This is a genomic window from Pyxidicoccus trucidator, assembly GCF_010894435.1.
GTDB lineage: Bacteria > Myxococcota > Myxococcia > Myxococcales > Myxococcaceae > Myxococcus > Myxococcus trucidator.
In genome coordinates, this window is sequence record NZ_JAAIXZ010000012.1 from 286,707 (window position 1) to 342,528 (window position 55,822).

50 protein-coding genes (2 of these 50 only partly in view) are annotated in these 55,822 nt (G+C 70.9%); 20 read left to right on the plus strand and 30 right to left on the minus strand.

All coding sequences use genetic code 11. From position 1 onward, the window contains the following. On the minus strand, positions 1-428 hold the 5' portion of the coding sequence (gene hflK, locus G4D85_RS30865; RefSeq protein ID WP_164017620.1) for an FtsH protease activity modulator HflK. 646 nt of this gene lie to the left of the window's left edge; only the first 428 of its 1,074 coding nucleotides appear in the window; the start codon lies at positions 426-428; the stop codon falls past the left edge of the window. Positions 429-578: 150 nt separating this feature from the next. On the opposite strand from hflK, the gene G4D85_RS30870 reads away from it, so the two are divergent. Genes G4D85_RS30870 through sitI6 (G4D85_RS30880) form a run of 3 tightly spaced genes read left to right on the plus strand, consistent with a single transcriptional unit; the run spans position 579 to position 2,789 of the window. Further along, the gene (locus tag G4D85_RS30870; protein ID WP_164017621.1) at positions 579-1,298 is read left to right on the plus strand and encodes a glycosyltransferase family 2 protein; all 720 of its coding nucleotides are present in this window, start codon (positions 579-581) and stop codon (positions 1,296-1,298) included. 46 nt (positions 1,299-1,344) lie between these two features. Beyond that, a complete protein-coding gene (sitA6, locus tag G4D85_RS30875) occupies positions 1,345-2,040 on the plus strand; it encodes a SitA6 family polymorphic toxin lipoprotein (RefSeq protein WP_240359599.1) in 696 nt (231 codons plus the stop codon). A gap of 23 nt (positions 2,041-2,063) precedes the next feature. After that, positions 2,064-2,789 (plus strand): SitI6 family double-CXXCG motif immunity protein, encoded by a 726-nt coding sequence (sitI6, locus tag G4D85_RS30880; RefSeq protein WP_164017623.1) that lies wholly within the window; start codon positions 2,064-2,066, stop codon positions 2,787-2,789. Positions 2,790-2,798: 9 nt separating this feature from the next. Here sitI6 (G4D85_RS30880) and G4D85_RS30885 read toward each other — a convergent pair whose 3' ends face one another. After that, positions 2,799-4,898, minus strand: coding sequence for a monovalent cation:proton antiporter family protein (locus G4D85_RS30885; RefSeq protein ID WP_164017624.1), 2,100 nt, complete (start codon positions 4,896-4,898; stop codon positions 2,799-2,801). A 160-nt stretch (positions 4,899-5,058) separates the two neighbouring features. After that, positions 5,059-5,580, minus strand: coding sequence for a hypothetical protein (locus G4D85_RS30890; RefSeq protein ID WP_164017625.1), 522 nt, complete (start codon positions 5,578-5,580; stop codon positions 5,059-5,061). Positions 5,581-5,806: 226 nt separating this feature from the next. Between G4D85_RS30890 and G4D85_RS30895 the strand changes: the two genes are divergently transcribed. From G4D85_RS30895 to G4D85_RS30905, 3 genes are all read left to right on the plus strand, one after another. After that, on the plus strand, positions 5,807-6,355 hold the full coding sequence (locus G4D85_RS30895) for a putative ABC transporter permease (RefSeq protein ID WP_164017626.1): 549 nt from the start codon (positions 5,807-5,809) through the stop codon (positions 6,353-6,355). Positions 6,356-6,520: 165 nt separating this feature from the next. Next, positions 6,521-7,555 carry a rod shape-determining protein gene (locus G4D85_RS30900; protein ID WP_011556714.1) on the plus strand — a complete coding sequence of 345 codons (1,035 nt, stop codon included), beginning with the start codon at positions 6,521-6,523 and terminating at the stop codon, positions 7,553-7,555. Between the two features lie 134 nt (positions 7,556-7,689). Further along, positions 7,690-8,427: a hypothetical protein gene (locus tag G4D85_RS30905; protein WP_164017627.1), complete on the plus strand. Its 738-nt coding sequence runs from the start codon at positions 7,690-7,692 to the stop codon at positions 8,425-8,427. 115 nt (positions 8,428-8,542) lie between these two features. Here G4D85_RS30905 and G4D85_RS30910 read toward each other — a convergent pair whose 3' ends face one another. The 4 genes from G4D85_RS30910 to G4D85_RS30925 all read right to left on the minus strand — a co-directional run bounded on the left by G4D85_RS30910 (position 8,543) and on the right by G4D85_RS30925 (position 15,125). Next, positions 8,543-9,277 (minus strand): glutathione S-transferase family protein, encoded by a 735-nt coding sequence (locus G4D85_RS30910; RefSeq protein WP_164017628.1) that lies wholly within the window; start codon positions 9,275-9,277, stop codon positions 8,543-8,545. A gap of 69 nt (positions 9,278-9,346) precedes the next feature. Beyond that, positions 9,347-10,300 carry a hypothetical protein gene (locus G4D85_RS30915; RefSeq protein WP_164017629.1) on the minus strand — a complete coding sequence of 318 codons (954 nt, stop codon included), beginning with the start codon at positions 10,298-10,300 and terminating at the stop codon, positions 9,347-9,349. A 295-nt stretch (positions 10,301-10,595) separates the two neighbouring features. Further along, positions 10,596-12,848, minus strand: a complete 2,253-nt coding sequence (locus G4D85_RS30920) for a zinc-dependent metalloprotease (protein WP_164017630.1) — start codon at positions 12,846-12,848, stop codon at positions 10,596-10,598. A 198-nt stretch (positions 12,849-13,046) separates the two neighbouring features. Further along, the gene (locus G4D85_RS30925; RefSeq protein WP_164017631.1) at positions 13,047-15,125 is read right to left on the minus strand and encodes a prolyl oligopeptidase family serine peptidase; all 2,079 of its coding nucleotides are present in this window, start codon (positions 15,123-15,125) and stop codon (positions 13,047-13,049) included. 146 nt (positions 15,126-15,271) lie between these two features. Between G4D85_RS30925 and G4D85_RS30930 the strand changes: the two genes are divergently transcribed. After that, positions 15,272-16,015 (plus strand): 2OG-Fe dioxygenase family protein, encoded by a 744-nt coding sequence (locus tag G4D85_RS30930; protein ID WP_164017632.1) that lies wholly within the window; start codon positions 15,272-15,274, stop codon positions 16,013-16,015. On the opposite strand, the gene G4D85_RS30935 is transcribed toward G4D85_RS30930, so the two are convergent. After that, positions 15,999-16,451, minus strand: a complete 453-nt coding sequence (locus tag G4D85_RS30935; protein WP_164017633.1) for a DUF6174 domain-containing protein — start codon at positions 16,449-16,451, stop codon at positions 15,999-16,001. The genes G4D85_RS30930 and G4D85_RS30935 overlap by 17 nt on opposite strands. A gap of 281 nt (positions 16,452-16,732) precedes the next feature. Here G4D85_RS30935 and G4D85_RS30940 point away from each other — a divergent pair, with 281 nt between their 5' ends. Together G4D85_RS30940 and G4D85_RS30945 are read left to right on the plus strand one after the other, a co-directional pair. Next, positions 16,733-17,743 carry an acyltransferase family protein gene (locus tag G4D85_RS30940; RefSeq protein WP_164017704.1) on the plus strand — a complete coding sequence of 337 codons (1,011 nt, stop codon included), beginning with the start codon at positions 16,733-16,735 and terminating at the stop codon, positions 17,741-17,743. Between the two features lie 101 nt (positions 17,744-17,844). Further along, a complete protein-coding gene (locus G4D85_RS30945; RefSeq protein WP_164017634.1) occupies positions 17,845-19,245 on the plus strand; it encodes an NAD(P)/FAD-dependent oxidoreductase in 1,401 nt (466 codons plus the stop codon). A gap of 23 nt (positions 19,246-19,268) precedes the next feature. On the opposite strand, the gene G4D85_RS30950 is transcribed toward G4D85_RS30945, so the two are convergent. The 11 genes from G4D85_RS30950 to G4D85_RS31000 all read right to left on the minus strand — a co-directional run bounded on the left by G4D85_RS30950 (position 19,269) and on the right by G4D85_RS31000 (position 31,349). Further along, the gene (locus G4D85_RS30950) at positions 19,269-20,426 is read right to left on the minus strand and encodes an ABC transporter permease (RefSeq protein WP_164017635.1); all 1,158 of its coding nucleotides are present in this window, start codon (positions 20,424-20,426) and stop codon (positions 19,269-19,271) included. 3 nt (positions 20,427-20,429) lie between these two features. Next, a complete protein-coding gene (locus G4D85_RS30955; RefSeq protein WP_164017636.1) occupies positions 20,430-21,596 on the minus strand; it encodes an ABC transporter permease in 1,167 nt (388 codons plus the stop codon). Next, positions 21,593-22,288, minus strand: coding sequence for an ABC transporter ATP-binding protein (locus G4D85_RS30960; protein ID WP_164017637.1), 696 nt, complete (start codon positions 22,286-22,288; stop codon positions 21,593-21,595). The genes G4D85_RS30955 and G4D85_RS30960 overlap by 4 nt, the downstream gene beginning before the upstream one ends. Then, the gene (locus tag G4D85_RS30965) at positions 22,285-23,523 is read right to left on the minus strand and encodes an efflux RND transporter periplasmic adaptor subunit (protein ID WP_164017638.1); all 1,239 of its coding nucleotides are present in this window, start codon (positions 23,521-23,523) and stop codon (positions 22,285-22,287) included. Before G4D85_RS30965 ends, G4D85_RS30960 begins: the two co-directional genes overlap by 4 nt. Positions 23,524-23,668: 145 nt before the next feature. Next, positions 23,669-24,061, minus strand: coding sequence for a SitI6 family double-CXXCG motif immunity protein (sitI6, locus tag G4D85_RS30970; protein ID WP_164017705.1), 393 nt, complete (start codon positions 24,059-24,061; stop codon positions 23,669-23,671). 62 nt (positions 24,062-24,123) lie between these two features. Then, entirely contained in the window at positions 24,124-24,954 is an 831-nt protein-coding gene (locus G4D85_RS49790) for a c-type cytochrome (RefSeq protein ID WP_240359588.1), read from the minus strand. Positions 24,955-24,969: 15 nt separating this feature from the next. Next, entirely contained in the window at positions 24,970-26,088 is a 1,119-nt protein-coding gene (locus G4D85_RS30980; RefSeq protein WP_164017639.1) for a metallophosphoesterase family protein, read from the minus strand. 14 nt (positions 26,089-26,102) lie between these two features. Next, on the minus strand, positions 26,103-27,416 hold the full coding sequence (locus G4D85_RS30985) for a cytochrome-c peroxidase (protein ID WP_164017640.1): 1,314 nt from the start codon (positions 27,414-27,416) through the stop codon (positions 26,103-26,105). A 120-nt stretch (positions 27,417-27,536) separates the two neighbouring features. Then, positions 27,537-28,940: a DUF2156 domain-containing protein gene (locus G4D85_RS30990; RefSeq protein WP_164017641.1), complete on the minus strand. Its 1,404-nt coding sequence runs from the start codon at positions 28,938-28,940 to the stop codon at positions 27,537-27,539. After that, a complete protein-coding gene (locus G4D85_RS30995; RefSeq protein WP_164017642.1) occupies positions 28,937-30,823 on the minus strand; it encodes a chloride channel protein in 1,887 nt (628 codons plus the stop codon). Before G4D85_RS30995 ends, G4D85_RS30990 begins: the two co-directional genes overlap by 4 nt. Next, positions 30,810-31,349: a MarR family winged helix-turn-helix transcriptional regulator gene (locus G4D85_RS31000; protein ID WP_240359589.1), complete on the minus strand. Its 540-nt coding sequence runs from the start codon at positions 31,347-31,349 to the stop codon at positions 30,810-30,812. The genes G4D85_RS30995 and G4D85_RS31000 overlap by 14 nt, the downstream gene beginning before the upstream one ends. A gap of 287 nt (positions 31,350-31,636) precedes the next feature. On the opposite strand from G4D85_RS31000, the gene G4D85_RS31005 reads away from it, so the two are divergent. Together G4D85_RS31005 and G4D85_RS31010 are read left to right on the plus strand one after the other, a co-directional pair. After that, on the plus strand, positions 31,637-32,362 hold the full coding sequence (locus G4D85_RS31005) for a hypothetical protein (protein ID WP_240359590.1): 726 nt from the start codon (positions 31,637-31,639) through the stop codon (positions 32,360-32,362). Continuing rightward, positions 32,359-32,946, plus strand: a complete 588-nt coding sequence (locus tag G4D85_RS31010) for a PLP-dependent aminotransferase family protein (protein ID WP_240359591.1) — start codon at positions 32,359-32,361, stop codon at positions 32,944-32,946. The genes G4D85_RS31005 and G4D85_RS31010 overlap by 4 nt, the downstream gene beginning before the upstream one ends. 4 nt (positions 32,947-32,950) lie before the next feature. Here G4D85_RS31010 and G4D85_RS31015 read toward each other — a convergent pair whose 3' ends face one another. Beyond that, entirely contained in the window at positions 32,951-33,634 is a 684-nt protein-coding gene (locus G4D85_RS31015) for an archaemetzincin (RefSeq protein WP_164017643.1), read from the minus strand. Between the two features lie 121 nt (positions 33,635-33,755). Here G4D85_RS31015 and G4D85_RS31020 point away from each other — a divergent pair, with 121 nt between their 5' ends. After that, on the plus strand, positions 33,756-35,060 hold the full coding sequence (locus G4D85_RS31020; RefSeq protein WP_164017644.1) for an APC family permease: 1,305 nt from the start codon (positions 33,756-33,758) through the stop codon (positions 35,058-35,060). Positions 35,061-35,135: 75 nt separating this feature from the next. Here the strand turns inward: G4D85_RS31020 and mtgA are convergent, their stop codons facing one another. From mtgA to G4D85_RS31035, 3 genes are all read right to left on the minus strand, one after another. Further along, on the minus strand, positions 35,136-35,999 hold the full coding sequence (gene mtgA, locus G4D85_RS31025) for a monofunctional biosynthetic peptidoglycan transglycosylase (RefSeq protein WP_164017645.1): 864 nt from the start codon (positions 35,997-35,999) through the stop codon (positions 35,136-35,138). Between the two features lie 221 nt (positions 36,000-36,220). Further along, positions 36,221-36,886, minus strand: coding sequence for a CHAP domain-containing protein (locus tag G4D85_RS31030; RefSeq protein ID WP_164017646.1), 666 nt, complete (start codon positions 36,884-36,886; stop codon positions 36,221-36,223). Between the two features lie 197 nt (positions 36,887-37,083). Next, on the minus strand, positions 37,084-39,105 hold the full coding sequence (locus G4D85_RS31035) for a sensor histidine kinase (RefSeq protein WP_164017647.1): 2,022 nt from the start codon (positions 39,103-39,105) through the stop codon (positions 37,084-37,086). Between the two features lie 423 nt (positions 39,106-39,528). Between G4D85_RS31035 and G4D85_RS31045 the strand changes: the two genes are divergently transcribed. Both G4D85_RS31045 and G4D85_RS31050 read left to right on the plus strand, forming a co-directional pair. Continuing rightward, positions 39,529-42,081 (plus strand): M1 family metallopeptidase, encoded by a 2,553-nt coding sequence (locus G4D85_RS31045; RefSeq protein ID WP_164017648.1) that lies wholly within the window; start codon positions 39,529-39,531, stop codon positions 42,079-42,081. Then, positions 42,078-43,442, plus strand: coding sequence for a DUF6986 family protein (locus tag G4D85_RS31050; protein ID WP_205525788.1), 1,365 nt, complete (start codon positions 42,078-42,080; stop codon positions 43,440-43,442). The genes G4D85_RS31045 and G4D85_RS31050 overlap by 4 nt, the downstream gene beginning before the upstream one ends. Before the next feature lie 87 nt (positions 43,443-43,529). On the opposite strand, the gene G4D85_RS31055 is transcribed toward G4D85_RS31050, so the two are convergent. Further along, the gene (locus tag G4D85_RS31055; protein ID WP_205525789.1) at positions 43,530-44,639 is read right to left on the minus strand and encodes a zinc ribbon domain-containing protein; all 1,110 of its coding nucleotides are present in this window, start codon (positions 44,637-44,639) and stop codon (positions 43,530-43,532) included. A gap of 483 nt (positions 44,640-45,122) precedes the next feature. Between G4D85_RS31055 and G4D85_RS31060 the strand changes: the two genes are divergently transcribed. Beyond that, on the plus strand, positions 45,123-46,439 hold the full coding sequence (locus G4D85_RS31060) for a hypothetical protein (RefSeq protein ID WP_164017650.1): 1,317 nt from the start codon (positions 45,123-45,125) through the stop codon (positions 46,437-46,439). A gap of 59 nt (positions 46,440-46,498) precedes the next feature. Here the strand turns inward: G4D85_RS31060 and G4D85_RS31065 are convergent, their stop codons facing one another. From G4D85_RS31065 to G4D85_RS31085, 5 genes are all read right to left on the minus strand, one after another. Beyond that, on the minus strand, positions 46,499-47,566 hold the full coding sequence (locus G4D85_RS31065) for a DUF2804 domain-containing protein (protein WP_164017651.1): 1,068 nt from the start codon (positions 47,564-47,566) through the stop codon (positions 46,499-46,501). An 86-nt stretch (positions 47,567-47,652) separates the two neighbouring features. Further along, positions 47,653-48,171, minus strand: coding sequence for a DUF2378 family protein (locus G4D85_RS31070; protein ID WP_164017652.1), 519 nt, complete (start codon positions 48,169-48,171; stop codon positions 47,653-47,655). Between the two features lie 103 nt (positions 48,172-48,274). Beyond that, complete coding sequence (locus G4D85_RS31075) at positions 48,275-49,447, minus strand: ABC transporter permease (RefSeq protein ID WP_164017653.1); 1,173 nt, start codon at positions 49,445-49,447, stop codon at positions 48,275-48,277. Beyond that, positions 49,444-50,178, minus strand: coding sequence for an ABC transporter ATP-binding protein (locus G4D85_RS31080; RefSeq protein WP_164017654.1), 735 nt, complete (start codon positions 50,176-50,178; stop codon positions 49,444-49,446). The genes G4D85_RS31075 and G4D85_RS31080 overlap by 4 nt, the downstream gene beginning before the upstream one ends. A gap of 1 nt (position 50,179) precedes the next feature. Continuing rightward, the gene (locus G4D85_RS31085; protein ID WP_164017709.1) at positions 50,180-51,697 is read right to left on the minus strand and encodes an alpha/beta hydrolase; all 1,518 of its coding nucleotides are present in this window, start codon (positions 51,695-51,697) and stop codon (positions 50,180-50,182) included. 117 nt (positions 51,698-51,814) lie between these two features. Between G4D85_RS31085 and G4D85_RS31090 the strand changes: the two genes are divergently transcribed. The 4 genes from G4D85_RS31090 to G4D85_RS31105 all read left to right on the plus strand — a co-directional run bounded on the left by G4D85_RS31090 (position 51,815) and on the right by G4D85_RS31105 (position 54,338). Further along, a complete protein-coding gene (locus tag G4D85_RS31090) occupies positions 51,815-52,657 on the plus strand; it encodes an LEA/WHy family protein (RefSeq protein WP_164017655.1) in 843 nt (280 codons plus the stop codon). Between the two features lie 102 nt (positions 52,658-52,759). Beyond that, the gene (panD, locus tag G4D85_RS31095) at positions 52,760-53,152 is read left to right on the plus strand and encodes an aspartate 1-decarboxylase (protein ID WP_164017656.1); all 393 of its coding nucleotides are present in this window, start codon (positions 52,760-52,762) and stop codon (positions 53,150-53,152) included. Between the two features lie 87 nt (positions 53,153-53,239). After that, positions 53,240-53,680, plus strand: a complete 441-nt coding sequence (locus tag G4D85_RS31100; protein WP_164017657.1) for a hypothetical protein — start codon at positions 53,240-53,242, stop codon at positions 53,678-53,680. Positions 53,681-53,708: 28 nt separating this feature from the next. Then, positions 53,709-54,338, plus strand: a complete 630-nt coding sequence (locus tag G4D85_RS31105) for an EcsC family protein (protein ID WP_164017658.1) — start codon at positions 53,709-53,711, stop codon at positions 54,336-54,338. A 45-nt stretch (positions 54,339-54,383) separates the two neighbouring features. Here G4D85_RS31105 and G4D85_RS31110 read toward each other — a convergent pair whose 3' ends face one another. Next, entirely contained in the window at positions 54,384-55,139 is a 756-nt protein-coding gene (locus tag G4D85_RS31110; protein WP_164017659.1) for a peptidoglycan-binding protein, read from the minus strand. Between the two features lie 304 nt (positions 55,140-55,443). Between G4D85_RS31110 and G4D85_RS31115 the strand changes: the two genes are divergently transcribed. Further along, positions 55,444-55,822: the 5' portion of a MarR family winged helix-turn-helix transcriptional regulator gene (locus G4D85_RS31115; RefSeq protein WP_164017660.1), read on the plus strand. It continues 221 nt past the right edge of the window; only the first 379 of its 600 coding nucleotides appear in the window; the start codon lies at positions 55,444-55,446; its stop codon lies off the right edge, out of view.

Below are 55,822 nucleotides of genomic sequence, written 5' to 3' on the forward strand. Positions count from 1 at the left end.
CACTCCACCACCGCGACGTTGAGGTCGCCGGTGAGCATCAGCGACTCGCGCTGCAGGTCAGGGGAGCTCGCCGCATAGGAGGAAGAGGCGCTCCGCGCGCTGGATGCCTCCGTGCGGAAGCCGAACTCCGCCTTGAGCTGCCGCTGCACGGGCACCTTGACCATGCGGTCGACCCAGAACGGCAGCCGGAAGTGGGGGCCCGGCTCCACGGTGCCGACGAAGCGGCCGAGCCGGAGGATGACGCCGACCTCATCGGGCTCCACCTGCGCATAGCTGGTCAATACGCCTGTCAGCCCCACCAGGCCGAGCAGGACGAAGAGGAGCTGGCGCCCGACAAGGGGCCCCAGCTGTCGTCGAAGCTCACGAAAGATGTCCGACGGTTCCCGCCCTCCGGGGGCGGGGCTGACGATGCGCGGGGGCCATGACATGCATCAGTCTTTGGCCGTCAAAGCACTTTCATGCAAGGGGAACAGCGCGAATCCAGCCAATGACCTGGCGCTCCCTGCCTCCCTCGCTGCCTCCCGGGGTTCCTTCTGGGTCGCCCCGGGCGGCGAAATGGGGTAGAGGCGCGAGCCGCCATGCTCGTGTCGCTCATCATCCCCGTCTACAACGAGATTCCCACCCTCGCGGAGCTGCTGCGCCGCTGCATCGCCGTCGACTTCCCCAAGGAGCTCGTCCTGATTGACGACTGCTCCCGGGACGGCAGCCGGGAGTTGCTGCGCCAGCTCCAGGAGCAGGGAGTGGAGGTGCTGGGGGGCACGCCGCGCAACCGCAACGAGGTGCGGGTGCTGTTCCAGGAGCAGAACCAGGGCAAGGGCTCGGCGCTGCGCCGGGGCTTCGCCGAGGCCACCGGGGACATCATCATCGTCCAGGACGCGGACCTGGAGTACGACCCGCGCGACATCCCCAAGGTCATCCAGCCCATCCTCGACGGGGACGCGGACGTCGTCTTCGGCAGCCGCTTCACGGGGACGCCGCGCCGGGTGCTGTACTTCTGGCACACGGTGATGAACAAGACGCTCACCACGCTCTCCAACATGACGAGCGGGCTGAACCTCACGGACATGGAGACCTGCTACAAGGCCTTCCGCACCGAGGTGCTCCGCTCCGTGGACGTGGAGGAGGAGCGGTTCGGCTTCGAGCCGGAAATCACCGCGAAGGTGGCCCGCGGCAACTGGCGCGTGTTCGAGGTGCCCATCAGCTACCATGGGCGCACGTACGAAGAGGGCAAGAAGATTGGCTGGAAGGACGGCGTGCGCGCCCTCTACGTCATCTTCAAGTATGCGGTGAAGCGGTAGCCGGGGCGCTCGGGGCCGGCGCCCACCTGGAGTAGACAGCGCCATGATGACTCGCGCTCCGCGCTGGCCCCTGCTGCTCTCCGTCCTGGTGCTCACCGCATGCGGCACCGCTTCACCCGCGGTTCGCGCCTGGAATGCGGCCGAGCATTTGGGGGCATGCGGGGCGCGAGGCGCTGACAGGTGCGTGATTTTCGCCTGTGCCGGAGACACCGCCGAGTGCGGTTTCTATGGCTGCGAGGACATGCTCCCCGACGAAGCAGTGGTGGGGACGGAGGAGCTTTCGGAGCAGCCAGGCCCGCTGCTGGCGTCACGTGGTGGGGTATTCGTCAGAGCACCCTTCCTGCCAAGGCACCTGCGCAACCGTCGCATGGGGCTTCGAGGTGATGCCGAGCCCATCCTGGTCTTCGCCATGTACCGGACGCCGGAGGTGGTCCGCCCACTTCCCCTGCCGGCCGGACGGTTCGTCAAACACCACATCTTCCCCCAGGCCGCCGAGTTCCGGCCGTTCTTCACCGCAGCGGGCATCAACATCCACGACTTCACGATGCCCATCCCTCAGCACATCCACTTCCGCATCCATGGTGGAGGCCCCAGTGGCGGCCAGTGGAATCAGGCGTGGAGGAGCTTCGTGCAGGGGAGATTGGGCAGGCGGACCCCTGCGGAGGAAATCTACAAACATGCCGGGGTGCTGATTCACCGCTTCGACTTGATGGGCCGTATCGAGCCCTACTACAGCCGCTGAGGGGCGAACCACCCGAGGAAAGAATGAAGTTCTTCGAGGTCGAGCAGGACACTTCCCGGCGCTACACGGGCAACCTGGGCAATGCCGCTCACAGATGGGGGCTGCCCGGAGTCCAGCCCTGCGCTCACTGTGGTGCCGGAGGGGGCGTCATGGGGCTCCAGTATCCGTGCGTGGACGTGTCGCGGCTCCCGGAAGAGGAGCAGCGGAGGTTGTCCGAGGCATGGCCCGTCCCCTTCTCGGAGTTCAGCAGGCTGCGTGAGCAGGTGAGGCCCCTGGCCCCCCCTGGAGCAAGACTGGAACCTGGGACACGGCTCGGCCCGCTCACGGGCACAGGCTCGGGCACCTTTGGCGCACTGTTCCTGCAGAACCCGTGGTCACTCTTCCTCCGGCGCGAGGCGCTGGAGTCCCTTCGCGCCGAGGGTGTACGTGGGCTCGTCGCCTGTCCCGTGGAGGTGCGCTTCCGCGTAAAGCCCACACCCGAGCTGCTGGAGCCTGAACTCGAGCTTCACGGCCGATTCCATCCCGACTGCCTGCCGCCGGACATGGGTACGCCCTGCCCCGTGTGCGGCGACGAGAAGCTGACCCGCCCGGACTCCATTCTCATTGAGAGGCAAACGCTGCCCGGGCACGTGGACCTGTTCCGGCTGGCCCAGGGCTGGACGCTCATCGTCGTCAGCGAGCGGCTGGTGGACGCGGCGCGGCGCCTGGGACTGGACGGAGTGGGCTTCCGCGAGCTCCAGGTGCGCTGACCGCGCAGCTCACGCGTGCGTGGTAGCCGGCTCCACGGGCCCCTGGGCTGGAGGCGCGGGCGACAGCAGGCCCTTCGCCGCCTCCACCGCGTCGTGCGTGCCCGTGAGCGCGAGCACGTCCCCGGAGCGCAGCACCTCCTGCGCCGTGGGCACGGACACGCTCTCCTCGCCACGCTGAATCGCCAGCACCGTCGCCCCCGTCAGCCCGCGCAGGTTGAGCTGCGCCAGCGTCCGTCCCACCGCGGGGCTCGTCTCCTCCAGCCGGACGGGCACCGGCTCACCCAGGCCGGGCAGCAGCTTCGGCACGTCGTCCAGCGCGTGCTCCTCCGCCCCCGGCTCCTTCGAGTGGGACTGCGCGGCCAGCGCCGCCACGATGACCTGCGCGCCCGCGCGCACGTGCCCGTGCAGGTTCGTCGCGCTCCGCCAGAAGGCGACGCCCAGCGTCAGCAGCAGCGCCAGGATGATGAGCAACCCCGTGGCGCCCCGGAGGAACGGCTGGGTAATCGCGACGACCGGCACCCCGATGATGATGACGGTGACCACCTGGAGCGTGACGACCAGGAGCCGGCGGGGCGCCGCCGCCAGGTCCACCTTCCCATCCGTCCGCCGGGGCAGCGCCACCTCCGCCAGCATCGTCCCGAGTCGGCGCGCCAGGCTGACGACGCCCACCAGGAACGGCACGGAGAGCAACACCGCGGCGATGATGATGAGGTTCTTCGACAGCTCCTGCCCCAGGCCGGTGCGCGCCTCGATGAGCACGGCCACCCTCCCCGCCGCCAGGGACGTCCCAATCACCAGCGCGACGAGCAGCGCCGCGTCCAGCACCAGCAGCCGGATGAGCCGCCGGACTCCCGCGCCAAGCGTCTCGCGCCGGGGCGCTTCCCGCAGCCGCTCCACCCAGGTGCCGTACAGCGTGGCGAACGTCTGCAGCGGCTTGGGCAGCTTCCGGTCCACCCACGTCGCGGTGGGCCCGGACAGCTTGATGAGCAGCGGCGTGGTGAGCGTCGTAATCGCCGAGACGGACACCGCCACCGGGTAGATGAACTCGCGCGTCGCCTTCAGCGACAGCCCCAGGGCCGCGATGATGAAGGAGAACTCGCCAATCTGCGCCAGGCTCATGCCCGACTGCACGGACGTGCGCGTGCCGTTGCCCGTGAGGAACGCGCCCAGCGACACGCTGAGAATCTTCCCGGTGATGACCACCAGCGTGAGCACCAGGATGGCCGCCCAGTACTTCACCACCAGCGCCGGGTCGATGAGCATGCCCACGGACACGAAGAAGATGGCGGCGAAGATGTCCTTCACCGGCTGGACGAGGTGCTCCACCACCTTCTCCTCGCCGGACTCCGCCACCAGCGAGCCCCCCAGGAACGCCCCGAGCGCCACCGAGTAGCCGAACGCCTGCGCCAGCAGCGCCACCGCGAAGCAGATGCCGACGCTCGCCACCAGCGTCGTCTCCGGGCGGTTCAGCCGCACCACGTAGCGCACGGCCCGGGGGATGATGAAGAGCCCTACGGCAACGAGCCCCACCAGGAAGGCGATGAGCCGCCCGGTGGTGAGCGACAGCTCGCCCAGCGACAGGCCCGTGCCGGTGGAGATGGCCGTCAGCGTCGCCATCAGCAGCACGGCGATGAGGTCCTCGACGATGAGCACGCCCACCACCAATTCACGCAGCCGCCCCCGGATGCCCTGCTCGTCGAAGGCCTTGGCGATGATGGTGGTGCTGGAGATGGCGATGATGGCCCCGGTGAAGATGCTCTCCAGGGACGTCCACCCGAAGGCGCGCCCCACCACGAAGCCGAGCCACACCATGATGGTGCACTGGATGACCGCGGTGAGTCCGGCCGTGAAGCCCACCGCGAACAGCTTGCGCAGGCTGAACTCCAGCCCCAGCGAGAACATCAGCAGGATGACGCCCAGCTCCGAGAGCGTCGTCACCACCTCCGGGTTGGCCACCAGGGGGATGGGCACGTAGGGGCCCACGACCAGGCCGGCCAGGATGTACCCCAGCACCACCGGCTGCCGGAGCTTCTGGAAGAGAACGGTCGTCACCGCCGCCACGCACAGGACGATGGCGATGGCCTGGAGGACCTCGTGGGCTCCGTGCATCAAGTCACCTCCGCGCCCCGGAGGGCGCGCACTACCGAAGAATGGAAGAAAGGCCTGGGCCCGCGGGCACGGCCGCCGGAAGGACGACCCGCCCGGCCCGCGCTATCCGGACGACGGGCCGGCAAGGGCCTGCAGGAAGCGGGGCCCTCGCAGGACCGCGTCACCTGGAGGCAGGAGGTCCGCGCAGGGGGCAGGTGACGATGGAGGGCTGGTCCGCGAGGCCGCTCCGCGTGGACCCGGACACCACCGGGTAGCGCACCCGACGGGCGATGGCCGTGTCCGCGATGGCCTGCCGCGCCCGGCCCCAGCGCTGCACCGTGAAGGAGTCCACCGGGAAGCGCCCGCGCGCCGCGCACCAGCGCGCGTGCGCGGGGAAGAGGGACGGCGCGCCCCCAAAGGCAGCCCAGGTGTCGAAGCCCGTGCCCTGGAACCGCACACACGGCTGCTGCGTGGGGCCCCGGGTGAGGAGCCGGTGCCCGGCCTCGCCTTCGACCCCGATGCCCTGGAGGGAACGGGCCGCCGAGAACGGGCTCCTCCGCTCCGGGACGGACTCGGGCAGGCCCGCGCTCCCATGGGCCAGCCCGAGCAGCAGGACCGCGCCCACCAGGACGAGGGGCCACGGCCCGCACGCTCCACTCCCGGCACCGGGCATCCGCGAGTTCTGGCCGGGGGAACGAGTCACTCCATCCTGTTACGACGCGCCCTCCGGGTAAGTAAAGCACGCACGTCACGGGCGGCTCCAGACGGCTTGCCCCGCTGTAGGCCCATGTCCTCCCCGCCCCTGAGGACAGGCGCCCTGTCCTCGGGTGTACAGAGTCAGACGTCGGGCGGGGGCAGGCATCCGGAAGCCCCGGCCCGTGTCGGTCCAGGCACTGCCCCCTCCTGCCGAGGGTTCCTAGGTTCCGGATGTGCTTTCACGATTCTTGCTCTACGGGTGCACGGGGTGGGTGTTGGAGGTCTTGTTCACGGGCGCGGGCGCGGCCCTGAAGCGAGACAGGAGCGCGACCGCGCGCACCTATTTGTGGATGCACCCCATCTACGGAGGCACGGCGCTGGCGCTGGAGGAGGTCTCCGCCCGGCTCAAGCCCCTGCCCCGGCCGCTGCGGGCGCTGGCCTACACCGCCCTCATCTTCGCCGCCGAGTACGGCACGGGCTGGGCCCTGAAGCGCCTGCTCGGCCGCTGTCCGTGGGACTACTCACCCCACCGCTGGAGCGTGCACGGCCTCATCCGGCTGGACTACGCGCCTGCCTGGTACCTTACCGCGCTGCTGTTCGAGCCCGTGCGTGACTCGCTGCTCCACGTCACCAGCGAGGCCCTGCGCCACACGCCCGAGTACCGGCACGCCGAGGAGGCCGGGACGCTGCCGGAGGGGGCGCTCCCAGAGGGGATTCCCGAAGAGGCCGGCGTGGTGGCCAGCCGCTTCGAGCAGGCGCAGGCCGAGGCTGCTTCCCTGTAGTGAGAGCCAGGGCCGTGCGCGTCCGCTGGCCGACTGCTATCCAACCTGAAGTGGAAGCAGCTTCCGGCTTTTCTTCCTCCGTGCTGCGGCGCGTAGTACCTTCCGCGCGTCTCCCCCACGCTCTGGGGGAAATTCCGCCGCCTCCCTGAAAGTTCCCGCCCCCGTATGTTTGACTGGCTTCACACCCTCTTTTCGCGTGACCTCGCCATCGACCTGGGCACGGCGAATACCCTCATCTACATCCGCGGCCAGGGCATCGTTTCCAACGAGCCTTCCGTCGTGGCCGTGCAGCAGGACGCGCGCGGGGGCAAGAAGGTCCTCGCGGTGGGCAAGGAGGCCAAGGAGATGCTCGGGCGGACCCCGGGCAACATCGTGGCCATCCGTCCGATGAAGGACGGCGTCATCGCGGACTTCGAAATCACCGCGGCGATGCTGCGCTACTTCATCCAGAGCGCCCACAACCGCAAGACGCTCGTCAACCCGCGCATCATCATCGGCATCCCCTCGGGCATCACCGAGGTGGAGCGCCGCGCGGTGCGCGAGGCGGCGGCCAACGCGGGCGCCCGCGAGGTCTACCTCATCGAGCAGCCGATGGCCGCGGCGATTGGCGCGGGCCTGCCGGTGACGGAGCCCAGCGGCAACATGATTGTCGACATCGGCGGCGGTACGTCCGACGTCGCGGTCATCAGCCTCGCCGGCATCGTCTTCGCGAAGAGCGTCCGCATCGGCGGCGACAAGCTGGACGAAGCCATCATCCAGTACGTCAAGCGCAAGTACAACCTGCTCATCGGCGAGCGCACGGCCGAGCTCATCAAGATGGGCATCGGCACCGCGTACCCGACGGACGAGGTCATGACCATGGAGATCAAGGGTCGCGACCTGGTGGCCGGCGTGCCGCGCACGCTCACCGTGTCCAGCGACGAGGTCCGCGACGCGCTCGCCGAGCCCGTCAACGGCATCGTCGAGGCCGTGAAGCTGACGCTGGAGCGCACCCCGCCCGAGCTCGCCGGTGACATCGCCGACCGCGGCATCGTCCTCGCCGGTGGCGGCGCGCTGCTGAAGAACCTGGACACGCTGCTGCGCGAGGAGACGGGCCTGCCCGTGTTCCTCGCCGAGGACCCGCTGTCCGCCGTCGTGATTGGCGCGGGCAAGGCGCTGGAGTCGCTCGACATCCTCCGCCAGGTCTGCCAGCCGGGCTGAGTCCCAGCACGGTGCTTCACGGCCACGGCGCCGCGCTCCCGCGACTCTTCGCGAGGGCCGGCGCCGTTCGCTTTTCCAGCCGTTGGCGCCGGGCGTGTTTGACAGGCGTGCGGGCGCTGGACTGTGGTGGCGGCATGCGCCCTTCTTCCCTTCGTCGCAGGCTGTCAGGACTCGCCGCCGCCGCGCTGCTGGTGGCCACCCCCGCCCTCGCCGACTGGTCGGCGGAGGCCACCACGAAGGTGGTGCCCCAGCCCGGACAGAAGCCGCCCCCGGCCACCCAGGGGAAGGTGTACGGGCGCAAGTTGATGCTGCGCATGGACACGCAGCTGCCCGGCCAGCCCGCCAACGCGCCGGGCATGTCCATCCTGTTCGACTTCGAGAAGCGCACGGGCACCACGCTGATGCATGCGCAGAAGATTGCGTCCCAGCGGAGCCTGGATGAGCTGCCCATGAAGCTGCCCATGTCCTGCACGGGGGAGGGGCAGGACTACGACGCCTGCTTCCTGGCGCAGGGCTTCAAGAAGACCGGCACCGAGAAGGTGAACGGCCACCCGAGCACGGTGTACGAGGGCACGGTGCCGGGCATGGACGGAAAGCCGATGCGTCAGAAGATGTGGCGGCCCACGGGCCTGCCCGAGGTGCCCTACGTGCGCGCGCAGACCTTCGGCGCCGATGGGAATGTGATGGAAATCAACCTCACCAACATCCAGCAGGGTGCGCAGCCCGACTCGCTCTTCGCCGTCCCGCCGGACTACCAGAAGATGGACGCGTCCCCATTCGAGGGCAAGACGCCCGCGCAGATTCAGGAGCTGATTCGCCAGCGCATGAGCCAGGGCGCGCCGCCGCCGCAGGGGGGCGGAAAGAAGCCCTGAGCCTCGCGCCCGCCGCTCACGGACGGTGGCTCACGGGCGACGGCGGAGACAGCGCTTTCCTGGGGCTCCGGCACGGCCCCGGCATGAGTGCACGCAACCCACGACAGGCACAGGCTCAGGGCTTGCGGTGCTTCGCGTAGAGCCCGTCCCGCCACTCGAGCAGGTCCGGGAAGCGGTCCGCGAGGGGCGCGTTCGTCCACACCTCGCGTGTCCCGGCCCCCAGCGGCATGTAGCGGTCCTCCGCCGGGCGCAGCATCTGGAGCATGGCCGCGGCGTTGATGTCCGCGTAGGTGAAGCCGCCCTTCAGGTAGGGACGGCCGCCAAGCTCGGCGCGGAGCTGTTCGAGGGCGGGGACGACAGTCTGTTGGATGGCGCCCTCCACGTCGAAGGCCGCCTTGTGCTTCCGGGCGATGAAGTTCGCGCCCATCCGTACGGACGGAGCCATGACGCCCCCAAGCCACCCGGGCACGAAGGAGGGCAGGCTTTCCTTCTGGGCCCGCGGGTTGCGGAGCAGTCCGGTGATGAACTGTGCCCGAGCCACGCCGAGCACGCGGTCACTCGTCTCCTCCCAGCGGGAGATGAGCTCCAGCGCGTCCTGGGGGAAGAGCGGCGCGCCCTGCCCCACCTCCTCCGCCCGCTTCGCGATGTTGAACGAGCCGGTGATGACGCCGCCCTCGTCGGCGAGCTGCGGGACAGAGGGGCGCACGCCGCGCGGCGTGCGCCAGCGCAGCCCCAGCTCGCCGGTGAGTGGGACGTGCTCGCGGTACCGGAAGGCGACGCGATGGTGGTCCAACGCCCAGCGGGCCTTCTCCGTCCAACCCGAGTAGCCGATTCCGTGGAGTGTGCGCATGCAACCCGGGACAGTACGCCGCGCGGAGGCGGCGCCCTAGCCACAAGCGAGTCTCCACCCGCCGGAGCCTCAGCGGTCTCTGCCCAGGCAGAGGCCACAGTCGAGCAGGCAGTCCCGGTATCCAACTCCCAGGCCACAGGACTCGGTGTACTGGCAGACGCCGTCCCCGCAGCGGAAGACATCCCTGGAGCGCAGCCGGGTGGTGATGGGCCGGTAGTGGACGCCGTTGCGGGTGCAGCGCGTGTGGAAGGGCGAAAGGAGGCCCGCGGTGCAGTACGCGTCGCAGCTCCCGAGCGGGATGATGGGCGGGCAGTTGTCCTCCACTCGCTGCAGCGGGCCCGGAGACAGCGCACACCCACGTGGGGAGCTCTGGCTCCCGCGCAGGAGCCCCTGGTCACTGGCCACGAACAGCCCCTCGCCAGTGAAGAGGTTGCCGAAGAAGCAGGCCTCCTCCTCGGAGTACGTCGAGAGCTCCCAGGAGCCGTAGGGGATGGCCTGCCCCCTGCCATTCACCCCCAGCACGGAGATGGCCATCTGGACACCGGTGTTGGTGGTGTGCGCGGCCAGACAGGCCGACACCACCTGCTGCTCGGCCGTGGTGGGCAGCTGCCCCTGGGCCCAGTCCGGCGCGAGTCCGAGCAGCCCCGCCCACAAGTACGAGACGCCCGTGCGCGGGTTGGTGTAGCCGCGGACCTGCCCCGCTGGCACCGCGCAGCGGACCAGGTACCGCATCACCATGTCCGCCAGCGCCGGGTTCGACTGGAACCAGGAGGCGAAGGGGGCCGAGGACAAACCACTCGCGGACAGGCCATTGAATGACAGCCCATTGAAGGACAGGCCATTCGCGGACAGGCCGTTGAATGACAACCCATTGAAGGACAAACCATTCTGCGAGCCCAGCTCCTGCTCCGCGGTGGCCGCCTCGCCGGGGGGCTCCTCGAGGGGCTCCTCCACCGGGCCGCAGCCCGCGAAGACAGCCACCATGGACACCACGAGCACGCTCTCAATATGTCTGGACCGCATGCGCTCCCCCCAATCGTGAGTCATTGACGTCACTGACCGAGACCTCTTTCGAGGCCGCTGGGGACATCCGGGTCGCGCTGTGGAGTCGAGGGTGACGTCCCCTTGAGAGGATTTTCGCGGTGCCACTCCGCCGGGTTGCGGAGGCCACGTCCACTCAAGAAGGAGCGTCGGCAGCGGGACAGCGGCGGCGTGGAGTAGCGGACGCTTACAGGTGAGGCATTGAGCGCCTCCGCCGCGCGCCGAGGGAAGCCTCCGCGCCGGTGGCGGTGCGAGCCACCGGCGCGGGAGCCCCGCCTCAGCGGTAGTAGGGCGAGACGGCCTCGGAGATGCGGGCCACCAGGTCCTCGGCCTCCAGCCGCGCATCTCCGCTCAGCGCCGGGAGCTGCGCGGTGAGTGTCTCCTGCGCGTTCCGCAGGGCGGAATAGGACGCCAGCGTCTGCTGGGTCTTCAGGATGTCCACCATGACGCGACGCGAGCCGTAGGTGCGCACACCGTCCGCGTTGAGCAGGATGGCCTTCACGTCGGCAATCACCAGCGGCAGCAGCGCCGACGTGGCGGGCGGGTTGGCGGAGAAGAAGCCGCGGTCCGCCACCGGGTCCAGGTACAGGCGCGAGAGCAGTCGCCGCGCCAGCTCATCCGCTCGGGCGGCGTACTGCGGGGGCGCGTCGGCGGGCACGTGCAGCGGAGGCCGCACCTGGGCCAGGGCCCCCTGGTAGGCGGTGACCTGGGCCTGCGCGTTGCCCGCGCGCACGAACTTCAGGACGTCGTTGACGTAGAGGCCGAAGAGCCCCTTCTGCCGGTCCAGGTTCACCGAGTTGCGCAGCAGCGGCGCGAGGTACGCGTGGAGCTGCGGAACGAACCACTTCGTGAGCGGCTCATCGAAGCGGTCATTCGGGCTGCAGTACGGGTCGAGGCGTCTGTCCGGGTCCGTGCAGAACGCCTGGGTGGGAAGCTGCTCGGACAGTCCGTAGAGGTAGCGCACGGCCTGCACGTCGTACGGCCCGGGCTGGGTCCCGTGGATGGCGTCGTCGAACTCGGGGTAGTCCATCACCGTGCTGGAGCGGAGGACCGAGTCGCCGCCGTCGTACACCCTCGTGCCCGAGAAGTTGTGGCGCAGGCCCAGCGTGTGGCCAATCTCGTGCAGCACCAGGTTGGTGAGCGCGTTCTCCGCCTTCTGCTTGGGGGTGAGCGAGTCATCCGCCGAGACGTGCACCGGGGCCCCCTCGCCCTCGAGAACCCGGGCCAGCGACAAGTCACACAGCGTGTCGTCCCGCATGCCGGACCAGGACATGCGCAGGGCCTGGAGCGGATCGGCCGCGAGGGTGGGCGCGGCCCCTTCGCCGCCGGCCTCATAGATGGCGTTCGCCATCCACGCCGCGGGGGCGTAGATGCTGGCGCCGCGAATCTCGCCCGTGTTGGGGTTGGTGCGCAGGCTGGCGAAAGCGAGGGGCATGGCCAGGTCCGTGTCGAAGATGAGGACGTTCTTGTCGTCATCCGCGAAGTTCAGCGAGCTGTCGGCCACGACGGCCTCCAGCACCTTGAAGCCGAACGCCGCGTTCCAGCCCTCGATGCCGCGCTTCACCGCGCCCACCACGTCGTACTCGCTGAAGAACGGGTCGTCCTGCACGGTGAGGATGCTGTCGGTGATGTGCCAGCGAATGGGCTTCATCCCCGGGTGGATGTTCCACTTCGCGACCGCCAGCTCGGTCCACCCGCCGCTGTTGGGGATGAGGCGCTCCGCGCCCTGGATGTAGAAGTCCTTCGGTGGCGGCGGCGTGGGCGTGTAGCCCGCGCTCTCCGAGTACTTGCGCAGGGTGAGCCCCAGGGTGCCGGAGCGGCGGTAGGGATTGGCCTCCAGGAAGCCGTGGGAGAGGTCGTCCGGCACGTCCATGTAGCCGGTGAAGACCTGCTCGAAGGCCACGCCGTCCGCCATGCGGCGGAAGCGCTGCGCGAAGCTCAGCTCCACCTGGAACCGGATGTTCTGGCGTCCGTGCAGGTCCCCCAGCACCCCGAAGCGGTTGAGACCCGCCGTCGGGTCGATGAGCACGTACTGGTCCGAGCCGCGCGCGCGGTTGAAGGGCCCGTGGTCGGTGACGACGGGGTACGCCTCCACCAGCACCTCCGGGTCGAACACGTCGCTGAGCACCTTGGTGTCGTCCACGTCCAGGACGAAGAGCTTGCCGTTCTGCTCCTTGAAGCTCACCACCCGCGTGCCCAGCGTGCTGGCGGCGTAGTAGAGGATGCCGCCCGGGTGGTGCTGCTTGAGGAACGCGGACATGAACCACTTCTGCCCCAGCTCGCTGCGCCGGATGGCCAGGTAGAAGCTGGTGCCGGAGTCGTCCACCGCGCCCTGGAGCTTCTGCTCCACCTGCTGCTTGCGCGCAGCGCCCACCTCCTTCGGCACGGCCACGAAGGTCTCATCCAGGGTGACGGGTAGCACCTCGGCGGGAGCCTCCGGGACTTCCGACGCGGGGGAGCTGGTGGGACTGCCGCAGCCGGTGCTCAGCGCGACGGCCAGGGACGCGGCGCCCAGCAACGAGCGACGCATTGGGAATCGACTTCTCCGCATGAGGGACTCCAAGGAGCGGGCCGCGCACGATGCGCGACCCGTGTTGGAGAAACGAAATTCCGCGAGGAGGTTCCCGTCGTATTCCTCGCGCCCCCGGATGCCCCGCGCCGGGCAACGACTTCGGCCTCCGCCGATATGACGTCCGCGCAATCCCGTTGCAGCTTGAGTCCTGTTGCGTCAGTCCATCAACTGCTGCGCCAGGTACACATGGTGCAGCGCCCAGCGGCGCGCATTCAGCAGCGGGTCCGCGTCGTTGGAGTGCCCGCCGTCGGTGTTCTCGTAATAGAGGTACGGCAGCCCCATGGCCTCCAGCCTGGCCGCGAACTTGCGCGCGTGGCCGGGGTGGACGCGGTCGTCCTTGGTGTTGGTGGTGATGTACGGCTTGGGGTAGCGCACGCCCGCCTTGAGGTTCTGGTAGGCGGAGTACTTCGCGATGAACGTGGCGTCCCCGGGCACCTCCGGGTTGCCGTACTCGCCCACCCACGACGCGCCGGCCGGCAGCTTGTGGTAGCGCAGCATGTCGATGAGCGGGCTCTCGATGACGGCCGCGTTGAAGAGGTCCGGGTGCTGCGTCATCGCCACGCTGGTGAGGACGCCACCGTTGGAGCGCCCGTAGATGCCCATGCGGCGCGGGGAGCTGACCTTCCTGCGCACCAGGTCCTCCAGCACCGCGGCGAAGTCGTCGAAGGCGCGCTGCCGGTGCTCGCGCAGCGCGGACTGGTGCCAGCGGGGACCGAACTCGCCGCCGCCCCGGATGTTGGCGACCACGAAGGCGCCGCCGCGCTCCAGCCACAGCTTGCCGACCTCCGGCAGGTATACGGGCGTCTTGGAGACCTGGAAGCCGCCGTAGGCATGCACCAGCGTGGGCGCGGCCCCGTCCAGCTTGCGCGTCCGGGAGCGCACCACGAAGTAGGGCACCCGCGTGCCGTCCTTCGACGCCACCCAGAACTGGTCCACCCGGTGGCTGGACGCGTCGAAGCGCGCCGGCAGGGACTTCACCTGCTTCGCCGTCCCCGTCCCGGCGTCTCCCAGCCATAGCGCCGTCGGCTCCAGGAAGCCCTGCGACTTCACGAAGAGCCGGTCATGCGCCGAGGAGGTGGCGGTGATGCCCACCGACGCGTTCTTCGGCAGGGCCAGCCGCTTGCGAGTCCAGCGGCCCTTCACCGGCGTGTAGACGTCCAGCGCGCCCTTCACGTCCTCGTACACGTTGACCAGCAGCCTGCCGCGCGTCGCGGACACCGAGTCGATGGCCTGGCGCGGCCCGGGCTGGAGCACCAGCGTCGGGCGGGCCTTCGCGGCGTCCGCCTTCAGCGCGGCAAGGGAGTACGCGAGCAAGGCGCCCTGCTTGAAGCGGCCCCAGTCCTCCTCAATCGAGAAGACGACCTGGCCCTCCACGAAGGCCTGGAAGGACGCCTTCCGGGGAAGGGGCACGCGCGCCGGGGCCGCGTCACCGAGCAACCAGAACTCGGACTCGAAGAAGGTCACCGCGCGGTTGGCCAGCACGGCCTGGAGCCGCCCCTCCGCATCCCTGAGCAGGGTGGGCGAGACGTGCACGTCCGTGCGCTGGCCCCGGAACGCCTCCTGGGCCTCCGCCAGCGGCGTCCCGCGCTTCCAGCGCTTGAGCACGAAGGCGTAGCCGGACTCGGTGAGGGTGTCGCCGCCCCAATCCCGGCCCACCAGCAGCGTGTCCGCGTCCAGCCACTCCGAGGACTGCTTGCCCTCCGGGAGCCGGAAGCCGCCCTCGATGAAGGCACCGGCGGCGGCGTCGAACTCGCGCACCGTCACCGCGTCCTTGCCACCATCGGAGAGCTTCACGAGGCACCGCTGGTCCGCGGGCGGCAGGCAGTCGCTGCCCTTCCATATCCAGTTGGTGCCCTCGGCCTTCGACAGCGCGTCCAGGTCCAGCACCGTCTTCCACTGGGGGGCCAGGCTGGCGTAGCTGTCGAGCGAGGTGTGCCTCCACACCCCGTGTGGGTTGGCGGCGTCCTGCCAGAAGTTGTCCACGCCGCCCGCCCGGAAGTCGGGGGTGGGGATGCGGTCGGTGGCGGTGAGGAACCCGAGCGCCTCGGTGTGGAAGGTCTCGAAGCGCGGGTCCTTCTCCAGCGTCGCCAGCGTCTTCTCGTTCTGGGCGCGGACCCACTCCAGCGCCCGGGGGCCCTGGACCTCCTCCAGCCACAGGAAGGGGTCCTCCTCGGCACCGGCCCCGGAGGCGGTCAACAACCCGGTCAGCATCGACGCGACGAACACCCTGCCCATGTCCTCATCTCCCATTGCCGAAGGCGGGCCCCCAACACCTCGCGGTGCCTGGCATTCCCACGGCGGCCACACACGCTTGCAACCCGCGCGGGCTGCCGTCATGGTCCGTCGCCAGCGCCGCTGCCACCGCGTGCGCCCTGTCGCCCATGAGCTTCTCGCCGCCCGTCACACCTCCCTCGGATGTCCTCGCTGTCCTCCGCGCGCGCGGCTACGCCGTCCTCAGCCGCACGGGCCTGTGCGAGCTGGTGGGCACGCCCGCTCCCGCGCTCGACCCGCTGCTGCCGACCTGGAACGACCTGCCGCTCGACGGGTACTTGAGAGACGGCGGGCGCTATCGCTCGCGCCGGCACTCGTGCTTCGTCATCGACGGCGACGCCGTTACCCAGGTGCCGCACCGCGCGCACTGGCAGCCCGTCGAGTACAACGCGCTGCACGGCGGGCTGGAGCGCTGGTTCGAGCCGATTACCCCGGCCGTCGTCTCACAGTCCGTGTGGCCCCAATTGCTGCGCGGGCTCGCGGCGTGCTGCTCCGCGCTGAAGGGGACGCAGCCCTGGTACGTCGAGGCGCACCAGTTCCGCATCGACACGACGGATGGCATCGGCCGGCCGACGCCCGAGGGCGCGCACCGCGACGGCGTGGACTTCGTCGCCGTGGTGCTCACCGGACGTGAAGGCATCAAGGGCGGCGAGACGCGCGTGTTCGAGGCAGCGGGGCCGAGCGGCATCCGCTTCACGCTCACCGAGCCCTGGTCCGCGCTGCTGCTCGATGACGAGCGCGTGATTCACGAGAGCACGCCCATCCAGCCGCTGGGTGGGAAGGGGCACCGCGACACGCTGGTGCTGACCTTCCGCGCGAAGGGCTTCCAGGGTCCGGTCAGTCCACTGGAGTGAACTCGGCGGTCGTGAAGCCGTCGCCCTCTTCCCCTGCGTCGAAGTACGCCTCGACGGGATGGTGCCATTGAGGGTCATAGCGCACCGTCGCCTGGACGGAGGACTCGTCGAAGGCCCGCGCCACATGCTCGAAGAGCGCCTCGACGGTCGGTGCGGTCGCCTCGGTGAGCCCTGGCGTGGGCGTTGCCCCCACGCCGACCCAGGTCAGCGATACGACCTGCTGCTCGTTCACCTCGATGCGCCAGGGGCCCCTGCCGGGCGCCGCGCCCGTCACGGTGTAGTCGAATCGGTAGCGGCTCGGACGCACCGCCTCCCACGACTTGCGCTCGGAGTCCAACTCCTCCCGCTGACCGTCCCCGCATCCCACCGACCCGAAGATGAGGGCCCCGGTGAGCGCCTGCATGACGGCCCTTCTGCTCCAGCCAGACCGCGACATGATGCCTTCCTCGCAACGCATCCCTGGCGGCCGGCCCCGCACACCACACACAGCGGTGTGCCAGAGGGAATAGGCCGCAGTCAAATCGCACGTGCTCGTTGCGCGACGTCGACGCCGTGTACCTCGTGGCCCCCATGCTGGCCGGAGACCCGTCCCAGGTCATGGTGTGTTGCGAATCACCGGCCGGCCACCGCGCGCGTTGCGCGAGGTCGCCACCCGGCTCGCGAAGGCGGGAGGTCTTCTTCCTGTGCGCGACGGCCATCCCCCGGTATGACGCGGGTGTGACGACCGCTGGACGAGTGCCCCTGTTCGAGAACGTGCGCGGCGCGCTCGTCGTGCTCGTGGTGATGGGGCACTCGCTGGAGCCGCTCCTCGCCCGCGAGCCGCTGGCGAGGGCGCTCTACACGGCCCTCTACCTGTTCCACATTCCCGCGTTCGCGTTCCTCTCCGGGCACCTGTCGCGCGCGGAGCTGAACAGGAAGGCCCTGGCCGGCATCGCGTGGTCGCTGCTCGCGCCGCTCGTCATCTTCCAGGCGCTGTATGCGGCGTTCGACGCGTGGGTGCTGGGACGAGGGTGGAACTGGCAGTGGCTGGTGATGCCGTACTGGCTGCTCTGGTTCCTGCTGAGCCTCGCGTGCTGGCGGCTCATGCTGCCGCTGCTTCGCCGTCTGCCCATGCCCCTGGGGGTGTCCCTCGCCCTCGCGCTCGGAGCGGGCCTGCTGCCGTGGGTGGGCTATCTCTTCGGCCTCTCGCGCACGCTCGTGTTCCTCCCCTGCTTCGTCGCGGGATACCTGGCCCGCAGGGAGTGGCTGCTGGGCGACACGGGACGGAGCGGCCCGCGCCGACACGCGCTCGCCGGGGCCCTGTTCCTGGCACTGGCGGGCTTCGTCTGGGCCATGGCCACCGGGAGCGTCTCCGCGCCGAGCCCACAGTGGTTGTACGGCAGCACCAGCTACGTGGCGCTCGGCGCGGATCCACTTACCGGAATGGCGACGCGACTCGCGCTCTTCTGCTGTGCGCTCGCGCTCACCTGGGGCGTCTTCGTGTTGTGTCCACGAAATGACGGAGCCCTCACACGTCTGGGAGGGCGCAGCCTTGCGCCCTTCCTGCTACATGGGTTCGCGGTGCGTGGCATCGAGAAGGTTGGCGGCTTCTCCCTGATTCACGGAGCCACGGGCGTGCTGCTCGTGCTGCTCGGTGGTGCAATTCTCGCGGTGCTGCTCGGACAGCCGCTCATCGTGCGCATCACTCGCCCACTGTGGGAGCCGCGACGACTCTTCCAGCGAGGCTGAGGACAGGGCGGTACGCAAGGACCCGCCCCCTTGGCGTCTATTGAGAAGAACGGGCCCAGCCTGTCCGGCCCGCGCCTCACTCCCCAGTGAGAGGTGCCCTCATGCGCTCTTTGCCCCCCTCGGATGTGTCCCCCCGCCACGCAGTGGTTTGCGGGAGCAGCCTGGCCGGCCTCCTCACCGCGGGGCTGCTCGCACGCCACTTCGAGCGAGTCACCCTGGTGGAGCGGGATGCGCTGCTGGACTCGAGCCACGTGCGCAAGGGCGTGCCGCAGGGAACGCAGACCCACGTGTTGCTCAAGCGCGGGCTGGACATCGCGGCGGCCATCTTCCCCGGACTCCTGGATGATTTGCAGGCCGCCGGCACCCAGGTGACGGACATGTCCGCCGACTGCGCGTGGCACGTGGCCGGCGTCTGGCGCAAGCGCATCCACAGCGGTGTTTCCCTGTACTCGCAGACGCGGCCCCTCTTCGAGTGGCGCGTCCGCTCCATGCTGGCGGCGCTCCCCAACGTGCGCATCCTCGACAGGCACGAGGTGACGGGCTTCCTCTACGACGTGGCGGGTACGCGCGTCACCGGGCTGAGGGTCCGCGTGCCCGGGTGCCTCGAAGAGACACGGCTGGAGGCAGAGCTGGTGGTGGACGCTGGCGGCCGGGGAAGCCGGACGCCCCAGTGGCTGGAGGAGGCGGGCTTCCCCCGCGTGGAGGAGACGCGCTTCCAGATTGATGTGGGCTACGCCACGCGCCTCTACCGCAAGCCCGCGGGCTTCGACGCGGGGTGGAAGTCGATGATCATCTCGGCCGAGCTGCCGCGCCTCCGTCGCTTCGGGTGTCTCTTTCCCGTCGAGGGAGACCGGTGGGCGGTAACCCTGAGCGGCTGGCTCAAGGACTACCCTCCCTCGGACGAGGACGGCTTCCTCGCCTACGCGCGCTCCCTGGCCCAGCCACACCTGTACGAGGCGATGAAGAACGCCGAGCCGCTCGGGCCCATCCCCACCTACCGCTTCTCCCACAGCCAGTGGCGCCACTATGAGCGGCTGCCTCGCGTCCCCGAGGGACTGGTGGTGGTGGGTGATGCGTTCTGCTCGTTCAATCCCGTCTACGGGCAGGGCATCACCACCAGCGCGCTGCTGGTGGAGCAATTGGGCGAGAGTCTGCGCAGCGGCCTCGGTGGACTGTCGCGCCGCTACTTCGAGCAGGCCGGCCGACTGCTGAAGAGTCCCTGGGCCATGTCCACCACCGAGGACCTCCGGCTGCCCGAGCTGGACGAGACGCGCCCGCTGGGGAGCAGCTTCCTCTACTGGTACGGAGAGCGGTTCCAGCGGCTGACCGCGACGGACGACGAGGCCGTGCGGACCTTCATGGAGGTGATGCACATGCTCAAGCCGCCGGAGGCCATCTTCTCGCCCCGGCTGTTCTGGAAGACCCTGGCCGGACAGCCCACGCCCTCGAAGCTGCCCCGAGGTCCGGAGCCGCTGTCGGCGCGCCTCCCCAGGGCGGCCTGAAGCGCGGGCGCGAGCGGCGGCGCTCAGGTTCGCAGCGCGTCGAGGATGGACAGGCGCGCGGCGCGCACCGCGGGCAGCAGCCCGCCGAGGAGCCCCATCAGCGTGCCGAACAGGAGCGCGCCCACGACGATGCCGGGCGTGGGCGTGAAGCCGAAGCTCACCTCGGCGAACGTCTGGAAGTTCAGCGTGCGGATGTGAATCCACCGCGTGGCCAGCGCTCCCAGCGCGCCCAGCACGCCCCCCGCCGCACCCAGCATGGTGGACTCCACCACCACGCTGGCCAGCACGCTGCGCCTCCGGAAGCCCACCGCGCGCAGCATGCCCAGCTCGGCGATGCGCGTCGCCACCTGCGCGTACATCGTAATCATCGCCCCCAGAACCGCGCCCACGCTGAAGACGAAGGACACGAACAGCCCCAGCACGCGGATGAAGGTGGCGAGCCCGCTGGCCTGGTCCGCCCAGTACGTGGGCTCCGGCTTCGCCTCCAGCGTGAAGCGCGGGTCCGCGCCCACGCGCTGCACGAAGGCGTCCATGTCCCCGGCCGAGCGCAGCCGCACCAGCACCGAGCTGTACCCCGGCCGCCCGAAGGCCGCGCCCAGCCGCGTGGCGTCTCCCCACAGCTCCGACTCGAAGGCCCCCGCCCCGGCCTCGAGGACGCCCACCACCGGCCAGCGCTGCTGGGCGAAGCGCAGCTCTCCACCCAGGGTGGCGTCCGGCGAGGTGCCGACCAGCGCCTTGCCCAGCGCGACTTCGTTGGTGCCCGGCCGGGGCCTGCGCCCGGAGACGAGCCGCACCTCGGGCCGCGCCGTGAAGCTCTCCGGCTCCACGCCCCGCGCGGTGGTGTTCATCGCCTGCCCACCGTCGCGAGGCAGCGCCACCAGCACCACCAGCTCACCGGCCACCAGCGGCGCCCCATCGGGCCCGGACGCCACCGCCGGGTCCGTGGCCAGCACGCGCACCGCGTCCCGCTCCACTCCGCTGACCAGCTCGCCCGTGGCGCCCTTGCGGAGGATGACGGCATTGGCCACGTCTCCACCCGACGCGAGCGCGGACTCGATGCCATTGGCCAGCATCAGCACCGCGGAGAACACGAACACCACCAGCCCCAGGCCCAGCACCGTCAGGCCCGTGGACAGCCGCCGGGCCCAGAGGCTGCGCGCGTTGTAGAAGAACGGCACCATGGCTCAGGCCACCTTCCTCAGGCCCTCCGCCACCGGCAGGCGAACCGCGCGCAGGGCGGGCACGGCCCCGGCCAGCAGCGACACCGCCAGCGCCGCCACCACGGACAGCACCAGCGTGCGCGGCTGCATCACGTTGTCCGGGAGCTGGCCGAACTGCGAGGCGATGAGCCGCGCGAAGCCATTCACCAGCGAGGGTGCCGCCAGCACGCCCAGCGCCGCCGCCAGCAGGCCGATGACGGCGGACTCGGCCATGACGAGGAGCACTACCTTTGCAGGCCGGAATCCCATGGCACGCAGCGTGGCCAGGTCTCTCGTGCGCTCGCGAACGCCCATGGCCAGCGTGTTGCCGATGACCAGCAGGATGATGAGTAGAACGACGGTAGACACCACCTTCACCGCGGTGATGATGGCGGAGGACATGGCCACGAAGCCGAGCTGGAAGGAGCGCTCGCTCTCCGTCTTCGTGGGGAACGGGCTGTTGGCGAACATCCCGTCGATGGTGGCCGCCACCGCGCCCGAGCGTGCCGGGTCGTCCACCCGCACCGCGTAGATGCCCGCCTGGTCCTTCGCCTCCTTCGGGAGCTGCTCGCTCTCGTTGAGACACGCATAGCCGAACACCAGCGCGGTGGTGTCCACCCCGGGGCGCGTGCCGGTGTAGATGCCGCGCACGTTGAAGGTCCAATCGCCGGGATAGATTTGCCCCTTGAGCGTCACCCGGTCTCCCGCCTTCCAGCCGAAGCGTCGCGCCAGCTTCTCGCCCACCAGCGCACCGCACGGGTCGCTCCGGAAGGCGGCGAGCTGCGCGGGCGGGGCGGTGAACTCGGGGAAGACGTCGAGGAAGGTGCTCGGGTCCACGGCGAAGTTGGCGAAGAAGTCCTTCTGCGTGTCGCCCAGGGTGCCGCCGAACCACTCCTGGTGGGTGACGGCGGTGACGCCGGGCAGCGCGGCGATGCGCGCGTAGTAGGACAGCGGCAGCGGCTGGATGATGGACACCTTGTTGCGGACGATGAGCCGGTCCACCTGCGCCGCCTGCGCCCCGAAGTAGAAGAGGTCGATGACGGTGCGCAGGAAGATGAAGGCCGTCACGCCCACCGCGCCCGCGAGGATGGTGAGCCCCAGGCGCAGCGGGTTGCGCAGCAAGTCACGCCACACGAGCCGGCCGAACGTCACTGGAGCACCCCCTTCTCCAGGTGGTGCACGCGCTCGGCGCGCTCGGCGGCGTGGGGGTCGTGCGTCACCATGACCAGCGTCTTGCGCAGCTCACGGTGGAGCACGCCGAAGAGGTCCAACACCGACTCCGCGGCCTTGCGGTCCAGGTCGCCGGTGGGCTCGTCGGCGATGACGAGGTCCGGGTCGGTGACGATGGCACGGGCGATGGCCACGCGCTGCTGCTCTCCGCCGGAGAGCTGCGGGGGACGGTGACTCACCCGGTGGGACAGGCCCACCACGTCCAGCGCGGCGGCCACGTGCCGGCGCCGCTCGCCCCGGGACAGCGGGGAGAGCAGCAGCGGCAGCTCCACGTTCTCCGCCGCGGTGAGCACGGGGATGAGGTTGTAGAGCTGGAAGACGAAGCCCACGTGGGCGGCACGCCAGTCGCTCAGCTCCCGGTCGTCCAGCTCCGCCAGGTTGCGTCCCGCCACGAACACCACGCCCGTGGTGGGCTGGTCCAGCCCGGAGATGAGGTTGAGCAGCGTGGACTTGCCGGAGCCGGACGGGCCCATGAAGGCCACGAAGGCGCCGGTGTCGATGGTGAGGTCCACCGCTTCCAGCACGGGCACCTCCACCGTGCCGCGACGGTACGTCTTGGAGACGCCCACCAGGCGGACCATGGGGGGCGCGGCTGGCACGGCCTCCAGGCTCATCCGCTCCCCGCCTCCACCTTCACGCGCCGCCCCGGGCGCAGCCTCCGTGCGTCCGGTGCCACCACCACCTGCGTCCCCGCGGGAGGGCCCTGCTCCAGCGAGACTTCCTCGCCCACGCGCTGCCCCACGCGCACCGGCTGCAGCTCCAGGCGGTTGTCCTTCACCACCCACACGGAAGTCCCGCCCTTGCCCTCCACCACCGCGTTGGCGGGTACGCGGGGCGGGCGCGACTTCGGGTCGAGGGCGTCGGGTGGCAGGGGCTCGCGGAGGAAGGACACCTTGGCGCCCATGTCCGGCAGCGCGCCCTCGGGGACGGACTGGAAGCGCACCATCACCGTGGCCGTGGCCTTGGAGCGGTCGATGGCGGGGCGCACCGTGCCCACGAGCGCGGGGAAGGCGCGGTCCGGGAAGGCATCCAGGAAGATGAGGGCGGGCTGCCCTGTCTGGATGCGGGAGAGCTGCTCCTCGCTGACCTCGGCCTCTACCTCCAGCGCGTCCAGGTCCACCAGCTCGATGATGCCGCCCAGGTCGGTGCCTTCGAGCGCGGCCGGAGCGAGCACGGCGCCCTCGTCCGCGAGCTTGCGCGCCACGGTGCCGTCGAACGGTGCGCGCACCACGGTGTGGGAGAGCTGGAGGCGCGCGCCCTCCCGGGCACGGAGCGCGACGAGGAGCAGGGCGTTGGCGGCGTTGACGGACTCCCGGCTGGCGCTGCCAGCAGTCTCGATGTCCAGGAGCTCCGCGCTGGGGATGGCGCCCTGCTTCGCCAGGTTCCGGGTGCGCTCGGTGGTGCGCCGCGCGTTGGCGGACTCGGCGTGGGCGGCGGCGAGCCGGGCCCTGGCGGCCCGCACCTCCGCCTCGGCACGCGCCAGCACGACGCGGGCGTCCCGGTTGTCCAGGCGGGCAATCACCTGTCCCTTCTTCACGGGCTCGCCCTCCTCCACCGTGACGTCCACCAGTCGACCCGGGACCTGCGGCGCGATGACCGAGCGGCGGCGTGAGTCGACATAGCCGGCGGCGGACAGCTCGGTCTGTTGCTCACCCGGGAGTGGCGCGCGGACTTCCGCCACGCGCACGGTGGGCGCGCGGCGGGAAAGGGAGACGCCGAGCAGGACCAGGACCGCGAGCAGGAGCGCGGCGGGGATGAGCCAGCGCAGCCGGCGGCGGCGCTTCAGTGGTGAGGCCGAGCGGTCGATGCGGAGAGCGCTCAGCGGAGTCTGTGCCTGGGCTTCGGCCACGGCTGCCTCCCGGCTGGTGCCACGTGTGCTCCGGGAAGAAGTTAGGACCGGTGAGTCCCGCCGTGCTGCTGACCGACGGCGCCCTCCCCTGCCTCCAGTGAAGGACGGGGCGCTTCCATGGCGGCCTGCCGGTGGCGGGGTTGCGTCAGCGCACCGGCAGCTCGCGGAAGGTCAGGCCGTCCATTTCGAGACGCTCGACGGCGTTCTTGAAGCGCTCGGTGACGATGAGCACGGTCGCGAAGTTGCGCAGCCGAAAGAGGTCCAAGTCTGTGGGGAGGGAGGACCCATCGAGGATGGGCTCCTTGGGGAGGCTGAAGCCGTGGCGGCCACACTTCGGGCACTGCGGGGGAGTGCTGCGCGGAATGCAGTCGGGGTGCAGGAGCCCGCGTGGCTCGATGTGCAGGTCGAGCAACTCCGGGATGCCCTTGGGTCGGAAGAGCAGCTCCGTCTTGCAGCCGCGGAGTCCTCGGAGTCCTTCGCCCTGCAATGCCTCCAGGGCATCGGGCTGGACGAGCAGGCTGTCACCGTGATGGTTGATGAGCGCGGAGGCTGGCCGGAGGTCATATCAGCACCGTGCCGCGCTCGAGGCGCGGGGCGCCGCTACTTCTTCCCGTACTCCAGCGGAGTCCCCTTCCGCTTCGCGTAGATGTACGCCTCCATCGCGCGCATCTTCGGGTCGTCATCGGCCAGCGGCTTGCCTCGGACGGGATTCTCGATGCACCAGTTGATCATGTCGCGCAGCAGCGCCACGCGGCCGAGCTGCACCTGGTACTTCGGATACGTCTCCGGGTGCGTGTTCGACGCGTCCGGGTGGCACATGTCACACGACACGGCCACCGTGCCGCCCACCAGCTCCGCGTCGTGGAACACCCGGTTGCCCTCCTCCACGAACGCCTGCGTGGACGCCGCCCAGATGGCCTCGTCCCGCTCGGAGAACGCCCCGTAGGTGTGCCCGTCCTGGATGGCCGCGCCCTGCTGCTTCTTCACGTCCTTGCCGCCGCTCTCCGGCTTCACCCCGCCGCCGACCATCGCCCCTCCGGACGCGGGCTTCTCCGGCGTGCGCGGCACCGCGGGCGGACTGCGCGGGCCCTGGGTGCTCGGCGGCGGAGGCGTGGGCGCCTGCGCCACGACGGGCGCCGGGTCCCAGTTCGCATCCGGGTTCTTCTTCAGCCACTCCTCCATCAGGGCCCCCGACACGCGCAGCGCCTGCTCGCGGGTCAGCTTCTGCCCCTCCTTGACGCCGTCCACCTCCAGCGACGTCTCGCCGTCACACAGCCCCACCACGAGGTCGCCGTCCTTCGACACCGGCACCGCGTGCTTCTTCACCTCGGGGGCGGGAGGCCGTGCCTCCGGCCCGCTGGCCAGCGCCACGCCGCCCGCGAAGGACAACAGCGCGCCCGTTCCCACAATCAGCTTCATCCGGAAGGTCATGGTGTCCCCTCGCGCTCAGTAGCTCGGAAGCTTCGTCCGGGGCGGCGCATCCTGCCTCCCGTTCGACGCGAGGTAGCTCGCGCGCACGGTGATGGGGTTGCGCTCCCAGAGGTTGTACAGCTTGTCCACCAGTCCCGACTCCAGCACGTCCATCCGCCCGTTGCCGCAGCCGTCGAACTGGCTGAACGGGTCCGGCCGGTTCATCTGCACCGTCAGCTTCGGCAGGCCCTCCGGGGCGTACGGCCACGGCCACGCCGTGGACAGCATGCCGTGGAAGCTGATGTTGCCAATCTGGTTGCTGAGCAGCTGGTGCGTGTGCCCGTGGATGACGGTGACCTTCTCGAAGGGCTTGAGCAGCGCCTGCACCTCGTCCGCGTCGTCCGTCCAGAAGTTCCAGGGCTTGTAGTACTTGTAGAGCGGCGAGTGGCTGAAGACGATGACCGGCGTCTTCTTGTCCACCTTCGCCAGGTCCTGCTTCATCCACTCGCGCTGCGCGCCGCCCACCTCGAAGCGGGACTGGAGTCCGTTGTCCAGGCCCGCGACAATCTTCATCCGCTCCATGGGCGTGAGCTTCTTCTCCGTCCAGAAGTCCTTCTCCAGGATGGAGTTGAGCACCACGAAGTGCACGCCCTTGTGGTCGAACGAGTAGTTGGGCGCCCCGAACAGCTCGCGCCACAGCTCGCCCATGTCGAGGAACCAGTCGTGCTCGCCCACCATCATCTTCACGGGCGCCTTCACGCTCTTCAGAATCTGCGCGCCCAGCTTCAGCTCGTTGGCCTGCCCGAGCTGCGCCAGGTCGCCTCCGAACAGGACGAAGTCCGGCTGCGGGTCCAGCGCATTCACGTCGTCCACCGCCTTGAGGATGGCGCGGACGAAGCGGTCATTCAGCTTCTGCTCGTACAGGTGCGTGTCGGAGATGTACGCGAAGGAGAAGCGCGGCTTCGTCCCCTGCGCCTCCGCCACGTTGACCAGCTGGAAGCTGTGCGGCGTCCTCAGCCCCAGGCCGGCGACGATTCCGGCGGAGATGCCCGCCACCCGCATGAAGGCCCGGCGGTCCAGCCTCTGCAGGTCCTTGAAGAAGGCGTCGCGCTCCTCGTGGTGCTTCGTCTCGATGCTGCGGAACTTGTTCCCCATGGGCGGCGCCTCCTCTAAGGCTTCTTCGTCGAAGCGGGCTTCACGGACAGCTCGGTGCCGTACACGCCAAGGTCCGCGGGGTTCTTCACGTTCAGGTCCGGGTTGGGGGCCAGGTCTCCCAGGTTCCCCTTCTTCCCCAGCGCCACGGCCGTGTCCCGCTCCGGGCGCTGGTTCTTCCGGGCGCGCTGCGCGGCGAGGAACTTCGTGTTCAGCTTCGCGAAGCGCTCGTCCGTCAGGGTGAACAGGAAGGCCACCAGGTCGTCGATTTCGGGCTCCGTCAGCCCCAGCCGCTGCATGCCCCCGTCCAGGTACGGGTTGGGCACGCCGCCCTTGTTGTAGTGGTCCATGACGTCCCACAGCGTCGTCAACGAACCGTCGTGCATGTACGGGCCGGTGATGCCGATGTTGCGCAGGGTGGGCGTCTTGAAGGCGCCGACGTCGTTCTCCTGCTTCGTCACCAGGAAGCGACCCAGCTCGGAGAAGTTCGTCTCCAGCGCCAGCTCGTCAATCTGCTTCTCGTCGCCGGTGCGGACGACCTTCAGCGCCTGGCGCGCCAGCTTCACGAAGTCCTGCTTGTGCGCGGCGACGCCGATGTTGTGGAACTTCTGGTCGCTGAACAGCGGGTTGACGACGTTGCCCGCGTGGCAGCTGTTGCAGCGGCCCTTGCCGTTGAAGAGGGCCCAGCCGCGGCGCTCGGAGTCGGTGAGGGCCTTCGCGTCGCCGAGCATGAAGCGGTCGAAGCGCGCGTTGCCCGAGTACAGGGTGCGCTCGAAGGCGCCGATGGCCGCCGCCAGGTCGTCGTAGTTCACCTCCCGGTTGAAGACCTTGCGGAACTCCGCCACGTACTCGGGAATGGCCTTCACCTTGACCACGACCGCCTCCGGGTTGGGCATGCCCATCTCCCGGGGGTTGAGGATGGGCAGCTTCGCCTGGTCCTCCAGCGTGCTCGCGCGCCCGTCCCAGAACTGCGACGCGTTGAACATGGCGTTGAGAATCGTGGGGCTGTTGCGCGTCACCTTCTGGCCCTTGACGCCCTCGGACACGGGCTTGCCGTCCGTGAAGCCGAACTTCTCGTCATGGCAGGTGGAGCACGACACGGTGTCGTCCACCGAGAGGCGCTTGTCGTTGAAGAGCTTCTCTCCCAGCAGCACCTTCTCCGGCGTGGGCGCGGCGCTCGCGGGCACCGCGAGCTTCCAGAGCGAGAGCGAGACGCCCGGTGGCAGGTCGGCTGGGGGAGGTGCGGAGCTCTGGGGTGGGGGCTCGGCGTGCCCGGTCAGGGCATACAGCAGGACGGCGAGCGGCAGGGCAGCGCCGGACGGCGTGCGCATCGTGTCCCTCCTATCGACCGCATCCGGTACCGCGAGAAGTTCGCGGTGAGGGGCCGGAACGAGTCTCCCCGGAAAACACCATTGTCCCCCGGGGAGGTCCAGTGCGCGCGGGAGGGAGTGTCAGGGATTGGAGGGTTGGCCAGACAGGTGCACGTCCCGCGAGAGGAAGAGGAGACCTGAGGCCGCGGCGGGCGCGAGCACCGCCGCTGTGATGACCGCCCAGTCCAGCCAGCCTTGCGCCCGAGCTCCGTTGTACGTCACGGCCTGGACGAAGGTCAGACAGGCATCCGCGGCGGTGAGCGAGCCCAGCAGCGCGGCCAGCCCGTCCCGCCAGCGCCGCACCAGCGAGAAGAGGCCCACGCACAGCCCCACGTCGAAGAGCACCCAGCCCCACTGCACCTGCACGGAGGGGAACCAGTCCCGGGTGGCGGGGAGTGCCAGCAGCGCCGTCCAGGGCACGAGCAGCACAGCCAGCGCATGGACCAGCAGCCGGGGACGCCGCAGCACCGTGGCCACGCCAAAGCGCACCAGGCTGCCTCGCGCGAAGGCGCGCAGCGCGTCGTACACCGCGGCCAGCCCGCCGTTCTGCTGGGGATAGGCCACGTGGATGGGCACCCACGCGTCGGGGCGGAACTTCGCCTTGAAGGCGCGCAGCCCCTCGAAGTCGAACAGCGGCCGGCCGCACGCACGCGCCAGCCGCAGCCACGGCCGCACCGGCCCGGACAGCGGCGCCAGCCCCAGCGTCACGTAGCGCCGCCCCTCCGCCGCCGCGGCGCGCATGGCGGCGTCCACCAGCGCCTCCGCCGTGCCGTTGGGAGCCCGCGGGTCCCGGAGCAAATCCTGGAGGAACCAGCCCTCGCGCGCATACACGGGTGACACCGCGAGGAAGCCCACCACCGTCCCATCCACCTCCGCCGCGAAGGCGCGACGCTCGCGAGCGAAGGCGTACGGGCGCAGCTGCACCAGGAAGCCCATGGGCGCCATGCGGCGCGACGCCAGCCACCGCGACTTCAGCCCGTCCAGCGCGCGGCGCGTGGGGTGCGCCGGGTCCTCCAGCACGGCCGCGGGCACCTCGCGCACGGCCACGCCCCGGCTGCGGGCGCGGCGGAGCTGCTCCCGCAGGCTCCGGCTGCCGCGCACCACGTCCTCCCAGTGCGACGGGTCCCACACGGGCTGCTCGCCCACGGGCAGGGATTCCATCGGCACCAGCTCGGTGAAGCGCGGCTCGGTGGCGAAGAAGCACACGCGCCGACCCGCCGCGCGCGCAGCCGACTGGAAGCCGGCGACCACGGCGGGGATGCGCTCCGCCGAGGTGATGGGAGCGCCCGCCGCCACCCACGCGCCGCCCGTGTCCACGTACGCCACGCACGCGTCGCCCGCCGCGTCGAACCAGTAGCGGAAGCCCGGCTGCAGCACCTGGAAGGACGTGGCATTCCAGCCGTACCGGCGCAGCAGCGCCAGCACTCGCGCGCGCTCGTCCAGGGCGGCCCCGGGTGCCGCTTCGCTCACCTCCGTCCGCTTCATGCCGGCTGCGGCCCGGTCCGCCGGGGACCGCCCACTCCACGCTCCAGCCGCCGTGCGTCGTCCAGCCGGCGCCGATTGGCGCCCAGCAGGTCGCTGCGCGTGAGGATGCCCACCACCTGCGTGGGCGCCTCGCGCCGCACCACGGGCAGCCGGCCCACGCCCTCCTCCACCATGAGGTCCGCCGCCTCGCGCAGTGAGCTGTCGGCGTACGCCACCGCCAGCGGACGCTTCACCAGCTCCCGGACGCGCCGGCCTCCGGCGTCCTGTCCGTCCAGCAAATCCCTCCGGGTGACGACGCCGACCAGCGCACCGGCCTCCACCACCGGGAAGCCCTGGTGGGTGGTGCCCGCCGCGCCGGAGCCAAGCCAGGCGCGCACCTCGTCCAGCGGCCGGGCCGCCTCCAACGTCACCACGGGCCTCAGCCCCACGTCGCGCACCAGCGCCTGTCCCAGCGCGTCCACGCCGTACTCGGTGAGGACACGCCCGCCGCGCCGGGCCAGCTTCTCCGTCATGATGGAGTGGCGCATCAGCAGCGAGGACACGAGGTAGGCCGCCGCGCACCCACCCAGCAGTGGCAGCAGCCCCATGGGCTGGCGCGTCGTCTCGAAGGCGAACACCACCGAGGCCAGCAGCGCGCGCGAAGCCCCCGCGAAGATGGCCGCCATGCCCACCAGCGCCGCCACCCGGATGTCCACGCCCAGGCCCGGAGCCAGCTGCGTCGCCAGCAACCCCAGCCCCGAGCCCAGCCCGCCTCCGAGGGTGAACAGCGGCGCCAGCGTGCCTCCCGAGGTGCCGCTGCCCAGCGCCACCGACCAGGACACGAACTTCAGCACGCAGAACACCAGCATGGCGGTGCCCACGAAGCGCCCGGAGAGGATGTCCTCGATGTTGGTGTAGCCCACGCCCAGCGTGCGCGGGGAGAAGAGGCCCACCACGCCCACCACCACCGCGCCCAGCGCGGGCCACCACATCCAGTGCACCGGCAGCTTCTCGAAGGCGTCCTCGATGGCATACACCGCCTTGGTGGCCAGCATGGAGGCCACGCCCACCACCGCGCCCAGCGCGACGTAGAAGGCCAGCGCGGCGCCTCCCGGGGGCGCCAGGTCCGGCATGGCGAAGGCGGGCGCGCCGCCCACGAAGGCCAGGCGCACCGCCGTCGCGGTGGCGGTGGCCAGCGCCACGGGGATGACCGAGCGCGGCCGGTACTCGAACAGCAGCAGCTCCACCGCCAGCAGCACCGCGGACACGGGCGCGCCGAAGGTGGCCGCCATGCCCGCCGCCGCGCCCGCGGCCAGCAGCGCCTTGCGCTCGTCCGCGGTGACGTGGAGCAGCTGTCCCAGCAGCGAGCCCAGCGCACCGCCCGTGGCGATGATGGGGCCCTCCGCGCCGAACGGGCCGCCCGTGCCGATGGCCACCGCGGACGACAGCGGCTTCAGGAACGTCATGCGGGGCGGAATCCGGCTCTGGTTGTAGAGCACCTGCTCCATGGCCTCGGGGATGCCGTGCCCGCGAATGGCCCGCGAGCCGTAGCGCGCCATCACCCCGACGATGAGCGCGCCCACCACCGGCACGAGGATGACCCACCCGCCCAGCGCATGGTCCGCGGGGGAGACAGGCGCCACGGAGAAGCGGCCGAAGAAGGCGAGGTTCGTGAAGAAGTGGATGAGCGACCCCAGCAGCTCCGCCACCAGGCCCGCCGCTACCGCCAGCACCACCGCGAGGGCGCTGATGAAGACCACCCGTCGGTCCACGGGCTCCAGCACCGTGGGGGCGCGCACCCCGGCGAGCGTGGGGCCCATCGACGGAGCCACCGGCAGCTTCTCCCGCGCTTCGGGGCCGGTGCCCAGGCCCTGCTCGACGCGCTCCACCTCAGGCCGCTCCATCTGACTTCTCCTTGCGCCGCTTGCGCGGCTTCGGCTCGTCCTCGAAAAAGAGCGGCGGCGAGTCGCCGTCGAGCCCCAGCTCCGCCACCAACGCGGACAGCCCGCGCGCCAGGCCTTCGCGCACGCCGGGCTCGAGCCGCCGCAGGCCGGTGATGAGGCGGGCCTGGGCCATGGGAGGCGACTCGCTCAGCAGCGCCCGGCCAACGGGCGCCAGCGCCACCTCCACCCGGCGGCCGTCCTCCGGCGAGGGCCGGCGCGTGACGAGCCCCCGCTCGATGAGGCGCGCCACCACCACCGACACGCTGCTCTGGTGCGTGAGGGTGTGCTCGGCCAGCGCGTTGATGGAGCAGGGGCCGGCCTCGGCGAGCCGCTGCAGCACGAAGAGCTGCGCGCCACTGATACCGACCAGGCGCTCGGAGGCACGGGCGGAGACGCGTAGCAGCCGCACGAGGCGGCGCACGCCGTCCATCACCTCCCGCACCTCGCCCTGCTCCGCACCCTTGCCGCGTTTTATATGGGAGCCCATGTAAATTGCGCGGAAGGTACGCGCCGCGTCCCCCGTCCGCAACGGAAACTCCGTGGGTCGGCGGCTGGCCGGCCGCCTCCCGGACTTGCGGTATGGGCGACAGCGACTCACTGGCGGTCAGGCAGGCGGCCCCCCCGGGTGTGAAAGCGGGGCCGATGGCAGCCGGCCAGGTCATCGGAGACCGCGCGTGCTCGCAGCGACAGCCAGTCGACACAATGCGCGGCGAAGAGGCGCCCGGGTCAGGAATCCGCAATATGAGACACGGCCCCCTCTCCAGGAGCCGGTGTTTGATACTTCGACGTCCTGCTGGCACGCGAGGCGCTGTCGTCGCCTGCGCGCTCCTCTCCTTGTTCTCTCCCTCCATCGCCGCCGCTGACGCCGAACCCAGGGGCGTGCGCACCAACACCGCGCGTCTGATGACGACGGACGCGGCGGAGGTCATCGACGCGCCGGTGCTCGGCTTCCAGCGCACGGCAATCCCCCTTTTTGGAGGGCTCGCTGTCGACACCTCCCTGGTTGCGGACGCGATGCTCGCCCCCAACCTGGGGCTGCGCTGGGCGCTGGCCGCGGGCCCGCACCGCTTCGTGGTGGGCGCGCGCTACACGCACTTCGTGGGCGCCTCCGTCTACTCGGACAGGGTAGAGGCCGAGGAGCCCGCCATCCAGAGCTTCGAGCCGGAGCTGTCCGGCCCGTCCTTCTACGGCGTCTATGGGCTGGTGCTGGGCCCGCTGCTGGTGCAGGGCGAGGCGCGCTACGGCCACTACACCTCCGACTACCTCTCCTTCACGGGCTCAGCCGGACTCAACTTCTTCGGCAACTGGTCCGTGGTGGCCGAGGCCGGCGTGCGCGTGAAGGGAGGCAGTGCCTTCCGCGCCGCGGCCGGCCTCCGCTACGGAGGTGAGGGGCTCGGCTTCGGGCTCGGCGCCGCCTACGTGGACCTGAGCGACCCGGCCCTCCCGGGCGAGAGCCTCCCCGTGCTTCCCGTCGTCGACCTCTCCTGGACCTTCCGATGATGACCCGAGCCCTCTTCGTCTCCTGCGTCCTGCTGCTGTCCGCGTGCTCGGCGGAGATTTCCGTCCAGACCGAGCCCTTCGACCAGGTGGTGCCCGTCACCTCCGTGCTCCAGCCCGTCTATGCCGAGGTGGCGCTGGATTTGCCGGAGGAGACGGTCAACACCCAGGACCTGGACATCATCGTCGAGCAGGTCGCCGCCACCCTCACGTTGGTGAACCCGTCGCCCACGCTGACACTGCGCACGTCCGCGCGGCTGTCCTTCACGGGCACCGCCACGCCGGAGGAGCCGGAGGTCTACACGGCGGTGAATCTGCCCGCCTACTACGACACGGCGGCGGAAATCCTCCCGGTGCGCGACTACCTGCCCAACAGCCGCACGGCGGTGCGCATCGACACACCCGCGCTGAAGGAGGTCATCGGCAAGCGGCGCGTCTGGTTCATCGTCAGCAACACGGTGGTGCGCAGCGGCATCGGCACGCCCCAATTGCCGGTGAACATCCGGCTCGAGGACATCGTCTTCCAGGCGCTCCTCACCAAGCCCTTCCCCGGGCTTGGCGGCGCGCTGGAGGTGGGCGGGCTGTAGCGCTTCACCTGGGGCCGGGCGTGACGCGCTTCCCGGCCTCCACCTTCATCCGCGCGCGGTCCTCCGGCGACAGCAGCCCGAGGCACCGCGCGCAGTAGTGGCCCGTGCTGCTGTCCGCGGAGCTGACGGCCTTGCCCTTCGCGTCCGACATGACACAGCCCTCCGTCTCGCAGTGGTCGAAGCCCAGCGTGTGGCCGAACTCGTGGACGGCCAGGTCCTCCATCCGCCGCAGCAGCACCGCCTGCGTCTTGCTGTGCTTCCGGTAGATGCGCGTGGACAGCACGCAGGACTGACCACTCAGGCTGCCGAGCCCGGCGATGCCCCAGTCCGGGATGTCGTCCTTGGTGGTGGAGATCTCCGCCTCGGTGATGGCGACCACCTTCCAGGCACCCTTTGGCGGGTCCGCGTCGATGGCCTCCAGCAGCTTCTCCGCGCGCCAGCGGCGACGGGGCGCATACCAGGCCGCCTTCGGCAGCTCGCGTTGGGGCTCGAAGCGCACCTGCACGTGCAGCCGTTCCTGGAGCGCCTGTGCCACCCGGTCCAGGATGTCCTGGCTCACAGAGCCGAACGGGAGGATGGCCACCACCCGCTCGGGGGCAGGTGGCGGCTCCGCCCTGGCGGGCCGGGCCAGGAGCAACACGGAGAGGCACAGCAGCGACACCGCGAGCCCGACGGAAGGAAAGCGCATGGCCGCATGGTAGCCCTTCTTCCCGGGGGCCCGTGAGCAGTGGTCATATCGAACCGGTGCGGAGTGGCCATTGTCCAGACCACTCCACTGGGAAATACCTCTCCGGGAAAGAGAGGTCCGCATGTCATCCAGCACCGCCACCGTGAACCACGGAAACATCAGCAGCGCCCAGGCCCGGCCCCAGGCCCTGCGCCGCACGCTGGGGCTGTGGCAGGGCGTCGCGCTCTACGTCGGCTCGGTGCTCGGGACGGGCGTGCTCGTCCTGCCCGCCATCGCCGCGGAGACGGCCGGCCCCGCGTCGGTGCTGGCGTGGCTGGGGCTGGTGCTCCTGTCCCTGCCGCTGGCGCTCACCTACGCCGCGCTCTCGCGCCAGCGCGCCGACGCGGCCGGGTTCTCGGATGCGATTGAGCGCGCCTTCGGTCCGCGCTGGGGCGCCGTCGCGGGCTGGCTCTTCCTCGCGCAGGTCCCCACGGGGACGGCGGTGGTGGCGCTGATTGCCGGCGAGTACGGCGCCAGCGTCCTCGGCGGCGGCCCGACGATGGCCGTCGTGCTCGGCACGGCGCTGGTGGTCTCCGCCTATGCGCTCAACTTCGTGGGCCTGCGCGTCAGCGCGACGGCGCAGCTGGTGACGCTGGTGGTGATTGTCGCCGGGCTCGCGCTGATTGTCGGGCGCGCGCTCCCGGAGGTGGAGGCCACCGCCTTCACCCCGTTCTTCTCGCGAGGCCCCGCGGCCGTGGGGCTCGCGTCGGTGCAGCTCTTCTGGGCTTTCGTCGGCTGGGAGGCCATCACCCCGCTCGCCCGCGAGTTCAAGGAGCCGCGCGACATCTGGCGGGCCAGCCTCCTGGCGGTGGGCATCGTCGCGCTCGTCTACCTCCCGCTGGCGATTGTCACCGTCGGCGTCCGGGCCCATGGGGGCGAGGCGGGAGCGCAGACGCCCCTCGTCCTGCTCGCGGCGAATGTCTTCGGGCCCAGCGCCTCGCGCGTGGTGGGCATCGCGGGACTGCTGCTCTCGTTCATCCCGGTGAATGCCTACGTCGCGGGCACCAGCCGCCTCGCCTTCGCGCTGGGCGAGCGACGCCAGCTTCCCGCCTGGCTTGGCGTCACGTCCGCGTCGGGCACGCCCCACCGGGCGCTCGTGGCGCTCTGTGCCGTCGCGCTGCTGGGCCTCGGGGTGACGCACTTCGCGAAGCTGCGCATCGCGGACCTGCTCCCCTTCTCGACGTCGTCGTTCCTCGCGACGTACGTCCTGTCCATGGCCGCCGCCGTCCGGCTGCTCCGCCCGCCGCTCTCGTATGCGGCCATCCTGTCGCTGCTGGCGTGCACGGTGGTGCTCTTCTTCGTGGGGACGTTCCTCGCGTGGGTGGGCGTCGTCTCCGTCTGCGCGCTCGCCTACCAGCACTTCGCCGCCCGGCGTCGGCCGAGCTGAGGCGGCGCCACTGTCCGGTGCCTCGAGGACGGAACGACACGCTGGCGTCCGGTGCACGCGCGCCCGGACGCGGCCTCACCGCTCGTCTTCGTCGTCGTCCGCGCTGCCGCCCGCCGGCTTGCGCCCCAGCAGCCGGTCGATGTCCCCGCGCGCCTCGTCCGCCTGGGCGGCGGTGATGCGGTTGACTGACGCGAGCTGGTCCACAATCCAGTGCGCGCGCCGCCACAGCGCCCGCGAGCCGGAGGAGGGCGAGCGCTTGCGAGGCGCCGGCAGCATCGCGGCGAGGATGGCCCCCTGCGCCACCGTGAGCTGCGACGCGGACACGCCGAAGTGCTCGCGCGCGCCAGCCTCGATGCCGTAGACGCCCTGCCCCCACTCGACGACGTTGAGATACAGCGCGAGGATGCGCTTCTTGGTGAGCGATTCTTCGAGCCGGTGCGCCAGCACCAGCTCCTTCGCCTTGCGCAGCAGGCTGCGGTCCGTGGACAGCCAGAGGTTCTTCGCCAGCTGCTGGGTGATGGTGGAAGCGCCCCGGCCCAGGCGCCCCTTCTCCCACGCCTCCTCCATCGCCTTGCGGACCTCGGAGGAGTCCACGCCCTCGTGCACGTAGAAGCCGGCGTCCTCGGAGACGAGCACCGCGGCCACCGCGTGCTTTGAGATGGCCGACAGCGCCACCCAGTGCTGGCGGCGGCGGGCCTTCTTCCCCGCCTCCCGGGCCTCCTCCGCGCGCTGCTCGATGAGCGCCGTCGTCTTCGGGTTCTCCTTCTCCAGCGCCCCGGCATCCGGCAGCGTGACGTACTCGTACACGCTGAAGGCGAGCAGCAGCCCCGCGAGCGCGAGCAGCACCTTCTTCCGCCGCGAGCCACGCCCCACGGGCGGAGCGGACCGGGACACGGGGGACGTGGGGGACGCGCTGGCGGAGGAAGCATTGCCACGCACGACCCCCGTGGGCGCCGCGGGTGTGTGCTCAGGCTCCTGGGGCCCCGGAGCCGGCCGACCATCCGAAAGGGACATCAGGCCGGTGCATAGCGCCTCCCGCGCCGGACGTCACGCCCGGGCCCGGAGGTCCGGACTCGGAGCTCCCGCCGTCCGCTGCGCCAGGAGGGCAGCAGCGTTCAAGCGCCGCTCGTCTGCCCCCCGTGCAGGCAGGGGCTCTGGAGCTACCGGCGCTTCGACGATGCGAGCCGCGTGGGGGTGCTCTTCCAGCTCTCGTCCACGGAAGCAAAGCCCGCCACCAGCTCTCCCGCCAGATAGCCCCGGTTGCGCTTGTCCTTGCGGCGCAGCCAGTCGTTGAGGACGCGGCCCTTCTCGTCCTTCCGCGCGTCGGGACGCGCCAGGTTGAACCGACCGCGCTTCACCTGGCCGCTGGCCTTGTGGACGAAAGTCACAGTGCCGTCGTCGCCCACGCGCTCGACGACGCCGATATGCGTGAGGCCGTCGTTGAGCTTCCCGTCCTTGTTCCGGTCATGCGTGTCCCGGAAGAACACCATGTCCCCCGGCCGGGGCGTCTCGCGCAGCGTGCCCAGGCCCGAGGCCTTCCGGTAGATGGCCTTCACGCCGTTCTCCCCGGGAAGGGTCCGCTCCGGCATCAGGCTCAGCCCGGGCTTGCGGTAGGCCAGCTGCGTGAACCCCGAGCAGTCATCGTTCACCGTCGTGCTCACCGTCGTCAGTGAGCGCAGCCCCACCCAGGCCTTCGCGCGCCATACGGCCCGCTCCGCCAGCGTGACGGTGGCCTGACGCTTCGGCGCGCGCTTCCGCACCGCCTCCGCCTCACCGCCCCACAGCAGCATCCCCACCACCGCCCCCAGCCACACTCCACGATGCATGTCCCCGCGTCAGAGCAACGCGCGTGCCGCGCCTGTATGGCCGCTCGGGCGTCAGGCGGTGGACACCCCCATGGGACGCGAGGGTACCCGGTGTGGGAAGGGGATTGCCCACCCGGGACGGCGGGAGGACCGTGGGTGGAACCCTCCGGCGCCAGTGGAAGCACGCAGCTCCCGCAAGGCTCCCGGGCGGGCGGAGCTCAGGCGCCGGGCTGGGGCTGCGCCGACACGTGCTGGAGTGCCGGCCGCACGTGGACCGGCAGCTCCACCACGAAGGTGGCGCCCGCACCCTCCTCGCTCGTGACGTGGATGGTGCCCCCGTGCGCCTCCACGATTTGCCGGGTGAGGAACAGTCCCAACCCCAGACCTCCGTACTGGTGCACCGGCACGGCGCGCTCGAAGCGCACGAAGATGCGCCGCAGCGCCTCGGGCGGAATGCCGATGCCGTGGTCCGTCACCGTGAGCCGGGCGCGGCCTTCCACCTGCGTCAGGTCCACGTCCACCGGGGCGCCGATGCCGAACTTGATGGCGTTGCCCAGCAGGTGGCTGAGCGCCTGCTCCATCCGCCCCCGGTCCAGCCACCCCGAGATGTGGAAGGACTCCCGGCGCAGCCGCAGCTCGCAGCCGGAGCGCGCCGCCTCGTCCGCGAAGCGCTCCACGCACTCCTCCACCAGCGCGGTGAGGTCCACCTCCTCGCGCCGCAGCTCCAGGGTGCCGGTGTTGACGCGGCCCACGTCCAGCACGCTCTCCACCAGCCCCGTCAGCCGCGCCACCTGCCGCGAGATGAAGCCCAGTCGCTCCAGCGCGGCCTCGCGCTCGCCCGAGCGGCGAAGCTGCCCCATCAGGCTCTGCACGCGCAGGGTGAGCGTGGCCAGCGGGGTGCGCAGCTCGTGCGCCGCCACGGCGATGAACTCGTCCCGTGCGCGGATGGCCTCGTGCGCCTCGCCCAGCAGGCGCGCGTTCTCCATCGACAGCTCGCACCGGCGCGCGAGGTCCTCCGCCAGCAGCACGTCGCGCCGGCCCAGCGGGCGGGTCTCCTCGTCCGCCACCATCGCGAGCGCCCCCACCCCCCTCCCGCGCAGCCACAGCGGCACCAGGACCCCCGAGCCGTTCCGGTTCCTCCAGTGCCACGGCTCTCGCGGCAGCGGAGGCAGCTGCCCGCGCAGCCCGACCTCGCGCGCGGGTGTCCACCCCGCCGACGCCACCCGCCGCACCATGCCCTGGTCGTCCACCCTCCAGATGGCGGCGCCCGCGCAGAGGTCCGGGACGAGGAGCCGCACCACCTGCGGCAGCGTGGCGTCCCAGTCCGAAGACCGGGCCAGCACCGCGCCCGCCTCGGCCAGCACGCGCTGGCCCACCTCCGCCCGGCGCCTCCCGGCCACCACCGCCGCCAGCGTGAGCGCCGTCAGACTGAGCACGGCCAGGAAGACCTGCACGGAGAGCACCCGCTCCGCCACCGACATGGGCAGCATGCCGAAGGGGCCACAGCCCTCCGCGGTGAAGCCCACCGCCAGCGTCCCCATCACCACCGACGCGCTCGACGCGCCCCGCGGCCCCTGGCGCAGCGCCGCGGCGATGACGAGCGGAAAGGCCGCGTAGGGCAGCGTCGCGAGGAGCCCCAGCGGCGCCGTGCCGGGGCGACTGAAGATGAAGGTGGTGACGCCGGCCACCAGCGCCAGCAGCACCCACGTCTCCGCCAGGCGACTCGGGCCCGGGGGCTGGCGCGCCACGGGCCACCACGTCAGCAGCACCGGCGCCAGCAGCACGGTGCCCAGCATGTCGCTGAGCCACCAGGCCCGCCACTCGGCCCAGAACGGCAGCGTGCTGCCCCACAGCGCAGTGCCCACCGCCCCCAGCGTGGCGCTCGGCACCGAGCCCACTCCCGCCCCCAGCACCAGCAACCCGGCCACGTCCCGCACCCGCCGGAACAGCACCGGCCCGCCAATGAAGCGCCGCATCAGCACCGCGCCCAGCAGGGTGCGCAGCACGTTGCCCAGTCCCCAGGCCAACGCCGCGTGCACCGGTATCCCCCGCGCCACCACCGTCCCGACCTCCGCCACGAAGATGGCGGCCAGCAGGGCCGGCCACATCCGCACCGGGGAGCGGAGCACGAAGGCCAGGCTCAGCCCCGCGGGCAGCCACAGCAGCGCGCTGTTGAAGGGGGCAAACACGAAGTGCAGGCTGATGAACTTCAGCGCCACGAAGCAGACTGCGAGCAACATGGCGCGTCGTGCCATCACAACCCCCAGCGGAAGGTAAGCAGCACGGGGGTGCCCGGCCGGGTGCTAGGAAGGGCGAGGGCACGAGAGAGCGCACGTCCGGCTTCGGGCCCCACCCCACCCGCCAGGTGGGGAGCAACGGAGTCCCCGCCCGGATGCTCCCGCCCCTGGACGTGAGCTGCACGGCCTCTACACCCTGACGCCGGGCCGCCGCCCCCACATCACCTCGACTTCATGCTCCTGGAGCTGTCCCACTCCTTCCACACGGAGGGCTTCTTCAAGCGCGAGTCCAGCCTCTTCCACCAGCTCGTCCCACGCCCGACCACCTCCGCTCCCCGCCGCCCCCGGGCTTCAAGGGTGTGACGGCGGACACCCTTCACATAAGTCCAGGCACGGAGCGGCCCGGACGCTACATTCCACCTCCCTATGGCGCATCCGACCGAAGACAAGAACTTCCGCCTGCCGACCACCATCCGTCCCCGTCGCTACGTGGCCACCGTCACGCTGGACCTGGACGCGCGGACCTTCTCCGGACAGCAGACCATCGAGCTGGAGCTGGCCGAGCCGGCGCGGGAAATCATCCTCCACGCCATCTCCCTGCAGCTCGGTGAGGTGACGTTCCGCGCGGGGAGCGAGCAGCGCAAGCCCGCCTCCCTCCAGCCCATGACGAAGAGCGAGACGGTGGTGCTCCGCTTCGACACCCCGCTGCCCGCGGGCCCCGCCTCGCTGGACGTGGCGTGGACGGGCCGCTTCATGGAAGGCCTGCGCGGCATCTACCAGGCCGGCAAGGTGGCGGCCACCCAGTTCGAGGCCGCCGACGCGCGCCGCCTCTTCCCCTCCTTCGACGAGCCGGCCTTCAAGGCGAAGTGGGCCCTCACCGTGCGCGTGCCGCCGGGGCTCACCGTGCTGGGCAACGCCCCGGTGCGGAAGGAGGAGCAGGACGGCGGCCTCCAGAAGGTGACGTTCCAGGAGACGGAGGTGCTGAGCAGCTACCTCATCGCCCTCGTCGTGGGCCCGCTGGTGGGCACCGCCGAGCAGAAGGTGGAGGGCGTGCCGGTGCGCACCTGGTCCCTGCCGGAGAAGGCGCACCTGACGCGCTTCGGCCAGGACGTGGCGCTGGCGGTGCTGCCCCGGCTCCAGGACTACTTCGGGCTGCCCTATGCCTTCACCAAGGTGGACCAGGTGGGCATCCCCGACTTCGAGGCCGGCGCCATGGAGAACGCCGGCCTGATTACCTACCGCGAGGTGGCGCTGCTGCTGGACCCGGCCACCGCGCCCCTGTCCGTGCAGAAGCGCGTGGCGGAGGTGGTGACGCACGAGCTGGCGCACCAGTGGTTCGGCAACTGGGTCACCATGGTGTGGTGGGACGACCTCTGGCTCAACGAGGCCTTCGCCACGTGGATGGCCTTCAAGATTGTGGACCAGTGGCGTCCCGAGTGGCGCATGTGGCTGGACTTCGACACGCACCGCGCCAGCGCCCTGCACCTGGACGCGCTCAAGTCCACGCACCCCATCCACGGCGAGGTGCGCAACGCGGCCGAGGCCAGCGAGAGCTTCGACGCGATTACCTACGAGAAGGGTGGCGCGGTGCTGCGGATGATTGAGGGCTTCCTCGGGGAAGGCCCCTTCCGCGAGGGCATCCGCCAGTACATGCGCACGCACGCGCGCGGCAACGCGGTGAAGGAAGATTTGTGGAACGCGCTGGGCAAGGCCGCGCAGCAGCCGGTGGAGGAGCTGGCCACCGCGTGGGTGGGCCAGAGCGGCTTCCCCATGGTGTCCGCGCGGCTGGACGGGCGCACCCTGCTCTTGTCGCAGCGGCGCTTCTACTCGGAGCCGGGCGTGCAGAGCGACGAGAAGTGGCCGGTGCCCATGGTGCTGCGCTACGAGGACGGCTCCGGCGTGCGCGAGCAGCGCGTGCTGCTGCGGGACGCGCAGACCGCGGTGAAGCTGGAGGGCTCGGGCGAGGTGAAGTGGCTGACGGCCAACGCCGGCTCCACCGGCTTCTACCGCGTGTCGTACGACAAGCCGGCGATGGAGAAGCTGGCCACGAATGTGAAGGCGCTGGCGCCCTCGGAGCGCATCTCCCTGCTGGCGGACCAGTGGGCGCTGGTGCGCTCGGGGCAGGCCTCCATCGGCGACCTGCTCGATTTGGCCGGCCGCTTCGGGGACGAGGAGGACGACTCCGTCCTGGACGAGCTGGTGGGCCGGCTGGCGTACATCGAAGGCCGGCTGGTGGATGGCGAGGACCAGGAGCGCTTCCGCCGGTGGGTGGGGCGGCTGCTGGCCCCCGGCCTCAAGCGCGTGGGCTGGCAGGCGGCGGCGGGCGAGTCGGACCAGGTGAAGCTGCGGCGCGCGGCGCTGGTGCGCGCGGTGGGCGGCCTGGCGCGCAGCCCGGAGGCGCTCGCCGAGGCCCGCCCGCGCGTGGCCCGCATGCTGGAAGGCGACCGGGACGCGCTGGAGCCCAACCTGCTGGACGCGGCGGTGGCCATGGTGGCGCGCGCAGGGGACTCGGCCCTCTTCGAGACGTTCCTCCAGCGGATGCCGAAGGAGCCGGACCCGGCCACGCAGCGCCGCTACCTCATGGCGCTCACCGGCTTCGAGGACCCGGCGCTGGCCGAGCGCTCGCAGGGGCTCTACTTCAGCGACACGGTGAAGACGCAGGACGTGGCCAGCTTCGTGGCAGGCCTGCTGGCCAACCGCACCGGCCGCGAGACGTGGTGGGCGCAGATGCAGAAGCGGTGGAAGGACGTGTTGGGCCGCTCGGGCAGCGCGCCCATGCTGCTGCGCCGCATCGTCGAGGCCATGGGCATCCTCCGCACCCGCGAGCACCTGGAGCAGGTGAAGGCGCTGCTCCAGGCCAACCCCGTGCCCGAGGCGCTGCAGGCCACCGCGCAGACGCTGGAGCGGCTGTCCCAGGACGTGGCCCTGCGTGAGCGCTGCGGCCCCGAGGTGTCCGCGTGGCTGAAGAAGCAGCCGTGAAGACCACCCTCACGCCAGCCAGCCTCGCCAGCGCGCGCGAGGCTCTACGCCTGGCCAACACCCGCTTCGAGCGCGCGTATCCCGGCGAGTCGCCCCGCCGGCAGCCCGTGCACGTGGTGTACGGGGGCGCCCACCTCTTCCGCGCGACGACGGCGCGAAAGCTGGGGGACCTGGCGCTCGCGGCGCTGAAGGAGTACGCCCCGGACGCGGCCGAGCTGGCCCATGGCCTGGGGCTGCCCCAGCGGGGCCGCTTCGCCCAGCGCGTCTACGGGCGCGTGGTGGACAAGCTCGAGCGCGAGCCGGTGGAGGACCTGCGCGTCGACTTCGAGGACGGCTACGGCCACCGCCCCGACGCAGAGGAGGACGGGCACGCCGTCTCCGCCGCCGAGGAGATGGCGCGAGGCCTGGAGCAGGGCTCACTGCCGCCGTTCATCGGCATCCGGGTCAAGTCCTTCACCGAGGAGCTGTTCGAGCGGTCGTCGCGCACGCTGGACTTGTTCGTCACCACGCTGCTGGAGCGCTCGGGCGGGAAGCTGCCGCCCTCCTTCGTCGTCACGCTGCCCAAGGTGACGATGCCGGAGCAGGTGGCCACCCTCGCGCGCATCCTGGAGGTGCTGGAGACGGAGCGCGGCCTGCCGACGGGCTCGGTGGGCATGGAGCTGATGGTGGAGACGCCCCAGGCCCTGTTCGATTTGGAAGGGCGGCTGCACCTGCCCCGGCTGGTGGCGGCGAGCGCGGGACGCTGCACCAGCGTGCACCTGGGCGTGTACGACTACACCGCCGCGCTCAGCGTCAGCGCCCACGCGCAGAGCATGCTGCACCCCGCCTGTGACTTCCTGCGGGACGTGGTGCAGGTGTCGCTCGCCGGCACCGGCGTCATGCTGGCCGACGGCGCCACCCACGTCATGCCCGTGCCACCGCACAGGGCGCAGGGCGAGGCCGGGGTGCTGCCCACGCAGCGGCGGGAGAACATGGAGGCGGTGCACCGGGTGTGGCAGCTCTCGTACCGGCACATCCGGCACTCGCTGGAGCGCGCGTGGTACCAGGGGTGGGACTTGCACCCGGGGCAGTTCCCCGTGCGCTACGCGGCCGTGTATGCGTTCTTCCTGGAGGGGCTGGATGCCGCCTCTCGCCGGCTGAAGGCATTCATGGAGAAGGCCGCGCAGGCCACGCTGGTGGGCGACGTGTTCGACGACGCGGCCACCGGACAGGGACTGCTCAACTTCTTCCTGCGCGGGCTGAGCTGCGGTGCGCTCAACCAGGACGAGGTGCTGGCCGCCGGCCTCACGCTGGAGGAGCTGCGCAGCCGCTCCTTCCGCGCCATCGTCGAGTCACGCCGGGCCCGCGCCTCAGGAGGGTGAGGGCCCGGAGCGGACTGGGGGCGTGCTGTTCGGAAATGTCGGGGGTTTGCGCGGCGCGAATGTCCCGACATTTCCGAACAGCACGGTCTACGGCGCCGCCGGGCCGGGGCCCGCGCCCGGTGTCCCGGTGCCATCCGGAGTGCCGGAGCCTCCGGCGCCTCGGGTCTGCATGAACTCGCGCACCACCGCGACGTCGATGGCCAGCACGCCGAGCAGGAAGAGCCAGGGCCCCAGCCGCGCGGAGAGCCCCAGCAGCCCCCAGACGGTGAGGAGCACGGCGAGGCCGAGAGGCAGCAGCGGCGCCACCGCTGCGCGCGCCCGGGGCACCAGGGCCAGCAGCGCGAGCGCCAGCAGCGACATCACCGCGAGCGGGGCTCCCGCTCGGGCCCTTCCGGACGTGCGGTACACGTAGGGCGTGTAGGAGGGGTTGGACCGCCAGCCGTAGTTCCACTCGTCCCATGAGGAGCCGGTGGGACGGCCGCTCCGGTCCATCTCCGTCACGCGAGAGACTTCATACCCGTAGCCTCCCAGCGACGCCCAGCCGCCGACGCCCGAGCCCCAGGAGAACAGGAGCGACACCGCACACGCGGCGGCGCCCGCGAGCACGAAGCGCTTGAAGCGCGCAGCACCCGGACGTGGCCGCAGCTCGGGAGCCGACGAGGGGGACGCCTGGAATACGCGCCACTGCACGTAGCCAAGCACGACGGCGGCCCCCAGCCAGAGCACCGGCACGAGCCCGAGGCCCAGCGCCAGGAAGGCGAAGGTGAGCGTGAGTCCGGTGAAGAGGGGCAGGAAGGCGGGATGCGAGGCCACCTGCGCGAGCCGCTCCAGGAAGGGAGGCACGGGCCGGCCCGCGGCGCGCCACTCGCGAGCGCCCAGCAGCACGCTGCCCGCGAGCATGACCACCGACCAGGGCAGGCCGATGGTTCCACCGATGACAGGGAGCGCAGGCAGGAGGACGGCCGTGGCGACCAGCCCCGAGCCGAGCAGGGGCAGCGAGCCTCCTGGAAGGCGCTCACGCAGGCGAGGGTCCTCCAGCAGGTTCTGGACCGCGCGGCCGGCGGCCTCGGCGGTGCGGCGGGCGGTGTCGGCCGCGTCCTCCACGGGCGAGTTGGCGGAAGGAACGTTCGTTCCACAGTGGGGACAGGCGGGACCCGGGTTCGCGGGAAGGGGCTGGCCGCAATGCGAGCAGAGCATGAGGTCCCTCGTAGCAGCGGGATGAGGCGAAGCCTACCGCCTCCCGAGGCAGGGCGAGCCCCGGGATGTCCCGTGGCTGACGAGCCCACGCCTTCCCGGGGAACAACCTCCGTGGCCCCTGACGTCATTCCAGGGTCGCGCTAGCGTCCTCCTGCTCCGTTCCAGGGGCACGCTGGCGTCTTCCTGCTCCATTCCAGGGACACGCTGGCGTCTTCCTTCCCCGCTCCGAGGTCACGCTAGCGTCATCGTCTCCTCCCTTCCCGGTGCTTCCCCTGCTCCACCCCGAGTCCACCGATGCGGCGATTCGCCCTCCTGCTGTGCCTCGCCACCGCCTGTGCCGGACCCTCACGGACCTCCCGGACGGAAGCCGAGCCGTCAGGGACGCGGACAGGCGCCCCGGGTACCGGAACGCCTGGCAGGCCCACCGAGCCCGAGCCCACGGGCCCCTTCGCACGTGAACTGCCGCCACTGCCGAAGCAGCGGGTGAACTCCCCCGAGCGCGTCTTCACCGCCGAGGTAGAGGCGTCCGCCCCGCCCACGCTGACGCGCAACGAGGGCTCCACGCGCATCGACATCCCGCTGGGCACGGAGGCCGCGCTGGCGTGCTTCGTCTATGAGCGTCCGCTGGATGCCGCGGGCGCGCTGCTCGCGGTGGCGAAGGCGGTCGGCAGCGGCCCGGGCGTCACGGTGCGGCGCATGGCGCCCACGGAGGTCGCGGTGGTAGCTGGAGCGCCGGCCCTGTTCCTGCGCGTGGACTACGAGACGGCCACGTCCGGCGGCACGGGAGCGGGGCAGATGAAGCTGATGGTGAGCGCGAGCCCCGGGCTGCCGCTGCTGTGCGCGCACGACGAGCCCGGCTACGCGAAGACGTTCCGGCGCATCACCACCGACCTGGCCCGCTCACTCCAGGTGCCGGGCCGTGCACGTCCGACCGCGCGTGGCGAGGAACTCCATGTACTGAAGCTGGACGGGAAGCTCGCCGGCTTCGAGTGGCGCACGTCGAGAAGCGTGGGGGGCGGCCACACGCGCACCGAGTCCACCACCAGCCTGCTCCTGCCCCGCGCGGAGGGCGGCCTGCGCGCGGAGGACAGCACCACCACCACGCTCACCGACGAGCGAGGCTACCTGACGGAGCTGCGCCATGCGCGTGCGGAAGACGGCACCCTCGCATTGCAGGTGACGCTGCGGCGTGAGCCGGCGCCAACGGCCCTTCCCACTCCGAGCGCCGGGTCAGCGACGCGCACCGCACCGGACGGCCAGCAAGCGGTTCGCACTACACCGAGTGCCGAGTCCGCGGCTCGCACCACCCCGAGCGCCGAGTCCGCGGCCCGCGCCGCACCGAGCGCCAAACCAGCGCCTCGTCCCACCCCGAGTGCCGAGCCAGAACCTCGGACCGCCACAATCCGGGAACCCACCAGCCCAGAGGGCCTCACCGTCCCCGGCACCCCCTACCGCTACGAAGGACGCCAGGGCCCGCGCGCGCTGAAAGGTACCTTCATCTCGAAGCGAGGGCTCGCCACGGAAGACGACATCCGCCTCACCCTCAGCAAGTGGCTGCTGTCCGGAGACAGACCGGAGGTGGTGCTCGACGTGTACCGCCCCGCCGTCGACGCCACCGCCCCCGTGGAGCTCACGCTACGTCGTGACTCCTCCGCAAGCGCCGGTCCGCGCGCGCTCACGCTGACGATTGGAGCCAGCACCGCCAAGGCGAGAGCGGACACCCAGGGTCTGCTGGAGTGGCTGGAGCTGTCCCGCCCGGAAGGGATGCTCACCTCCGAGCTCATCCACACCGCTCCGTGACGCGCCCGCTTCTCCGCCCCTGGCGTCCCCGGAGCCCGGCCTGAAGCCGCCAGCTCACCTCACCACAGCATGTCCTGGTCCTCGGTGACGCCGGGCACGTTGGACAACTCCAGCGTGCGCGCGCCCACCTTCACCGTGCCCGCGAAGAAGCCCACCGGCTGCGCGAAGTGGCTCACCACGAGGCGCAAGTCCCGCTCCTCGCGGTGGACGTAGAACGGCTGGAAGCGCAGGTCCACCGCGCCATCCACCGTCGTCAGTCGCCACGGCTCCATCAGCTCCTTCGCGTTGTACTCGAAGCGCGCCCGCGCCAGCGGATACAGCCGGTCCCCGAGCCACAGCGCATTCTCATTCGCCACGTCCGAGCTCTCGTTGAAGCCCTCCACGAGGTTGATGCCCACCGGCGTCCCGTCCGCCAGCCGTCCCGCGGCGAAGGCCCAGCGCCACGCCGTGTGCCGTGCGAGGTAGCCCTGCGTGTAGTCCATGCCGCCCACGCCGCCATCCAGCCGGAAGCGCTTCCCACCCGCCTCCAGGCTGCCGAAGGTCAGCAGGCCATTGCGCTTCATGGTGACATTCACCAGCCCGTCACCCTCCACCGGCGCAATCACCGTCAGCGCGGGAGGGCCGCCGGCCACCAGCAAGTCCCCGGCCCACTGGAAGGACTGGAGGCTGCCGGTGCGAAGCCGGCTGACGTCCACCTCCACCCGGTAGCGCTCGTCCTCCTCGCCGCGCCGCACCGACAGCTTGCCCCCCAGCGTCCGGAAGCACGCGTTGAGCCCCGCCCCGGGTTTGTCTCCCAGCTCCACCATGGGCCCGGGCGCGCCCAGGAAGCTCACGTCACACAGCGGCCGGCGCTCGCGCAAATCCAACGCCACCGCGAAGGCGCTCGCCGTGTAGCCCAGGTCCACCACCGCGAAGAGGGCCGCCACCTCCGGCGTGGCCGCGAAGGTGTAGTGCCAGCGCTTGCGCTTGAGCAGCCGCGTGGTGCGCGTCGGGGACCACTGCCCCTGCAGCTTGGGAAGGTCCACCTCGGGCAGCTCGCCCTGGTAGGTGCCAAATCGGGGCTCGCCCCGCGCCGAGGCCACGGAGGCGGGGGCGGGAGGAAGGGAGGCTTCTCGCTCAGGCGTCATCTGCCCCCATTGGAAGGCAACTGCGCGCGGATGTCATCCGGAGTCGCCCACCAAGGGCCACCCGCCGACATTGCCGCCCCGTGGGGCTACCAGGTGATGTGCAGATCGAAACTCATGGGGGAGTGGCGCTCGGAAGTAATCGTCGCCTCGGCGCGCGCCAGCTTCAGCCACTCCAGCAGGACGCCCGACATGAAGCCCGACATCACCTGGAAGTCGTTGCGGAACTCCATGCGGAAGGTGCGCTCTCCCAGCTGCACCAGCGCCACCTTCAGCGGGGAGTCGTCTAACAGCACGTGGTCCGGGAAGCGCTTGAGGTAGCGCACCGGGCCCAGCATGGGCAGGCCCGCCGCCACCACCCGGCCCATCAGCGTCTGGACGAAGCCCTGCACGAAGCTGCGGCCCAGCCTCAGCCGCGCATCTTCAATCGGCAGGTCCGGGTACAGGTGCGCGCAGGTGACGTCCACGCACCGGTTGAGCACCCGGATGGGGTACTCCCTCTCCAGGGAGTGCACATCCACGCCCTCGGCGCGCAGCAGGCCCGCGAGCGCTCCGTCCGCGTTCAGCCCCTTGAGGAAGAGGCACTCGAACACCATTGCGCGGCTCATCGGCTCGGAAGGCATCAGCGTGTCAGCCTCACACCGTCCGAATGGAAACGGAAGCGCCCCGAAGCAGGCGCGCGAACTGACCCGGAGGGGTGCTCAGAGACCCTCAGCCGCGCCCGAAGATGATGCGCTCCTGGGTGAGCAGGCGGGCGGTGAAGCGCAGGGCCACCGCCGACACCACGAGGCTGGACGCGGCGGCGATGAGGAAGGGCAGCGGCCCCAGCGCCTCCCCGCGCATCACCTCGCCGGCCAGCAACTCCTGCCCCAGCACCGGCACGGCGAACATCCACGGCTTCGTCTGCAGCGGCGACAGCGCCAGCACCATGCCCGGCAGCATGGGCACCACCATGAGGAGCGACAGGTACGTCTGCGCCTCCTTGAAGGAGCGCGCATAGGTGGACACCCACATCTGCACCGCGGACGCGGCCAGCGTCAGGGGCAGTACCGCGACGGCCATGCCCAGCGCGGCGGGCGCGTCGAAGCGGGCCTTCACGCCCAGGTCCTCCAGCGGCACGCGCCGCACCACCAGCAGGTACGCCACCAGCGTCAGCAGCACCGCGCCCGCCGCCATGGCGACGGTGGCCAGCCACTTGCCCGCCACCACCGCGCCCCGCGGCGCGGGGTTGAGCAGCAGCGGCTCCAGCGAGCCGCGCTCGCGCTCGCCCGCCATGGTGTCGCTGGCCAGCTGCATGCCGCCCGCGAAGGCGGCCAGCACCAGGAACAGGGGCACCATGTTCAGCACGCCCGCCGCCGTGCGCTCCGGCGTGGACAGGTCCAGCTCCTCCACGCGCACGGGAATGGCCAGCTCCGGGGCGATGCCTCGCGCGTAGAGGCGCTGGTCGCCCAACAACCGCGCGTACGCCTCCAGCAGCCGGCGCGCGCGCAGGATGGTGTGGCGCGCGGACTGGCGCGAGCTGTCCACCACCAGCTGCACCTCGGCGGTGCGTCCGGAGGAGTACTCCTTCCCGTAGTCCTCCGGCACCACCAGCACCGCGTCCAGCGTGCCCGCGCGGATGCGGGACTCGTAGTCCTCCGGCGCCTCGGTCAGCGTCGCCCCGTAGCGCTCCAGGAAGCTCATCAGGCTGGGGGCATGGGCGCGCCCCACCACCGGCAGCTCCAGTGGCCGGTCCTGCCGGTACCAGGAGGCCAGCAGGTTGAACATCACCAGGAAGACGACGGGGCCCAGCAGCGGGAACATCACCGCGGTGAGCACCGAGCGCCTGTCGCGCAGGTGGTCCTTCAGCTCCTTGCGGAAGACGGTGAGGGCCAGCCGCCTCATTGCATCAGCCCCTGCTCGCTGCCGATGGTGGCCACGAAGGCCTCCTCCAGGCTGTCCTTGCCGGTGCTCGCCCGCAGCGCGTCCGGCGTGCCGTCCGCCACCACCCGGCCATGCGCCACCACGACGATGCGGTCACACAGCGCGGCCACCTCCTGCATGACGTGGCTGGAGAACACCACGCACCGCCCCTCGGCCTTCAGCCGCCGCAGCAGCGAGCGCACCGCGCGGGTGCTCATGACGTCCAGGCCGTTGGTGGGCTCGTCCAGCAGCACGTTGCGCGGCCCGTGCACCAGCGCGCGCGCCAGCGCCACCTTCACCCGCTCGCCCTGGCTGAAGCCCTCGGTGCGCCGGTCCGCGATGTCCCGCATGTCCAGCAGCTCCAGCAGCTCGTCCACGCGCCTGTCCAGCGCCGCGCCGGACAGCCCATGCAGCTCGCCGTAGTAGCGCGCGTGCTCACGGGCGGTGAGGCGCGGGTAGAGGCCGCGCGCGTCCGGCAGGACTCCCAGCGCCCGGCGCGCGTCCTGAGGCCGCTGCACCACGTCCACGCCGTCCACCAGCGCGGTGCCCCCGTCGGGCCGCACCAGCGTGTAGAGCATGCGCATCGTCGTCGTCTTGCCGGCGCCGTTGGGGCCCAGCAGGCCCGTAATCACGCCGTCCTCCGCGGTGAAGGACACGTCCTCCACCGCCGTCACCCGGCCGAAGCGCTTGTGCAGGTTCCTGGCTTCAATCATCTCAAGGCACCGGCCCGGCGAAGGAGGTGAAGAAGGGAGGCCGCGTGAGGCTCGAGCCGCAGGCGGGCGTCAGCCCCTCCACGCTCCCTCGCGTCAGCAAGTCGACCATCAGCGAGCGCGCGCAGTCCGCGCCCAGCGTGTTGTGGCCCACGCCGGGCACCACCACGTGCAGGCCATTCTTCAGCGTGCGCTTCGCGTCCTCGGCCCAGGCGGGCGGCGTCACCGGGTCCAGCTCTCCCGACAGCAGCAGCGTGGGCACGTCCGACACCACCGCCTCGCGGTAGCCTTTGGGCAGCGTCGCGCGCGGCCAGCCCTGGCAGACGTCGAGCACCTCGCGGCCCATGTCCGGGCCGAACCACGTCCCCTTCGCCTCGCGCTCCACCGCCGCCGCGTCGAAGAAGGGCGCGTCCTCCGCGCAGACGATGGCGTAGTAGAGGCCATGGCTCACCGTGTGGCCCGAGCTCTCCGACAGGCCCACGCTCAGCGCCACGAAGGGCGCCCACTCGCCGCGCGTCGCCGTGTCCAACATCAGCGGCACCAGCGATGCCACCTCCGGGCTGTAGAGGTGGCTGAACAGCTCCGAGAGGAAGGCCCGGCGCGAGAGGACCAGATCCTCCGGCACGCCGGTGCGCGGGTGGGGCACGCGGACGCGCGCGGGCTCCGCTTCCAGCTTCTCCAGCAGCGCCTCCGTGCGAGGCCGCAGGTCCGGGTATGCCTTCGCGCACGTCGCGTCCTTCTCACAGTGGGCCAGCAGCGACTCCAGCGCGCGCTGCCCGTCGCGGGGCGCGTTCAGCGGCAGGTACAGGCTCATGGGCGCCACGCCGTCCAGAATCGCGGTGCGCACGCGCTCCGGGTGCTGGCGCATGTACACCAGCGCCGCGCGCGTGCCGTAGGACACGCCCCACAGGTTCACCTTGTCGTAGCCCAGCGCCGCGCGCACCTCGTCCAGGTCCTCCATGGCGATGGGCGTGGTGTAGTGGCGCACGTCCGCGGCCCAACCCTCGCGACACTTGCGCAGCTTCTCCACCGCGCCGGTGTCGGCGAAGCGCGCCGCCAGCCCTTCTTCCAGCGGGTGCGGCTCGCACTCCAGCGGGTTCGAGTCCCCGGTGCCGCGCTGGTCCACCAGGACGATGTCGCGCTTGCGGCGGATGCGGTCCAGCGCGAGCAGCACCTGCACGCGCGTCGCCGCCTGGCCCGGGCCTCCCGCCAGCAGCACCAGCGGGTCCGGCTCCGCCTGCGAGGCCAGCGCCGGCACCACCACCACGCGCAGGGGTATCTTCCGGCCCGTCTTCGCGGCGCGGTCCTCGTACACCTCGTACGTGCCGCAAAGCGCCTGGCTGGCCAGCCCCTTCAGCCGACAGGGCGTCAGCGTCAGCTTCCGCGCATCCGGAGCCGAGGAGCCACCTTGCGAGCAGCCCGCCAGCATCAGCGCCGTGAGCCCCAGGGCCAGCCACCGCCAGCACCTGGAAGGAGGAGAGGGGGGGATGTGTGTCCGGACCCCGGGCAAGGGTGCCTCCATCATGGTGCGGGGAGGTCTGCCACATACCATCCGCCCGGCGGCGCGGTACACCCATCCGCCACGCCGCTTCGGCGCCGTTGAATGCCGCGCTAGAAAGGCGCGTCCGGTGATACGCCCATGCCCACGATGAAACGCGCCCTCCTCGTCCTGGCCGTCCTCTCCCTCACCACGCTGAGTGGCTGCGCCGCGCTCCAGAACCTCCTGAAGGGGGCCTTCAAGAAGCCCACCCTCACCTTCAAGACGGCCCGGCTCTCCAGCGCGTCCCTGTCCGACGCCACCGTCGACCTCGTCTACGAGGTGAACAACCCCAACGGCTTCGGGCTGGACCTGGCCTCGGTGGACTACTCCTTCTTCGTCGAGGGCAAGCAGGTGGTGGCCGGCAAGCCGAAGAAGGGCCTGTCGCTCAAGTCCAATGGCAAGAGCGAGCTGGTGTTCCCCGCCAACGTGAAGTTCGCGGACATCGTCCCCGTGGTGGAGACCTTCCTCAACAAGGACAGGGCCGGCTACAAGGCCGAGGGCAGCGTGGGCATCAAGACGCCCATCGGCGTGCTCAAGTTCCCCCTGTCGAAGGAGGGCACCTTCGAGGTGCCCAAGATTCCGCAGGTCTCCTTCCAGGCGCCCCGCATCAAGGGCATCAGCGGCACCAGCGCCACGGTGGAGTTCCCGCTCGAAATCAAGAACCGCAACAGCTTCCCGCTGCCGGTGGCCGGGATTACGGGCGCCCTGAAGGTGGCCGGGGCGAATGTGGGCACCCTGTCCACAGGCAACCTGGGCCTGCTGGACGGCAGCGGGACGAAGCAGGTGACGCTGCCGCTCACCATCAACCTCCTGAACGTCGCCTCGGCCGCCATGGCCCTGCGCTCGGGTGGCAACGCCCAGGTGAAGCTGGACGGAAAGCTCACCTCGGACGCCCAGTCCGTGCCGCTGAACCTCAGTCAGCTCGTGAACTTCGTGAAGTGACGCCTGCTTGCACCCCAAGCGGCGAGGACTGAACCCCAGGGTTGTCCTGGGGCGCCCTTGACGTTACGGTGGGTCGTCCCCTTTCCGGGGTTGATACCACCCATGCGCCGCATCCTCTTCAAGTCCAAGATTCACCGCGCCACCGTCACCCAGGCAGACCTGGACTACGAGGGCTCGGTCACCATCGACCGGGACCTGCTGCGCGCCGCCGACATCCTTCCCTACGAGAAGGTGGCGGTGTGGAACGTCACCCGGGGCACCCGCCTGGAGACGTACGCCCTCGAGGGCCCGTCCGGCAGCGGCGTCATCTGCATCAACGGCGCGGCGGCCCACCTCAACCAGCCTGGCGACCTCGTGATTCTGGCCACCTTCGCCGAGGTGGAAGAGGCGGAGCTCGCCGGCTGGAAGCCCACCGTGGTGTTCGTGGACGGAAAGAATCGCATCGTCCCCGGCCTCCACGAAGAGATTCCAGGGCCGCAGCGCCGCTCGGCCTGAGCCCCCCGCTTTGCCCCACCGGACGCCTTTTGCCATGCTCCGCCCATCTTTAGTGATGGGGCGGCAGGCCCCGGAGGCGTCGATACGATGAGGCGGATGTGGGCAGCAGCCAGTGCGCTGGCAGTGCTCTCGGGTTGCTCGGGCATTGGCTCGTTCCGCCCCAATCCCAATGACGAGGACCCCATCTACGGGGCCATCCCCGTCGTGAAGGCGCCGCCGAAGGACAGGTGCACGGACCACGGCAAGTCCAACGCCCGCGCCGCCTGTGACGAGGCCATGTACCTGGGCACCGAGTACACGCGCCGGCTGTCCGTGGGCGACGAGGTGTGTCTGGAAGGGGGCTACGGCGAGGAGCCCGGCTCCGCGTGCAAGGCGCGCGCGGCCGTCATCGACACGTCCCCCAACCAGGTGAAGCTGGAGGTGCGCGGGGCGAAGCCGGACTCGCGCTGGTTCAACGTGGAGATGCGGCACGCCTGGTACGAAGAGGGCGCGCTGGTGGACCTCTACCTGTCCGAGCGGGGTTATTAAGGGACAGGCGGGACAAGGAGCGGAACGGATGGGCTTCTACGACAGCGTGGCCGAGCGGCTGGCCTTCCTCAAGATGCTGAGCCCGGGGGAGCTGAAGAAGCTCGGCTCGGCGAAGCTGTCGGACGTGGTGCTGCAGGAGGTGGCGCGCGCCCGCGTCCGCGTGGCGGAGCTGGAGAAGCGCTACCCGCAGTCCGCGCCCAAGGATTTGGCCCAGCGGCTCATCGACGAGAAGAAGAACCTCGCCGGCATGGTGGGCGGCGTCAGCGGCGTCTTCGGCCTGGTGGCGCTGCCGGCGGACCTGGTCTTCATGGCCTACCTGCAAATCATCCTGCTCACCGACGTGGCCACCCTCTACAAGGTGAACCTCAAGACGGAGCGCGCCCGCGGGGAGATGCTGGACCTCTTCGGCTACGCCAACGGGCTGGGCCCGCTGCACCGGGCGGGCCCCAAGGTGGTGGGGAAGCTGGGGGCCATGCTGCTGGAGAAGGGCGGCATGCACACGCTGGGTCGCGCCATGCCGCTGGTGGCCGCGCCCGTCACCGCGTACTTCAACAACCAGCACATCCAGATGGTGGGCGAGCAGGCCGTGCGCTTCTACGAAGGCTTCGACAAGGCGCACGCCAAGGCGAAGGCCCAGCGCAAGGCCACCGGGAGCTGACGCCCTCCAGCCCCCGAGCCTCCGCGCGCCTCGCGAGGGCGCGGCTCAGGGCCCGGGCACCTGCGCGTAGCCCAGCAGCCGCTCCATGTGGCTGAGCAGGTAGCTGAAGCCTTGCACGCGCGGGCCGTGGCCGCCCTCCACCGTGTAGAGGATTCCGTAGGCCACGTGGTGCACCAGCCCCACGTGGTCCTCGCGGCCGTCCGAGTCCGCGCGGGCCCAGACGACGAGGTCCCCAGGCTCCGGCAGGTAGCGCTCCCCGGACAGGTGCGCCCAACCCCGCTGGCCCAGCTCGCCCAGGAGCTTCCGCGCGCTGACGGTATAGGGAAAGGGCGGGCCACCCGGGTCCTGCCAGAAGCACCAGCTCACGAAGCCCGCGCACCACGAGCTGCCCTCGGGCGCCAGGCCGTTCAGGTACTTGCGAATCCACGGGCCCACGCCGGGGCCGCCCTCCTCGCCCGCGCCCGCCTTCAGCTCCTCAATCGCCAGGGCCAGCGCGTGCCGCCCGCGCTCGCTGCCGCCCAGCTCGGGCAGCGCCATCCGGGTGAAGTCGATGACGGGAGCCGTGAAGAAGAGGGGCGCCGGGTGCGTCAGGCTCCACCATGTGGTGGGTCCCACCAGGCCGTCCACCACCAGCGGCTCGCCATTGGCATCCAGGTGCTGCGCCTGGAAGGCGACCACCGCCGCGCGCGTGGCCTCCCCGAAGTCGCCGTCCGCGCCCAGCGGGTAACCCCACCGCGTGAGCAGCTCCTGAAGCCGTTGGACCTCGGGCCCCGTGTCCCCCAGGCCCAGCCTTCGCGCCATGCGTGCCGTCTCCCCGTGGTGCCCCGACCGGCGCCGACGTCCCCCTCCATGTTGGGGATGCCCCAACGAGGCGACTCCTGGCGCCGGGGACAGGGAGGCTGCCGGCCCCTCAACGCCGCGCTCCGCCTTCAGGGTGGCCCCGTCCGCCCCCCGACTCCCGGTGAACATCCGGCGATTTCAGAAGGGTCCGATATGCCTCCCCGCACCAGACGTTTCCAGTCCCAGGCGGGGCGAGTGCCCCCTCGATGGCGGGCTGCTGACCGACCTCTGCCGGAGGGGTCGCGGTACCCGCGGAGGCGTGCAGATGTCCGAACTCTCGATGGAAGTGCGGGTGCAGGTCGCGAGGTTGCGGAATCTCATCATCGACGTAGCGCGCTGCGGCGCGCTGAGCAGCCCCCTGGGCGCGCTGCCTCACACGGAGTTGGACCCCATGGAGGTCCAGGCCCTCTGGTGGCTGAAGGCGGAGAGCCTCCTGCCCGTCAACGTCCTCGCCGACCGCCTCGGCGGCATCGCCCTTCCCCGCCTCAGCCGCCTGTTGGACCGGCTGGAGGACGCGAAGCTCGTCCAGCGCGAGCGCTCGGTGCGGCATGACCGGCGGCGCGTGCGCGTGCGCCTCACCGAGCAGGGCCGCGCCCTGGCGGAACAGGCGGACTCCGTGGTGCAGGAGCGCATGGCGAAGCTGC

Bases quoted from the DNA above. Each gene is read 5' to 3' on its own strand.
- G4D85_RS31085 (WP_164017709.1), bottom strand. From the start codon at position 51,697: ATGGAGGCACCCTTGCCCGGGGTCCGGACACACATCCCCCCCTCTCCT.
- G4D85_RS30935 (WP_164017633.1), bottom strand. From the start codon at position 16,451: ATGTCGCGGTCTGGCTGGAGCAGAAGGGCCGTCATGCAGGCGCTCACC.
- G4D85_RS31075 (WP_164017653.1), bottom strand. From the start codon at position 49,447: ATGAGGCGGCTGGCCCTCACCGTCTTCCGCAAGGAGCTGAAGGACCAC.
- G4D85_RS30885 (WP_164017624.1), bottom strand. From the start codon at position 4,898: ATGCACGGAGCCCACGAGGTCCTCCAGGCCATCGCCATCGTCCTGTGC.
- sitI6 (WP_164017623.1), top strand. From the start codon at position 2,064: ATGAAGTTCTTCGAGGTCGAGCAGGACACTTCCCGGCGCTACACGGGC.
- G4D85_RS31045 (WP_164017648.1), top strand. From the start codon at position 39,529: ATGGCGCATCCGACCGAAGACAAGAACTTCCGCCTGCCGACCACCATC.
- G4D85_RS31090 (WP_164017655.1), top strand. From the start codon at position 51,815: ATGCCCACGATGAAACGCGCCCTCCTCGTCCTGGCCGTCCTCTCCCTC.
- G4D85_RS31015 (WP_164017643.1), bottom strand. From the start codon at position 33,634: ATGCGCTTTCCTTCCGTCGGGCTCGCGGTGTCGCTGCTGTGCCTCTCC.
- G4D85_RS30910 (WP_164017628.1), bottom strand. From the start codon at position 9,277: ATGCGCACACTCCACGGAATCGGCTACTCGGGTTGGACGGAGAAGGCC.
- G4D85_RS30995 (WP_164017642.1), bottom strand. From the start codon at position 30,823: ATGGAGCGGCCTGAGGTGGAGCGCGTCGAGCAGGGCCTGGGCACCGGC.
- G4D85_RS31010 (WP_240359591.1), top strand. From the start codon at position 32,359: ATGATGACCCGAGCCCTCTTCGTCTCCTGCGTCCTGCTGCTGTCCGCG.
- G4D85_RS31055 (WP_205525789.1), bottom strand. From the start codon at position 44,639: ATGCTCTGCTCGCATTGCGGCCAGCCCCTTCCCGCGAACCCGGGTCCC.
- G4D85_RS31000 (WP_240359589.1), bottom strand. From the start codon at position 31,349: ATGGGCTCCCATATAAAACGCGGCAAGGGTGCGGAGCAGGGCGAGGTG.
- G4D85_RS30985 (WP_164017640.1), bottom strand. From the start codon at position 27,416: ATGCGCACGCCGTCCGGCGCTGCCCTGCCGCTCGCCGTCCTGCTGTAT.
- G4D85_RS30905 (WP_164017627.1), top strand. From the start codon at position 7,690: ATGCGCCCTTCTTCCCTTCGTCGCAGGCTGTCAGGACTCGCCGCCGCC.
- G4D85_RS30980 (WP_164017639.1), bottom strand. From the start codon at position 26,088: ATGGGGAACAAGTTCCGCAGCATCGAGACGAAGCACCACGAGGAGCGC.
- sitA6 (WP_240359599.1), top strand. From the start codon at position 1,345: ATGACTCGCGCTCCGCGCTGGCCCCTGCTGCTCTCCGTCCTGGTGCTC.
- panD (WP_164017656.1), top strand. From the start codon at position 52,760: ATGCGCCGCATCCTCTTCAAGTCCAAGATTCACCGCGCCACCGTCACC.
- G4D85_RS30900 (WP_011556714.1), top strand. From the start codon at position 6,521: ATGTTTGACTGGCTTCACACCCTCTTTTCGCGTGACCTCGCCATCGAC.
- G4D85_RS30920 (WP_164017630.1), bottom strand. From the start codon at position 12,848: ATGCGTCGCTCGTTGCTGGGCGCCGCGTCCCTGGCCGTCGCGCTGAGC.
- G4D85_RS31020 (WP_164017644.1), top strand. From the start codon at position 33,756: ATGTCATCCAGCACCGCCACCGTGAACCACGGAAACATCAGCAGCGCC.
- G4D85_RS31105 (WP_164017658.1), top strand. From the start codon at position 53,709: ATGGGCTTCTACGACAGCGTGGCCGAGCGGCTGGCCTTCCTCAAGATG.
- G4D85_RS31030 (WP_164017646.1), bottom strand. From the start codon at position 36,886: ATGCATCGTGGAGTGTGGCTGGGGGCGGTGGTGGGGATGCTGCTGTGG.
- G4D85_RS31065 (WP_164017651.1), bottom strand. From the start codon at position 47,566: ATGACGCCTGAGCGAGAAGCCTCCCTTCCTCCCGCCCCCGCCTCCGTG.
- G4D85_RS31070 (WP_164017652.1), bottom strand. From the start codon at position 48,171: ATGAGCCGCGCAATGGTGTTCGAGTGCCTCTTCCTCAAGGGGCTGAAC.
- G4D85_RS30925 (WP_164017631.1), bottom strand. From the start codon at position 15,125: ATGGGCAGGGTGTTCGTCGCGTCGATGCTGACCGGGTTGTTGACCGCC.
- G4D85_RS31110 (WP_164017659.1), bottom strand. From the start codon at position 55,139: ATGGCGCGAAGGCTGGGCCTGGGGGACACGGGGCCCGAGGTCCAACGG.
- G4D85_RS30960 (WP_164017637.1), bottom strand. From the start codon at position 22,288: ATGAGCCTGGAGGCCGTGCCAGCCGCGCCCCCCATGGTCCGCCTGGTG.
- G4D85_RS31080 (WP_164017654.1), bottom strand. From the start codon at position 50,178: ATGATTGAAGCCAGGAACCTGCACAAGCGCTTCGGCCGGGTGACGGCG.
- G4D85_RS30945 (WP_164017634.1), top strand. From the start codon at position 17,845: ATGCGCTCTTTGCCCCCCTCGGATGTGTCCCCCCGCCACGCAGTGGTT.
- G4D85_RS30990 (WP_164017641.1), bottom strand. From the start codon at position 28,940: ATGAAGCGGACGGAGGTGAGCGAAGCGGCACCCGGGGCCGCCCTGGAC.
- G4D85_RS30930 (WP_164017632.1), top strand. From the start codon at position 15,272: ATGAGCTTCTCGCCGCCCGTCACACCTCCCTCGGATGTCCTCGCTGTC.
- G4D85_RS30915 (WP_164017629.1), bottom strand. From the start codon at position 10,300: ATGCGGTCCAGACATATTGAGAGCGTGCTCGTGGTGTCCATGGTGGCT.
- G4D85_RS31035 (WP_164017647.1), bottom strand. From the start codon at position 39,105: ATGTTGCTCGCAGTCTGCTTCGTGGCGCTGAAGTTCATCAGCCTGCAC.
- G4D85_RS49790 (WP_240359588.1), bottom strand. From the start codon at position 24,954: ATGACCTTCCGGATGAAGCTGATTGTGGGAACGGGCGCGCTGTTGTCC.
- G4D85_RS31100 (WP_164017657.1), top strand. From the start codon at position 53,240: ATGAGGCGGATGTGGGCAGCAGCCAGTGCGCTGGCAGTGCTCTCGGGT.
- G4D85_RS30870 (WP_164017621.1), top strand. From the start codon at position 579: ATGCTCGTGTCGCTCATCATCCCCGTCTACAACGAGATTCCCACCCTC.
- G4D85_RS30950 (WP_164017635.1), bottom strand. From the start codon at position 20,426: ATGGTGCCGTTCTTCTACAACGCGCGCAGCCTCTGGGCCCGGCGGCTG.